General features: G+C 70.0%; 50 protein-coding genes, 1 tRNA gene and 2 pseudogenes (1 of these 53 only partly in view). 26 read left to right on the forward strand and 27 right to left on the reverse strand.

Features of this window, described 5'->3' with window-relative positions; all coding sequences use genetic code 11:
* The 3 genes from C503_RS0100535 to C503_RS45550 all read left to right on the forward strand — a co-directional run.
* Positions 1-3,003, forward strand: the 3' portion of a protein-coding gene (locus C503_RS0100535; protein WP_018680236.1) for a non-ribosomal peptide synthetase. The gene continues 1,527 nt to the left of window position 1, outside the view; only the last 3,003 of its 4,530 coding nucleotides appear in the window; its start codon lies beyond the left edge, outside the window; the stop codon is at positions 3,001-3,003.
* A 107-nt stretch (positions 3,004-3,110) separates the two neighbouring features.
* Positions 3,111-3,863, forward strand: a complete 753-nt coding sequence (locus C503_RS42860; RefSeq protein WP_026315854.1) for a hypothetical protein — start codon at positions 3,111-3,113, stop codon at positions 3,861-3,863.
* Positions 3,860-3,982, forward strand: coding sequence for a helix-turn-helix domain-containing protein (locus tag C503_RS45550; RefSeq protein ID WP_245572375.1), 123 nt, complete (start codon positions 3,860-3,862; stop codon positions 3,980-3,982). Before C503_RS42860 ends, C503_RS45550 begins: the two co-directional genes overlap by 4 nt.
* Positions 3,983-4,040: 58 nt before the next feature.
* On the opposite strand, the gene C503_RS37175 is transcribed toward C503_RS45550, so the two are convergent.
* The 8 genes from C503_RS37175 to C503_RS0100580 are packed head-to-tail and all read right to left on the reverse strand — an operon-like array spanning position 4,041 to position 17,592.
* Positions 4,041-8,927 (reverse strand): non-ribosomal peptide synthetase, encoded by a 4,887-nt coding sequence (locus tag C503_RS37175; protein ID WP_020608201.1) that lies wholly within the window; start codon positions 8,925-8,927, stop codon positions 4,041-4,043.
* Positions 8,917-9,129: an MbtH family protein gene (locus C503_RS0100550; RefSeq protein WP_020608202.1), complete on the reverse strand. Its 213-nt coding sequence runs from the start codon at positions 9,127-9,129 to the stop codon at positions 8,917-8,919. Before C503_RS0100550 ends, C503_RS37175 begins: the two co-directional genes overlap by 11 nt.
* Positions 9,126-10,361, reverse strand: coding sequence for an aminotransferase class V-fold PLP-dependent enzyme (locus C503_RS0100555; protein WP_018680240.1), 1,236 nt, complete (start codon positions 10,359-10,361; stop codon positions 9,126-9,128). Before C503_RS0100555 ends, C503_RS0100550 begins: the two co-directional genes overlap by 4 nt.
* On the reverse strand, positions 10,358-11,641 hold the full coding sequence (locus tag C503_RS0100560) for a phenylacetate--CoA ligase family protein (protein WP_018680241.1): 1,284 nt from the start codon (positions 11,639-11,641) through the stop codon (positions 10,358-10,360). The genes C503_RS0100555 and C503_RS0100560 overlap by 4 nt, the downstream gene beginning before the upstream one ends.
* Positions 11,638-12,639 (reverse strand): TauD/TfdA family dioxygenase, encoded by a 1,002-nt coding sequence (locus C503_RS0100565; RefSeq protein WP_018680242.1) that lies wholly within the window; start codon positions 12,637-12,639, stop codon positions 11,638-11,640. The genes C503_RS0100560 and C503_RS0100565 overlap by 4 nt, the downstream gene beginning before the upstream one ends.
* Positions 12,639-15,728: a non-ribosomal peptide synthetase gene (locus C503_RS0100570; protein ID WP_156892877.1), complete on the reverse strand. Its 3,090-nt coding sequence runs from the start codon at positions 15,726-15,728 to the stop codon at positions 12,639-12,641. Before C503_RS0100570 ends, C503_RS0100565 begins: the two co-directional genes overlap by 1 nt.
* Positions 15,725-16,294 carry a DUF6817 domain-containing protein gene (locus C503_RS0100575; protein ID WP_018680244.1) on the reverse strand — a complete coding sequence of 190 codons (570 nt, stop codon included), beginning with the start codon at positions 16,292-16,294 and terminating at the stop codon, positions 15,725-15,727. The genes C503_RS0100570 and C503_RS0100575 overlap by 4 nt, the downstream gene beginning before the upstream one ends.
* On the reverse strand, positions 16,294-17,592 hold the full coding sequence (locus C503_RS0100580) for an MFS transporter (protein ID WP_018680245.1): 1,299 nt from the start codon (positions 17,590-17,592) through the stop codon (positions 16,294-16,296). Before C503_RS0100580 ends, C503_RS0100575 begins: the two co-directional genes overlap by 1 nt.
* Before the next feature lie 263 nt (positions 17,593-17,855).
* On the opposite strand from C503_RS0100580, the gene C503_RS0100585 reads away from it, so the two are divergent.
* The 10 genes from C503_RS0100585 to C503_RS0100630 all read left to right on the forward strand — a co-directional run bounded on the left by C503_RS0100585 (position 17,856) and on the right by C503_RS0100630 (position 27,959).
* Complete coding sequence (locus C503_RS0100585) at positions 17,856-18,668, forward strand: phytanoyl-CoA dioxygenase family protein (RefSeq protein WP_018680246.1); 813 nt, start codon at positions 17,856-17,858, stop codon at positions 18,666-18,668.
* A 361-nt stretch (positions 18,669-19,029) separates the two neighbouring features.
* Positions 19,030-19,761, forward strand: coding sequence for an AfsR/SARP family transcriptional regulator (locus tag C503_RS37180; protein ID WP_169514473.1), 732 nt, complete (start codon positions 19,030-19,032; stop codon positions 19,759-19,761).
* 19 nt (positions 19,762-19,780) lie between these two features.
* Positions 19,781-21,001, forward strand: a complete 1,221-nt coding sequence (locus tag C503_RS0100595; protein WP_018680248.1) for an MFS transporter — start codon at positions 19,781-19,783, stop codon at positions 20,999-21,001.
* Between the two features lie 85 nt (positions 21,002-21,086).
* Complete coding sequence (locus tag C503_RS0100600; protein ID WP_018680249.1) at positions 21,087-22,298, forward strand: MFS transporter; 1,212 nt, start codon at positions 21,087-21,089, stop codon at positions 22,296-22,298.
* Positions 22,299-22,416: 118 nt separating this feature from the next.
* Complete coding sequence (locus C503_RS45555; RefSeq protein ID WP_018680250.1) at positions 22,417-22,554, forward strand: hypothetical protein; 138 nt, start codon at positions 22,417-22,419, stop codon at positions 22,552-22,554.
* A 92-nt stretch (positions 22,555-22,646) separates the two neighbouring features.
* Entirely contained in the window at positions 22,647-23,828 is a 1,182-nt protein-coding gene (locus C503_RS0100610; protein ID WP_018680251.1) for a CgnE/CgnB domain-containing protein, read from the forward strand.
* Positions 23,829-23,838: 10 nt separating this feature from the next.
* Entirely contained in the window at positions 23,839-25,134 is a 1,296-nt protein-coding gene (locus C503_RS0100615) for a YcaO-like family protein (RefSeq protein WP_018680252.1), read from the forward strand.
* Positions 25,113-25,730: a TOMM precursor leader peptide-binding protein gene (locus C503_RS37185; protein WP_018680253.1), complete on the forward strand. Its 618-nt coding sequence runs from the start codon at positions 25,113-25,115 to the stop codon at positions 25,728-25,730. The genes C503_RS0100615 and C503_RS37185 overlap by 22 nt, the downstream gene beginning before the upstream one ends.
* Positions 25,727-27,328 (forward strand): nitroreductase family protein, encoded by a 1,602-nt coding sequence (locus tag C503_RS0100625; protein WP_018680254.1) that lies wholly within the window; start codon positions 25,727-25,729, stop codon positions 27,326-27,328. Before C503_RS37185 ends, C503_RS0100625 begins: the two co-directional genes overlap by 4 nt.
* A gap of 97 nt (positions 27,329-27,425) precedes the next feature.
* Positions 27,426-27,959, forward strand: coding sequence for a nitroreductase family protein (locus tag C503_RS0100630; RefSeq protein ID WP_169514474.1), 534 nt, complete (start codon positions 27,426-27,428; stop codon positions 27,957-27,959).
* A 1-nt stretch (position 27,960) separates the two neighbouring features.
* Here the strand turns inward: C503_RS0100630 and C503_RS37190 are convergent, their stop codons facing one another.
* The 3 genes from C503_RS37190 to C503_RS0100645 form a co-directional block, all read right to left on the reverse strand.
* Positions 27,961-28,263, reverse strand: coding sequence for a winged helix-turn-helix transcriptional regulator (locus C503_RS37190; protein ID WP_018680256.1), 303 nt, complete (start codon positions 28,261-28,263; stop codon positions 27,961-27,963).
* A gap of 340 nt (positions 28,264-28,603) precedes the next feature.
* Positions 28,604-29,917 (reverse strand): pentapeptide repeat-containing protein, encoded by a 1,314-nt coding sequence (locus C503_RS37195; RefSeq protein WP_156892879.1) that lies wholly within the window; start codon positions 29,915-29,917, stop codon positions 28,604-28,606.
* A gap of 370 nt (positions 29,918-30,287) precedes the next feature.
* Positions 30,288-32,510: a choice-of-anchor P family protein gene (locus tag C503_RS0100645; RefSeq protein ID WP_156892880.1), complete on the reverse strand. Its 2,223-nt coding sequence runs from the start codon at positions 32,508-32,510 to the stop codon at positions 30,288-30,290.
* 213 nt (positions 32,511-32,723) lie between these two features.
* Between C503_RS0100645 and C503_RS46615 the strand changes: the two genes are divergently transcribed.
* A complete protein-coding gene (locus tag C503_RS46615) occupies positions 32,724-33,305 on the forward strand; it encodes a hypothetical protein (RefSeq protein WP_169514467.1) in 582 nt (193 codons plus the stop codon).
* On the opposite strand, the pseudogene C503_RS44195 reads toward C503_RS46615, so the two are convergent.
* Positions 33,304-33,471 (reverse strand): annotated as a pseudogene (locus C503_RS44195) (VOC family protein); the annotation flags it as partial. The gene C503_RS46615 and the pseudogene C503_RS44195 sit on opposite strands and share 2 nt — an antisense overlap.
* 201 nt (positions 33,472-33,672) lie before the next feature.
* Between C503_RS44195 and C503_RS0100655 the strand changes: the two are divergent.
* The 4 genes from C503_RS0100655 (at position 33,673) to C503_RS0100670 (ending at position 37,115) form a co-directional block, all read left to right on the forward strand.
* The gene (locus C503_RS0100655; protein WP_018680259.1) at positions 33,673-34,068 is read left to right on the forward strand and encodes a hypothetical protein; all 396 of its coding nucleotides are present in this window, start codon (positions 33,673-33,675) and stop codon (positions 34,066-34,068) included.
* A gap of 46 nt (positions 34,069-34,114) precedes the next feature.
* Positions 34,115-35,134, forward strand: coding sequence for a hypothetical protein (locus C503_RS0100660; protein ID WP_018680260.1), 1,020 nt, complete (start codon positions 34,115-34,117; stop codon positions 35,132-35,134).
* A 37-nt stretch (positions 35,135-35,171) separates the two neighbouring features.
* Complete coding sequence (locus C503_RS0100665) at positions 35,172-35,705, forward strand: DUF3558 family protein (RefSeq protein ID WP_169514475.1); 534 nt, start codon at positions 35,172-35,174, stop codon at positions 35,703-35,705.
* Positions 35,706-36,242: 537 nt separating this feature from the next.
* Complete coding sequence (locus C503_RS0100670) at positions 36,243-37,115, forward strand: alpha/beta fold hydrolase (protein ID WP_018680262.1); 873 nt, start codon at positions 36,243-36,245, stop codon at positions 37,113-37,115.
* 274 nt (positions 37,116-37,389) lie between these two features.
* On the opposite strand, the gene C503_RS0100680 is transcribed toward C503_RS0100670, so the two are convergent.
* The 5 genes from C503_RS0100680 to C503_RS0100700 are packed head-to-tail and all read right to left on the reverse strand — an operon-like array spanning position 37,390 to position 42,457.
* The gene (locus C503_RS0100680; RefSeq protein ID WP_018680264.1) at positions 37,390-38,868 is read right to left on the reverse strand and encodes an acyl-CoA synthetase; all 1,479 of its coding nucleotides are present in this window, start codon (positions 38,866-38,868) and stop codon (positions 37,390-37,392) included.
* The gene (locus tag C503_RS0100685; protein WP_018680265.1) at positions 38,865-40,163 is read right to left on the reverse strand and encodes an MFS transporter; all 1,299 of its coding nucleotides are present in this window, start codon (positions 40,161-40,163) and stop codon (positions 38,865-38,867) included. The genes C503_RS0100680 and C503_RS0100685 overlap by 4 nt, the downstream gene beginning before the upstream one ends.
* Before the next feature lie 44 nt (positions 40,164-40,207).
* Positions 40,208-40,666, reverse strand: coding sequence for a MaoC family dehydratase (locus C503_RS0100690; protein ID WP_018680266.1), 459 nt, complete (start codon positions 40,664-40,666; stop codon positions 40,208-40,210).
* Positions 40,663-41,547, reverse strand: a complete 885-nt coding sequence (locus tag C503_RS0100695) for a 4-hydroxyphenyl-beta-ketoacyl-CoA hydrolase (protein ID WP_018680267.1) — start codon at positions 41,545-41,547, stop codon at positions 40,663-40,665. Before C503_RS0100695 ends, C503_RS0100690 begins: the two co-directional genes overlap by 4 nt.
* Position 41,548: 1 nt before the next feature.
* Complete coding sequence (locus C503_RS0100700) at positions 41,549-42,457, reverse strand: SDR family NAD(P)-dependent oxidoreductase (protein ID WP_018680268.1); 909 nt, start codon at positions 42,455-42,457, stop codon at positions 41,549-41,551.
* A gap of 101 nt (positions 42,458-42,558) precedes the next feature.
* On the opposite strand from C503_RS0100700, the gene C503_RS0100705 reads away from it, so the two are divergent.
* A complete protein-coding gene (locus tag C503_RS0100705) occupies positions 42,559-43,374 on the forward strand; it encodes a PaaX family transcriptional regulator (RefSeq protein WP_018680269.1) in 816 nt (271 codons plus the stop codon).
* 3 nt (positions 43,375-43,377) lie between these two features.
* On the opposite strand, the gene C503_RS0100710 is transcribed toward C503_RS0100705, so the two are convergent.
* Positions 43,378-44,712 (reverse strand): alpha/beta fold hydrolase, encoded by a 1,335-nt coding sequence (locus tag C503_RS0100710; RefSeq protein ID WP_018680270.1) that lies wholly within the window; start codon positions 44,710-44,712, stop codon positions 43,378-43,380.
* 531 nt (positions 44,713-45,243) lie between these two features.
* Here C503_RS0100710 and C503_RS37200 point away from each other — a divergent pair.
* Complete coding sequence (locus C503_RS37200) at positions 45,244-46,569, forward strand: cytochrome P450 (protein WP_018680271.1); 1,326 nt, start codon at positions 45,244-45,246, stop codon at positions 46,567-46,569.
* 30 nt (positions 46,570-46,599) lie between these two features.
* Here C503_RS37200 and C503_RS47560 read toward each other — a convergent pair whose 3' ends face one another.
* Both C503_RS47560 and C503_RS48800 read right to left on the reverse strand, forming a co-directional pair.
* Positions 46,600-46,779, reverse strand: coding sequence for a hypothetical protein (locus C503_RS47560; RefSeq protein ID WP_018680272.1), 180 nt, complete (start codon positions 46,777-46,779; stop codon positions 46,600-46,602).
* A gap of 25 nt (positions 46,780-46,804) precedes the next feature.
* A pseudogene (locus tag C503_RS48800) lies at positions 46,805-47,098 on the reverse strand (TetR/AcrR family transcriptional regulator C-terminal domain-containing protein); the annotation flags it as partial.
* Here C503_RS48800 and C503_RS42870 point away from each other — a divergent pair.
* Entirely contained in the window at positions 47,059-47,316 is a 258-nt protein-coding gene (locus C503_RS42870) for a hypothetical protein (RefSeq protein WP_018680273.1), read from the forward strand. The pseudogene C503_RS48800 and the gene C503_RS42870 sit on opposite strands and share 40 nt — an antisense overlap.
* 171 nt (positions 47,317-47,487) lie before the next feature.
* On the opposite strand, the gene C503_RS0100730 is transcribed toward C503_RS42870, so the two are convergent.
* On the reverse strand, positions 47,488-48,066 hold the full coding sequence (locus tag C503_RS0100730) for an ArsR/SmtB family transcription factor (RefSeq protein ID WP_026315858.1): 579 nt from the start codon (positions 48,064-48,066) through the stop codon (positions 47,488-47,490).
* 180 nt (positions 48,067-48,246) lie between these two features.
* Between C503_RS0100730 and C503_RS0100735 the strand changes: the two genes are divergently transcribed.
* A complete protein-coding gene (locus C503_RS0100735; protein ID WP_026315859.1) occupies positions 48,247-49,518 on the forward strand; it encodes an MFS transporter in 1,272 nt (423 codons plus the stop codon).
* A gap of 65 nt (positions 49,519-49,583) precedes the next feature.
* Here C503_RS0100735 and C503_RS0100740 read toward each other — a convergent pair whose 3' ends face one another.
* The 3 genes from C503_RS0100740 to C503_RS0100755 all read right to left on the reverse strand — a co-directional run bounded on the left by C503_RS0100740 (position 49,584) and on the right by C503_RS0100755 (position 50,421).
* Positions 49,584-49,937, reverse strand: a complete 354-nt coding sequence (locus tag C503_RS0100740) for a hypothetical protein (RefSeq protein WP_018680276.1) — start codon at positions 49,935-49,937, stop codon at positions 49,584-49,586.
* Positions 49,934-50,173: a hypothetical protein gene (locus C503_RS0100745; RefSeq protein ID WP_018680277.1), complete on the reverse strand. Its 240-nt coding sequence runs from the start codon at positions 50,171-50,173 to the stop codon at positions 49,934-49,936. Before C503_RS0100745 ends, C503_RS0100740 begins: the two co-directional genes overlap by 4 nt.
* 164 nt (positions 50,174-50,337) lie before the next feature.
* Positions 50,338-50,421, reverse strand: a tRNA-Leu gene (locus tag C503_RS0100755).
* A gap of 101 nt (positions 50,422-50,522) precedes the next feature.
* On the opposite strand from C503_RS0100755, the gene C503_RS0100760 reads away from it, so the two are divergent.
* Entirely contained in the window at positions 50,523-51,869 is a 1,347-nt protein-coding gene (locus C503_RS0100760; RefSeq protein ID WP_245572376.1) for a M20/M25/M40 family metallo-hydrolase, read from the forward strand.
* A gap of 157 nt (positions 51,870-52,026) precedes the next feature.
* Complete coding sequence (locus C503_RS0100765; RefSeq protein ID WP_018680280.1) at positions 52,027-54,153, forward strand: TerD family protein; 2,127 nt, start codon at positions 52,027-52,029, stop codon at positions 54,151-54,153.
* A gap of 194 nt (positions 54,154-54,347) precedes the next feature.
* On the opposite strand, the gene C503_RS45560 is transcribed toward C503_RS0100765, so the two are convergent.
* Both C503_RS45560 and C503_RS0100775 read right to left on the reverse strand, forming a co-directional pair.
* Positions 54,348-54,572: a hypothetical protein gene (locus tag C503_RS45560; RefSeq protein WP_156892882.1), complete on the reverse strand. Its 225-nt coding sequence runs from the start codon at positions 54,570-54,572 to the stop codon at positions 54,348-54,350.
* Positions 54,573-54,624: 52 nt separating this feature from the next.
* Entirely contained in the window at positions 54,625-55,062 is a 438-nt protein-coding gene (locus C503_RS0100775; RefSeq protein WP_018680282.1) for a hypothetical protein, read from the reverse strand.
* Positions 55,063-55,806: 744 nt separating this feature from the next.
* On the opposite strand from C503_RS0100775, the gene C503_RS0100780 reads away from it, so the two are divergent.
* Together C503_RS0100780 and C503_RS37210 are read left to right on the forward strand one after the other, a co-directional pair.
* Positions 55,807-56,607 (forward strand): hypothetical protein, encoded by an 801-nt coding sequence (locus tag C503_RS0100780; protein WP_018680283.1) that lies wholly within the window; start codon positions 55,807-55,809, stop codon positions 56,605-56,607.
* Positions 56,607-57,032, forward strand: coding sequence for a hypothetical protein (locus tag C503_RS37210; protein WP_018680284.1), 426 nt, complete (start codon positions 56,607-56,609; stop codon positions 57,030-57,032). The genes C503_RS0100780 and C503_RS37210 overlap by 1 nt, the downstream gene beginning before the upstream one ends.
* A gap of 64 nt (positions 57,033-57,096) precedes the next feature.
* Here the strand turns inward: C503_RS37210 and C503_RS37215 are convergent, their stop codons facing one another.
* Entirely contained in the window at positions 57,097-57,480 is a 384-nt protein-coding gene (locus C503_RS37215) for a peptidase inhibitor family I36 protein (RefSeq protein ID WP_169514476.1), read from the reverse strand.
* Between the last annotated feature and the right edge of the window lie 191 nt (positions 57,481-57,671).

A 57,671-nucleotide genomic window follows, 5' to 3' on the forward strand; every position in this document is an offset into this window, starting at 1 on the left:
GAGTCGGTCGTCGCGGTCGCGTTGCCCCGGTCGGCCGAGCACATCGCCGTGTTGGTCGCCGTCCTCAAGGCAGGTGGCGCGTACCTGCCCGTCGACCACCGCTATCCGCCGGACCGGGTCGCGTTCATGCTCCGCGACACCCGTCCCGCCGTCCTGGTCACGAAGTCCACGACGGACGCCGCCACGCAGGCCGCACGCGACACCGGAACCCCGGTGATGTCACCCGACCAGAAGCCCACGGGACGTGCGGTCGAGCGCCGCGAACCGCTGCCCGACCACCCCGTCTACGTCATCTACACCTCCGGTTCCACCGGTGTCCCCAAGGGCGTCTGCGTCCCGCACAAGGCCGTCGTCCGGCTGATCCACGAGTCCGGTTTCGTGGCGATCCGCCCGGACGACGTCGTCGCCCAGCTCTGCTCGGTGTCGTTCGACGTGGCGACGTTCGAGATCTGGGGAGCCCTGCTCACCGGCGCGACCCTGGCGGTGCCCCCGGCCGGGCCGCTGTCGAGCGCGGAGCTGCGCCACTTCCTCACCACCCGCGAGGTCACCGTGCTGTGGTTGACCGCCGAGCTGTTCCACCAGGCCGTCGACACCGACGTGCACGCCTTCGCGGGACTGCGCTTCCTGCTCGCGGGCGGCGACGTCATCGGCGCCGCGCACTGCCAGGCCGTGCTCGCCGCGCTCCCGTCGATCACCCTGATCGACGGCTACGGCCCCACCGAGAACACGACCTTCACCACGACCCACCGCGTGACCCCGGCCGACCGCACCGGTGTCCCGATCGGTCGGCCGATCGGCAACACCACCGTCTACGTCCTCGACGAGTTCCTCGACCCCGTCCCACCCGGCGTCACCGGCGAGCTGTACACGGCCGGTACCGGTGTGGCGCGCGGCTACCGGAACCGGCCGGGCCTCACCGCCGAGCGGTTCGTCGCCTGCCCGTTCGGCGACGGCGAACGCATGTACCGCACCGGCGACCTGGCCCGCTGGACCGGCGACGGCGTGCTGGAGTTCGGCGGCCGGGTCGACGACCAGGTGAAGGTTCGCGGGTTCCGGATCGAACCCGGCGAGGTCGAGGCCGTCGTCGCCGACACCCCCGGCGTGGCGCGGGCCGTGGTCGTCGTGCGCGAGGACGTCCCCGGCGACCGCCGCCTGGTCGCCTACGTCGTCCCGGACGGCCCCCAGCACGGCCTACCCGCCGCCGTCCGGGCGACCGCCGCCGCGCGGCTGCCCGACCACATGGTCCCGTCGGCGGTCGTGGTGATCGACACCGTCCCGGTGACCGCCAACGGCAAACTGGACCGGCGCGCCCTGCCCGCCCCAGAACACCGGGTGACCGGCTCGCACCGGCTCGACGAGCGCGAACGCGTCCTGTCCGGACTGTTCGCCCAGACCCTGGGCCTGCCCAGGGTCGGCCCGCACGACAGCTTCTTCGCCCTCGGCGGCCACTCCCTGCTGGCCATCAAACTGATCAACGCCGTCCGGTCGGCCTTCTCGGTGGACGTCCCGCTCAAGGCCCTGTTCCAGACGCCGACCGTCAGCTCGCTACTCGCGGCGATCAGCGCCGACGGGCACGCGCGCCCGCCCCTGGTGCACGAGGAGCGGCAGGGGCTCGTGGAGGTCTCGCTCGCGCAACAACGGCTGTGGTTCCTGAGCCTGCTGGAGGACTCCAGCGGCACCTACAACGTCCCGTTCGCCCTGCGACTACGCGGCGAACTGGACCAGACCGCGCTGTCCGCAGCCCTGGTGGACACGGTGATCCGACAGGCGAGCCTGCGGACCCTCCTCGTCGACGAGGGCGGTGTTCCGTGGCAGCGGGTCCTGGAGCCGGACGAGGTCTACGTGCCCGTCAAGGTCGTCGAACTGGCGGAGGCCGACCTCGCGGCGGCCATGGCGTCCGTGACCACCAGCGGGTTCGACCTGGCCACCGAGCTGCCCCTGCGCGCCTGGCTCTACCGGCTGGGCGAACGCGAACACGTCCTCCTGCTCGTGATGCACCACATCGCGATGGACGGCCGGTCCATGGATCCACTGTTCCGTGACCTGTCCACCGCCTACCGGGCCAGGAGCGAGAACCGTGCGCCGGATTGGGCGCCGCTGCCCGCCCACTACACCGACTACGCGGTGTGGCAGCGCCGGTTGCTGGGGTCGGAGTCGGATCCGGACAGTCTGCAGAACAGGCAGCTCCGCTACTGGAAGCGTGCACTCGCCGGGATGCCCGACCAGCTCGCCCTGCCCTACGACCGCCCGCGCCCGCCGGTCAGCTCGCACCACGGCGGCGTCGTGCCGGTGACTCTCGACGCCGACCTGCACCGGGCGTTGACCGACCTCGGCGGCCGGAGCGGGACCAGCCTGTTCATGGTGTTCCAGGCCGCGCTGGCGACCCTGTTGGCCCGGTACGGGGCGGGACATGACATTCCCATCGCCTCGCCTGCCGCCGGACGGGCCGACGAGGCGTTGGACGATCTTGTCGGGTTCTTCGTCAACACCCTGGTGCTCCGGGTGGACACCTCGGGCGACCCGACGTTCGAGGAGCTGTTGCGGCGGATCCGGGAGGTGGACCTGGACGCGTTCAGCCACCAGGACGTGCCGTTCGACCGGGTCGTGGAGGAGCTGCGGCCGCAGCGGTCGTTGTCCCGGCAGGCGCTGTTCCAGATCATGTTCATGCTGGAGGAGGCAGGGGATTACCTGGATCTGCCTGGGATCACGGCGACCGAGCAGGTGGTCGAGTTCCCGGTCGTGCGCTTCGACATGTGGCTCGGCCTGACCGAGTCGAAGACGGCTGCGGGGGAGTGTCTGGGTGTTGTCGGGGAGTTGCGTTACAGCACGGAACTGTTCGACCACGGCACGATCGAGACCATGGTGACCCGGTTCGCCTCGTTGTTGCGCCGCGCCGCGACCGCTCCCTTGTCCCGACTGTCCGCGCTGACTCCATCACCGACTCCGGCAATGGCCCGCCGCAGGCCGGTGACGCTTCCGGCCGTCGGCGGCCGCCTCGATTGACGGTGAATACGCCGCTTACGGAGCCGGTGCGTGGTGTCGTTCCGCCGTTGGATCGCACGGCGGAGTCCGTCTACGCCTGGGCCCTGGCTCGTGGTCGGGTGCCTGCCGTGGCCTGCCCGGATCTGGTCGCCGACCTCGGGCTCACCCCTGCGGAGGTCGACCGGGGCATCACCGCGCTGTGCCTCCTGCGGCTGCTGACCCCGGATGCCTCGGGCGGCCTTGTTCCGACCAGCCCGGACGTCGCCGCCGCCGAACTGGTCGGGCCGATGCGGTTGGAGGTGGTGGAGCTGGAGCGGCGGGCGTCGACTTTGCAGGCGCAGCTGTCCTCGCTGGGGCCGCTGTACTCGCGCAGTCGGCATCGGGAGGATGTGGAACGGGTAGAGGGAGAGGACCGGGTCCGGGCGCTGATCGCCGATGAGGCTCGGCGGTGTGTGGTCGAGATCCGCACCAGTCATCCTGGTCGGACGGCCGCCTGTTGGCTGCCCACGGACCTGGATTGCCGTGTCCGGTCACTGTATCAGCATCCGGTTCGTGTTGATATCCGTTCCCGGGCGGTCCTTGAGGCATTTGTGGATGCCGGCCGTGAGATTCGTACCTGTGCACAGCTTTCCGGTCGGGTGGCGGTGTTCGACCAGGCGACTGCGGTGGTGGCGGGTGGTTCTGGTACTGCGGTGTTGCTGCGTGATCCCTCTACAGTGGACTACATCGGTCGGGGCCTGGAACAGCGGTGGGCCACTGCGGTGCCGTACGAGGCTGGGGGAACCGCGCCTCGCTATGGCGCGGCCGGTGAGGACTTCAAGCGGGCCATCCTTCGTTTTTGGCCACCGGGGCCAAGGACGAGCAGATCGCGCGACGGTTGAGTGTCTCGGTTCGCACCTGTCGCAGGCATATCGCGGAGATCATGTCCGAGCTGTCGGTCACCAGCCGGTTCCAGGCGGGCGTCCGAGCCGCCGAACTCGGTCTTCTCGACACCCCCTGACTCGGGCCTGGTCCCCGGGACGGCGGTCTCGCCGTCCCGGGGACCAGGCCGGGGACTCCTATCGCGATCGTCGCAAGGAGACCGTCGGTCTGGCCGCAGGTGCCGTCGACAGCCGACGGGCCAGGTCGGCCATGACCGGTGTCTCGAACACCATCCGGATCGTCAGATGCACCCCCAACACCGACCGAACCTGATTCACCAGCTTGGCCGCCGTCATCGAACTACCACCCAGATCGAAGAAATGATCCTCCCTCCCCACAGCCTTCAACCCCAACACCTGCTCGACGACCCCACAGGTCCGACGCTCCCACTCCGTACGCGGCGGCGCACCCCCGGTCGCCGACATCACCGGAGCAGGCAATGCCCGATGATCCAGCTTCCCGTTCCCCGTGAGCGGCAATGATTCCAACGGCACGAACGACGACGGGACCATGTACTCCGGCAACACAGAAGCGGCAAACTGGCGCAGGTCCGACGGATCGACAATCCGGTAGGACACCGGCACCACATAGGCCACCAACTGCTTGTCCCCGCCCGCCCCCCGAGCCACCACAGCAGCCTGGGCGACGTCCGGATGCCCGCTGAGCACCTGCACAACCTCCCCTGGCTCGATCCGCACCCCCCGAACCTTCACCTGATCATCCGCCCGCCCCAGGAAATCCAATGACCCATCCGACCGCCACCGAGCCAGATCCCCGGACCGATACATCCGCGCCCCAGGCGCCCCGAACGGAGACGCGACGAACCGTTCAGCGGTCAACCCAGGCCGGTTCGGATACCCACGCCCCACACAGTCGCCCGCCAGGTAGAGCTCACCCACCACGCCGATCGGCACCGGATTCAGCCCGCCATCCAACACATACGTCCGGCTGTTGAAGATCGGCTCCCCGATCGGCGCAGTAGCCGCCCACAGCGACTGGTCCGCAGGCATCGTGTACCCGGTGACGACATGTGTCTCCGAAGGCCCGTAATGGTTGTGCAGCCGAACCCATGGCCGCCGCCGATGAAACGCCCGCACGGTCTCCGACAGCCGCAACGCCTCACCGGCCTGGAGCACGTGCCGCAGCGACGTGAACTCCAGGTCCTGCCTGTCCGCCGCCTCGTACACCGCGCCTACCACCAGGTCGGGCGCGAAGAACTCGGTCGCCCCCTCCCGGTCCAGCCAGCCCGCCAACTCGGCCGGGTCGAGCCGGGTTTCATCGGGTGGGATCAGCAGGGTCTTGCCGTTGAGCAGCACCGACAGGAACTCGTGGATGGACGCGTCGAACGTGATGGAGCTGAACTGGGCCACCCGCGCACCCGGTTCCACCGGGATGACGTGCCGGTTCCAGGCGAGCAGGTTGTTGAGGACGTGGTACTGGACCGCCACCCCCTTGGGCCGACCGGTCGACCCGGAGGTGTAGATCACGAACGCGGGAGACTGCGGGTCGCAGTCGACCGCGAGGTTCGCCGGGGACTGCCGCGCCAATGCGCGAGCGGTCGATGGCGAGTCGAGCAGCAGGACCGGTCCGACCGCGCCGGAGGCGCCGGTGGTGACCATGAGAGCGGGGGAGCAGTCCGCCACGAGGTAGCTGATCCGGTCGGCCGGGAACATCGGGTCGACGGGCACGTAGACCGCGCCGACCTTGAGGATCGCCAGGAACGTGACCAGCAGGTCGGCCGACCGGGGCAGCACCACGCATACCCGGTCCTCGGGCCCGATCCCACGTTCCAGCAGCAGCCCCGCCAGCCGGTTGGCCCGAGCGTTGAACTCCGCGTAGGACAACGTGACAGCGGGATCAATGACGGCGACAGCGTCCGGTGTGCGGGCGACCTGCTGTTCCACCTGCGTCCGCAACGATCCGGGAGGCAGCGGGACGGCTGTGTCGTTCCAGCCGGTCAGCACCTGGCGTCGTTCGTCGGCGTCCAGGAGGTCGATCGAGGTCAGCGCCCGTCCAGGGGCGGTGACCACGGCCGTCAGCAACCGGAGGAAGCGGGCGTGCAGCCGTTCCGCCGTGTCCCGGTCGAACAGGTCGGTGGCGTATTCGACGAACCCGGTCATGCCCGCCCGGCCCGGCCGCGCCGAGATGCTGAACAGCAGGTCGAACTTGGCCGTCCCGGTGCCCAGGTCCACCGACTCCGACGCCAGGCCGGGCAGCGCGAGCGCGGTGTTGCCGGTGTCCTCGAACATCAGCATGGTCTGGAACAGTGGGTGCCGGGCCTGCGTGCGCGCCGGGTTGAGCGCCTCCACGACCTGGTCGAACGGCACGTCCTGGTGGTCGAACGCGGCCAGTGCCGCTGTCCGCGCCCGTCCCAGTACGTCCCGGAACCCGATCCCGCCGGACAGGTCGGTGCGCAGGACCACCGTGTTGACGAAGAACCCGACCACGTCGTCGAGCAGCTCGTCCGGCCTGCCCGCCACGGTCGCCCCCAACGGGATGTCCGTGCCCGCGCCCATCCGGTGCAGCAGTGTGGACAGTGCCGCGTGCACGACCATGAACAGCGTGCAGCCCTCCGCACGGGCCAGATCCGCCAGCCGGTCATGCAGGTCGGCGTCGATCGACAGCGGGATGCGGCCCCCGTGGTGGCTCGCGATCGCGGGCCGTGGCCGGTCGTAGGGGAGGGGCAACTCCTCCGGCAGGTCCCGCAGCGCCTCCCGCCAGTAGTCCAGGCCCGCCGATCCCACCTCGCGCTGCCACAAAGCGAAATCGGCGTACTGGACCGGCAGCGGACGCCACGAGGGTGCAGCGCCTGCCGACCTGGCCGTGTAGGCGTGCTCCAAGTCCCGCGCGAGCGGCCCGTCGGACCAGCCGTCCGAGGCGATGTGATGCAACACCAGCAGCAACACCGCACCACCATCTACTTCGAACAGAACAGCGCGCACCGGGATGTCTCGGCCGAGATCGAACGGCGCTGTCGCCGCCTCCCGCACCCGGTCGTCAAGATCCTCCGGGCCGGCGCAGACGACCGCGAGCCTAGGCCGTGCGTCCGTCAAGACCAGCTGATACGGCTCCCCGTCGACTTCCGGATACACCGTCCGCAGCACCTCGTGCCGCGCCACCACGTCCCCGAGCGCCGCCTCCAACGCGGCCGGATCGACCCCGTCCACCAGCCGGTGCAACGACGGCAGGTGGTACTGCGCCGACGGCCCCTCCAGACTGTCGATGAACCACAACCGCCGCTGCGCGAACGACAACGGCACCAGTTCCGGGAGTTCGCGCGGCGCCAATGCCTGTCGGGGCGGCGCGGCACGGTCGAGCAACGTGCCGAGACCGGCGGCCGTGGGCGCGTCGAACAACGCCCGCATCGGCAACTCCGCGCCGAGCACCGTTCGCACCCGACCGGCCAGCCGCGACGCGGACAGCGAATGTCCGCCCAGGGCGAAGAAGTCGTCGTCGACCCCGACCTCGGGCAGCCCGAGCACCTCGGCCATCAGTCCACAGAGGACTTCCTCGCGGTGTGTCCGCGGCGTCCGGCCCGGCACGAGGGTCGGCGTGGACTCGGGCAGGGCCTTGCGGTCGACCTTCCCGTTCGGCGTGAGCGGCAGCGCGTCCAGCCGCACGACCAGCGCGGGCACCATGTACTCGGGCAGGCGATCCGCCACGAACCCGCGCACGTCCCCGAGGCCCGGACCGGTCGAGGTGACATAGGCGATCAGCCGCTGGTCACCCGCCGCGTCCGGGCGCGCGACCACCACGACCTGGTCCACCTCGGGATGCTCGCCCAGCACGGCCTCGACCTCGCCGGGCTCGATCCGGTGACCCCGCACCTTCACCTGGTTGTCCGCGCGGTCGACGAACACCAGCGAGCCGCCGACCGACCACCGCACCCGGTCGCCCGTGCGGTACATGCGTGAGCCCGGCGGCCCGAACGGGTCCGCGACGAACCGCTGCGCGGTCATCCCGGGCTGCCCGTGGTAACCCAGCGCGACTCCGGCGCCTGCCAGGTACAGCTCGGCCGTGACCTCGCGCCCCACCAGCCGCAATGCGCCATCGAGGACATAGGCATGGGTGTTCGCGATCGGCAGGCCGATGGGCGGCGCGTCCTCGCCCGGCTCGACGGTCGCGACCGTGGACCAGATCGTGGTCTCCGTCGGCCCGTACAGGTTGGTCGTCTGACCCAGGGAGCAGAGCGTGATGGCCAGCCGCGCCGGGAGGGCCTCGCCGCCGACCAGCACCCGCAGCCCGGGAGTCGGCTCCAGTTCGGGCGCCAGCACCCGCCACAGCGACGGCGTGGCCTGCATGATCGTGGTCCCCGACCGGCGCACCAGCCCGGCCAGCCCGACCGGGTCCACCACCGCGCCCCGGTCGGCCAGCACGACTCGGGCCCCGCTGATCAGCGGTAGGTACAGCTCCAGCGCGGCGATGTCGAACGCGACCGTGGTCACCGCGAGCCACCGGTCGTCCGCCCCGAGCGGGAACCGGCCGCGCATGTCGAGCAGGAAGTTGGCCAGGTTCGCGTGCGTGACCACGACCCCCTTGGGCCGCCCGGTCGACCCGGACGTGTAGATCACGTAGGCAGCCGCGCCCGGCTCGCTCAGCTCGATGTCGGGCGTCGGGCCAGACGAGCCGTCGAGTTCCGTGTCGAGTATCAGCCGATCGGGTCCGTCGGGCAGGTCCACGACATCGGCGGTGGTCACCACCAGCACCGGCGCGGCGTCGTCGATCACCCCGGCGATCCGCTCGGCCGGGTAGGCCGGGTCCACCGGCACGTAGGCCGCCCCGCACCGCAGCACCGCGAGCAGGCATACCGGCAGGTCCACCGTGCGTGGCAGCACCAGCGCCACCCGCGTACCCGGCCGCACGCCGCGCCCGAGCAGCAGGCGCGCCAGCCGGTTCGCGCGCATGTCCAGGTCCCGGTAGGTCAGCTCCACGTCCCCGGCTACCACCGCGACCAGGTCCGGGGTCGCGGCGGCCTGCGCGCGGAACAGTTCGGGCAGCGTCGCCCCTCCCGCGCTATCCGCCATGGCCGGCCTCGCGCAGGCTTCGCGGCCGCAGGTCGGTCCAGTTCGCCTCCACGTGCGCGACGGCGGCTTCGCGGTCGCCCGGACCGAACACCACGGCCCACCCGGCGGGCACGGCGGCGAACGCGGGCCACAGCGAGTGCTGCGCCTCGGCGTTGACCAGGACCAGGAACTCGCCGTCCCGGTCGTCGAACGGGTTGCTCATCGGCGCGCCCCCGACACCAGGGTGGCCGGGCCGAGCAGGGCCAGCAGCTCGTCGAGCGCGGCGTAGAAGCCGTCGATCTCGGCGACCTCGTTGTACAGGTAGGCCGACACGCGCAGGGTCTCCCCGCCCGCCAGCCAGGTGACCAGCGGCTGCGCGCACATGTGGCCGCTGCGCACCATGTACCCGTAGGAGTCGCTCAGCAGCCGGGCGACCTCGCCGGTGGGCACGGCCTCGCCCAGGCTCAGCGTGGCCAGCGCGATCCGGTCGGTGGTCTCCGGCGGCCCGATCAGCTTGATCCCGGGCCGCGCCAGCGCGCCGGACACCAGGGCCGCGCACAGTTCCCGCTCGTGCGCGGCGCGGTCCGCCTGGTCCAGTGCCTCCAGATAGTCGATGGCGGCGGCGCAGCCGATGATCGAGGCGATGGCCGGGGTGCCAGACTCGAACCGGTACGGGATGCGCCGGTCCACGCTCCGCTCGACGTCGACCCAGTCGACCATGCCGCCGCCCACCACCATCGGCCGCAGCGCGTCGAGCCGGGCGGCGCGGCCGTAGAGGCAGCCGACGCCGGTGGGGCCCAGCATCTTGTGCATGGAGAATGCCACGAAGTCGGCGTCCAGCTCGCGCACGTTGATTCGCTCGTGCGGCAGGAACTGTGCGGAGTCCAGCACGATGATCGCGTCGCAGGCCGCGCGCACCTCGGCGATCAGCTCTGCCACCGGGTGTACGACTCCGGTGACGTTCGAGCAGTGCGTGAGTGCCACGACTCGCGGGTTGCCGCGCAGCAGCGTGCGGAAGTGGTCGCGATCGAGCCGCCCGTGCCGGTCCACTCTGGTCGGTTCCAGGCGTCCGGCCCGGCGCCACGGCAGCAGCTGCGAGTGGTGCGCGTCGAAGCAGCCCACGATCGACGCGTCCGGCTCCAGGTCGAGACCGGACGCCACCAGGTTCAGCGCCTCGCTGGTGTTGCGCAGCAGCACCACCTCATTCGCCGCCGCCCCGATGTGGTCGGCGATCCGCACCCGCGACGCCTCGTACGCGTCGGACGCCTCTTCCGACAGTCGGTGCTTGCCGCGGTGGATGTTGGACCCGTTGCACTCGTAGTACTCGGTGACCGCCCGGATGACCGAGTCAGGTTTCAGGCTCGTCGCCGCACTGTCCAGGTAGGACATGGGCTGTCCGTCGATCTGCCGCCGCAGCGCCGGGAAGTCGTCCCGGCGGTTCACGCGCGTGCTCATCGTGCCACCTCCGCGGAGATCTGCGAGACGCAGGACTGGAACTTCCCGCTGCGCTCGCAGGCGATGTAGTCCACTGCCTCGCACCGAAGCGGGTTCGGCGCGAGGACTTCGGTCAACCGGTCTTCGAGGTCGCGGATCTCGGCCGCTGCCGGTTCGTCGGCGAGGTAGCGGAAGGTGCACGCACCCGTCGCGTCCTGCGCCAGCTTGTAGAGGTCCAGCCAGGGCGCGTCGCCGACCAGGGCCGCGACCGCGCCGGGGGTGACGATCCGGCCGTCGGCCAGGCGGATCATGTGCGTGGCGCGACCCTCGATCCGCACCACCGGCAGGTCGCTGCCGCAGCCGCAGGGTTCGCCGACCGGGGTGAAGTAGTCCCCGGTCGCGTACCGGATGCGGGGCACCAGGCCGTCGTCGAGGGTCGTGACGTACAGCTCGCCCATCCGTCCCTCGGGCACGTGCTCGCCGTCGTCGACGAACTCCACGTAAAAGTCCCGGTCGTTGATGTGCCGGTTCCCGTGGTGGCACTCGAACCCGAGATAGCCGAGCTCCGACATGCCGATCATGTCGCCGATCGGCACGTTCGGGCCCAGCGTCGCGTCGAGCTGCCGCCGCGCCACCCCGGTCATCAGCGTGTACCCGCAGACGACGTGCAGCTTGCGCTTCGAGGTGATCTCGCGGCCCAGCCGCCTGCCCCACCGGGTCAGGAACGCCAGGTGGGTCGGGTCGACCACGAGCAGGTCGGGCTCGTACGCCTCGATCTCGTCGAACGCCTTGACCACCTGCCACTCCGGCGTGGCCAGCAGGTCGTGCGCGACGGTCAGCACGAGGGTGCCGTCGGGCAGTGTCCGGTCGTCCATCGACGAGAACCCGGTCGCGCACTCCACGTCCGAGCAGTTCGGCGGCGCGAACCGGCAGATCCTGGGCCGGTTCCCCGGTCGCCACAGCTCGTCGAACCCGGGGTGTACCGCCAACGCGGTCGCCTGCCGCCTGGTCAGGTCGTAGGCCAGGATTGCGCTGTTGAGCCGGTCGCCGGAGGTCCCCGAACTCTGGAAGCGCATCACGTGCGGCGAGTTGAGGGTGTAGCCGCGCGCCAGCACCCCCGCCGGGAAGTTGCGCCGGTAGTGCGACTTGGACGTCGGCGGGATCCGCAGGAAGTCCTCGGCGGAGCGGATGTCCTCCGGCCGCAGGGCGTTGGCCTCCATGTGCTCGCGGAAGAACACCGTGCGGTCGAAGGCGTAGGCGATCTCCTCGCGCACCGCCTCGAAGTCGATCGCGGTGCTCATGCCATCGCCACCAGCACCGAACGGGACCCGGAGTACGGGCGGCGACCGTGCGCGAACTGCTCGTTGTCCACCACGACGATGTCGCCCGCCCCCCACGGGCGGGCGATCTCCTCGGCCGCGTAGGCGGCCCGCACCTCGGCGAGGTGGCCGGGGTCGAGCGGCGAGCCGTCGCCGTACATGGCGTTACGCGGCAGGTCGTCCTCGGCGAAGCTCTCCCGCAACTCCCGCTCCACCGCGGGCGGCAGCGAGCTGACGTGGAACAGGTGCGCCTGGTTGAACCACACCCGGCGGCCGGTCACCCGTGACTCGACGGCGGCCTGCACCACCTGCCGGGTGCGCAGCCGGTCCCCGCCCAGCCACTGGGCGTCGATGCCGTGCTCGGCGCAGTAGGCGTCGACCACGTTCCGATCGTCCGTCTGGAACGCCTCCTGCCAGGACAGGTCGATCCCGTGGCCGAAGTTGCGCACATACATCACGCCGTCGCGCTCGAACCGCTCCCGCACCTGCGGAGACAACCGGTCGTACACGCGCGCGCTGTCGGCCAGCGGCGTCTCACCGCCGTCGGCGGCGGGCACCAGGCAGGTCAGGAACAGCGTCGCGGGCCAGGACGCGGTGTACGACATCTCGTTGTGCAGCGGGATGGTCTGGTCCGGCGGGTACTCGGTGGAGGTGAACACGTTGCCGTCGACCCGCTGCCGGGGCGTCGACCGGTTGTCGTAGTCGCGCAGGCTGCCGGTCAGGCCGGTGGCGAACTCGGCCAGCCCCGCGGCGTCGAGCGGGGTGAAGCCGCGCAGCAGCACCACGCCGTGCTCGTCGCGCAGCCGGGCCAGGGTGTCGCCGGAACTCGCCAACCACTCGCGCGGGTCGAGCCGGGCCACGGTCGGCGTGCACAGCACCGCACGCGAACCGGCGAGCAGCTCACCGGTGCGGACCAGGTCCGCGCCGCCGACCGGGATGGACTTGCGGGCGCCACGGAACGGGCTCATCGTCCCGGCCATCACGCCTCACCCGCCTGCGCGGCCAGCCGCTCGTCGAGGTACTCGGCCAGTTCGGACACCACCGGCCGCTCGAACAGCGTGCGCAGCTTGATCGGTACTCGGAACTCCGCGCGCAGTCGGGAGATCAGCTGGGTCGCCAGCAGCGAGTGGCCGCCGATCTCGAAGAAGTCATCGTCCACCCCCGCCCGGTCGAGCAGCAGCAGCCGCGCCATCACGTCGGCCACCCGCTTCTCGGTCGGCGTCCGCGGCTCGACGTAGGTGGTGGCCGCGCCGTCGCCGTAGGACCCCGGCTCGGGCAGCAGCGCCGAGTCGATCTTGCCGGTGCTGGTCAGCGGGAACGCGCCCAGCGCGACGAAGTGCGCGGGCACCATGAACTCGGGCAGCCGCTCGGCGGTGAACTCGCGCAGCCAGTCGGCCTGCCCTCGGTCGCCGCCCGCGTCGATCACGTACGCCACCAGGTGGGTCGCGGAGCTCTCGCCCGCCACCAGGACCAGGCTGCCGGTGACCCGGGGGTGTTGGCGCAGCACGGCCTCGATCTCGCCCAGCTCCACCCGGAAGCCGCGCAGCTTGATCTGCCGGTCGACCCGGCCCATGAAGTCGACCCCGCGGCCGGGCAGCTGCCGCGCCCGGTCCCCGCTGCGGTACATGCGCCCGCCGGGGTCGAACGGGTCGTCGACGAACCGTTCCTGCTGCTCCGGCGTGCCCGCGAGGTAGCCGCGCGAGACCGACCGGCCGCCGATCCACAGCTCGCCGGGGACGCCGACCGGGACCGGCCTGCGCTCGGGGTCGAGCACGTAGGCGCGGGCGTGCCGCATCGGGGTGCCCAGCGGAACGGTCGAGGCGAGCGCGGCCAGGTCGTTGGACGTCACTTGTCCACAGAGGACGCCGACGGTGGTCTCGGTGGGGCCGTAGTGGTTGTAGAGGGCGCAGTCACCGAGGTACTCGCGGAACAGGTTGTACGAACCCCAGCCGAACGGCTCGCCGCCGACCACCAGTGCCTGGCGGGGCATCACCGCGGCGGGGTCGTCGGCCACGGCGAACACCGCGTCCAGGTGTGCGGGGGTGATCTTGAGCAGGTCGTAGCTCGTGCCCGCCAGCAACTCGGCCAGCGCCTGGGCGTCCACACTGACCTCCGGCGGGACGACCAGCAGCTCGCCGCCGCTCATCAGCGGCGGGAACAGGGCGGTGTTGCCCAGGTCGGTGCCCAGCGTGCCGAGGGCGACCGAGTCGATGGCGCCGGTGAGGCCGAGTCGGTCGAGCACGCCGTCCAGGTAGGCGGCGAGCTGACCGTGGCCGACCAGGACGCCCTTCGGCGTGCCGGTGGAACCCGAGGTGAACAGCACGTAGGCGGGGCTGTCGTCGGTGGTCTCGACATCCGGGGCGGTGTCGTCGGCGGTGAACGTGCCATCGAGCAGGAAGGTGTCGCAGCCTGCGGGCAGTTCCGCGGCCGTGTCGGCGGTCGCTACGGCGTGGGTCAGGTCCGCGCCCGCCGCGATGGTGGCCCGGCGCCGGACAGGCAGGTTCGGGTCGAGCGGGACGTAGCCCGCGCCCGCCTTGGCGATCGCCAACAGCGCGACGACGGTGGTGTCCGAGCGCTCCAGGCTCAGCCCGACCAGGTCTCCCGGGCGGACGCCGCGGGCGATGAGTTCGTTGGCGGCGCGGTTGGCGGTCCGATCCAGCTCGCGGTAGGTCAGGGTTCGGGTGCCGAACCGGAGCGCGGTCGCGTCGGGCGTGCGTCGGGCGGTGGCCTCGACCAGCCGGTGCCAGTGCGCGGGACGCTCGGCCGGGGGCTGCGCGGTGTTGGTGGCCGCGATGAGTACGCGGGCGGCGTCATCGTCGAGCATGGCCGGGCTGGACAGCGGGGTTGTGGGGTTGCTCGCCAGTGCCGCGAGGGTGGCGGTCAGACAGGTCTGCAGGGCCTCGGCGCCGCCGTCGGCCATGGCGCCGGTCCTGGCGCGCAACGTCAGCCGGATGCGGCCGTCCACGCCCTGCGCCCAGAGCGTGACCTTGCGGTCGTCGTCGGCGGGGGCGATCCAGAGGTCGGCGTAGGTGGAGCCTGTGGTGGTGAGCCCGGTGACGTCGCTGAAACCGAAGCCCGGCAGGGCGCCCGCGTGCTGCCGGGCGGGGTCGACAGCGGACTCGTCCCCGTGCTCGAACGCCTCGATCTGCACGCCGACGTCCTGCAACAGCGCGGTCAACGCCATGTCCGCGGCCAGGGTGGTGAACACCGGGACCGGGCATTCGAAACGACCGACCGACGTGGCCGTCTCGGCGAACGGGCGGCGGGGGAGCACCGTGCTGACGGCCATCCGCTCCGGCCGTCCGCTCGCGTGCCACAGCGCCGCGACCCACGCGGTCAACAACACACCACGCAGCCCACCATCCACTTCGGAGGCAAGAGTGCGCAGCCGTCGTGCCACCGACTTGGGGACCATCCATTCCAGATCGGTCCAACCCGGCCGGGTCGCGCGCTGCTCCAGTGGCAGGTGCACGGGCGGCAGGTCCGCCAGTCGTGCTTCGAGGTCGGCCCAGGCCGGCCCGTCGCCCGGCATGCCCTCCTCGTACTGCCACTGGGCGTAGTCGGCGTACTGTACGACGTCCTCGCGGTGCCACACAGCGCCGTCGAGTCGAGCCGCGTACGCCTGGCGCAGGTCGTGGAAGAACACCGCCACGGAGGTCGTGTCCACACTCAACCGTGGCGCCGACAGGACCAACGACTGCCGGTCGTCGTTGTGCGTGAACAGGATCAGATGCGGCGCGTGCGCGTCCGCCTGCCGCTGCTCGGCGAGCAACGCCGACAGTGTCGCCTCGTCACCCCGGCACTCCGACACCCGCATCCGCGGCCCGTCCTCGACCACCATCAGCACCGAGCTGTTGTCGCCCAGTACCCGCCGATAGTCGGTGCGCAGGCTCTCGTGCACCACCGCCACGTCGTCCGCCGCGCGGGCCAGCACCTGTACATCCACAGTGGACGACAGGTGGGCGACGGCGACCACCCGGTCCGCCCGCGCCAGCACGTGCTCCTGCTGCTTGGACAGCCGGTAGCCGTCCCACGTCCGGCTCACCACGTCCGATCCCTGCGCGCTCACCGCTGCCCCCCGGTGTACTTGTGCCATGTGTCCAGTGCCTGCGGTCCCAGGTACTCGGCCGCCATCCGCCAGAACCCCGCGTACTCGGCGGGGAGATCCACCAGGGCGTGCCCGACCTGTTCCGGCGCGTGCGCCAGGACGTCGCCCAGCTTCATCTGCAACAGGTCGAGGTACTCCGCGCGGTCCATCGGGATCGCCGCGCCGGTCCGCCGGTCGGTCATCTGCGGCGTCCCGTCGGGCCGTATCACCCGGCGGAAGCTGCGGCCGAGCGAGGCGTAGCTCATCACGGAGAAAGTGAAGATCACCTGCTCCACCTCGGGTCCGACGACCGTGCGCACCTCCGCCCGTCGCGCGTCCGGGATGGCGTCCACGTCGTCGTTGTGCAGGCCCTCGGTGCCGTACACGCCGTGGAAGAGCCCGGCGAGGCAGATGTGTTCCTTCGCCCGCATGTCCTGCAGGATCGTGCAGGCCCGGACCATGTGGTCCACCAGCGTCACGTCCTGGTGCGCGACCTTGTGCATGCCCAGCCGCACCAGATCGCCTCGGTAGTCTTCTGGGTCGAGCATCACCGCTCCTCGGTTGGCCGTCCCCCGGGGTCGGAGTGGACGTCGGAGATGTGCCGGATCCGCCGGAACGGCGAGACCAGCGTCATGAGCGTCGGGGCCAGGTAGCCGACGCCGATCGCGACGAGCGTGGCGCGGGTGCCGATCGCCGCGCCCAGGAAGCCGCCAGCCAGCGCTCCGATCGGCAGCGTGCCCCAGACCAGGAACCGGATGGCCGCGGTCGTTCGGCCCATCAGGTGCGCCGGGGTGATCACCTGCCGGACGCTGACGACGTTGACGGTGAACAGCGGCTGGCTGGCGTTGATCAGCAGGTACCCGGCGCCCGCGACCACCACGGCGCCCGGCGACGAGCCGTCTGCCAGCGCCAGCAGCAGACCGCCCGCGCTGGTCACGCACATCGACAGCACGATCGCCGGGCCGATGCCCAGCCACGCGTTGAGCGTGCCCATCACGAGCACGCCCAGCACGGCGCCGACGCTGCCCACGAACACGACCACCGCGACGGTCGCCGGGCTCAGGTGCAGCTGCCGCGCCAGGTGCACGAGGAACACCGCCAGCATCGCCTGGAACAACAGGTTCCAGGTCGCGCCGATGAGCGCGTTCCAGCGCAGGAAGCTGCTCCGCCGGATGAAACCCAGGCCCGAGCGCAGGTCCACCCGGATCGAAGTCCGCTCCACCCGCGGCGGCGCCACATCGGCGGCCCGGATGGAATGTAGGAACAGCGCGGAACAGACGAACGACACCGCGTCCAACACGATGGTGACCGGCGCCGACACCACTTTCAGCAGCACGGCGGCCACCCCGGGACCGGACATCTCGCCCACCGTCCGGCTGGTCTCCAGCCAGCGGTTGGCGGTCAGCAGGTCGTCGGAGACCACCACCGTGGTCAGCACGCTCTGGTAGGCGATGTCGAAGAACACCGTGCACGAGCCCACCACGAACGCGACCACGAACAGCCACCACAGCCCGAGCACGTCCAGCGACGCGGCGACCGGGATGACGCCCAGCACCGCGGCGCGGACCCAGTCGGTGATCAGCAGGACCCGCCGTGCCGGCCACCGGTCCACCAGCACACCGGCGACCAGCCCGAACAGCAGGAACGGCGCGCGCTCCAACGCGGACAGCACGCCGACCTGCGCGACATCGGCCTGCAGCACGGAAATCGCGATCAGCGGAAACGCGATCAGGCTCACCTGCGAACCGAGGACCGAGATGGATTGCGCGGCCCACAGCCTGCGGAAATCCGGGCGTTCGACCGCGAATACCCACCACTTCCGCCGCGCCGACACCAATTCGTCCATTGAGGCCTCTTCCCGTCGAATGGCAGGCCCCGGTACCCCGCCGACGTGCTCGTGGCGAACGTAGCCGACCCTGGTTGTGTTGCGGTTATGTGCAGGAACGATGTTCCCGACCGAGCCGGGCGGTCGTTGTTGCGGTGCAGCATCCTGTCGGCCGGGCCGAGGTTGCGAATAAGCCGACTTCCGGCAAATGTACGAACGCGGCCGCTACTCACGATTCCGCCGATTCCCTGGCCGCGATTCCGATTCCGACGCCGGGAGGCGCTGTGTCCGATCCGATCCGCCCGCAGACCATCGACGTGACCCGGTACGAGCGCGCTGGCTTCTTTCGCGCCCCGGACCTCCTCGACCCCGAGACCCTCGCCCTGCTCACCGCCCGGGTCGAGGCGTTGGGCGCGCGGCCCGGCCCGGAGGTGGTGCACGAGAAGGGGACCAGCGCGGTGCGCGGTATCCACGGCTGCCACCTCTACGACGACGTCTGTCGCAGGCTGGTCCGGCTGCCCGCGCTGCTGGGCCTGGCCGAGCGGCTGGTCGGCGAGCCGGTCTACGTCTACCAGTTCAAGGTCAACATGAAGCAGCCCGGCGCGGGCGCGGCCTGGCCGTGGCACCAGGACTTCGCCTTCTGGCACCGGGAGGACGGCATGCCCGCCGACCGCGCGGTCAACATCGCCGTGCTGCTCGACCCGGTGCACGCGGACAACGGCCCGCTGCGCGTCATCCCCGGCACGCACCGGCTCGGCCTGATCGACCCGGCGCCCGCGGCGGCCGTCGCCGACGGGGAGCACGACTGGCGCAGGCACGTCTCCGCCGACCTCGCGCACACCGTGCCCGACGGCGTCGCCGAGTCGCTGGCGCGCTCGCACGGCACCGAGCTGGTGATCGGGCCCGCCGGCACGGTCTACGCCTTCCACCCGTCGGTCGTGCACTCCTCGTCGGACAACCGCTCCGCCGACCGTCGGGCGATGCTGCTGGTCACCTACAACGCGGTGGCCAACGCGCCGCGTGCGTTGTCCCGACCGGAGTTCCTGGTCAGCCGGGACACCGCGGCGCTCACCCCGCTCGCCGCGAACACGCTCTGACACTCGGATCCGACCTTTTATCGGCCGCGTCCCGGTCCGCGGCGGACCCTGTCTTAATCGACCGGTAACTCCGATTCAATACCGACTCCCGTCCTGGTACGAAAAGCCGAACCGGCGCGGCGCCGACCGGCAGGCCCACCGGCAGGTTTACCCGGCGGCTCGACGGAAATCGCAGGTGGACGCGGTTTCGTCGATAGCCCGATGGTGTGACCCGATCGGTTGGATATTTGCGGACAGAGTCCTGGTCCGAGTAGGTTCGATGTCGTTCGCGTCGACACTCGGGGGTTCTCTGATGCGGGAAAACTGCACTATTTCGGTACGTACCCTGGGGGTATTCGGAGTCGTTCTCAATGGTTCCCCGGTGCAGCGGTGGCGGGCCGGAAAAGCGCGACAGCTTTTGCAGTTCCTGCTGCTGCACCGGGACCAGACCATCTCCGGTCGACTGATCCACGACGCGCTGTGGCCGGATGCCCCGTGGGTGTCCGGTTCCAGCTCGCTCAAGGTCGCGGTGCACGCCCTGCGCAAGACCCTGGACCAGACCGCGCTGTCCGCGGGCTTCGGCAGACTCGGCTCCTCGCTGCGGGTGTCCACCTGCGACTCCGGGTACCGGCTGGAGACCCGTGACGTCTGGGTCGACTACCACGAGTTCGAGTCGTTGATCGACCGCGCGCACCGGGCCCAGCGGCGCGACGACCCGGACCTCGCCGACGAGCTCTACGGCCGGGCCACCGCCCTCTACGAGGGCGAGTTCCTCCCCGGCCTGCCCGACGACTGGGCCGCCACGCACCGCGAGTGGCTGCGCAGCCGCCAGCTGTTCGCGCTCGGCTTCCTGGCGCAGCGGCGGCTGGGGGAGGGGGACCACCTCGCGGTCATCGATGTGTGCAAACGCATGCTCGCCATAGATTCCCTGCACGAGCCCTCATACCGGATGCTGATCCGCGTGCACGCGAGACTAGGACAGCTGGCCCAGGCCAGGCGGTGGTACCGGCTGTGCGCCCAGCGGCTCCACGACGAGCTGCAGGTGCGCCCGGACGACGACACCCGCCGCGTCTACGAACAGGCCCTGCGCGGCACGCTCTGTGACTCCCGCTGACCTGCCCGGAAGAGGCCCCGTGACCGCGTCGTCGATCGACCCCGCGGTCCAGCGCCGCACCCTCGTCGTCCTGGTGGTCGCGCAGGTATTCAGCGGCGCCGGGATCGCCGCGGGCATCACGGTGGGCGCGCTGCTCGCCCAGGACATGCTGGGCTCCACGGACCTGGCGGGACTGCCGAGTGCGCTGTTCACCGCCGGATCCGCGCTCACCGCCATCACCGTCGGCCGCCTCTCGCACGCCCGCGGCCGCCGCCCCGGCCTGGCCGCGGGCTACCTCGCGGGCGCCCTGGGCAGCGTCGGCGTCCTCCTCGCCGCCGCGCTGAACAGCCCGCCCCTGCTGTTCGCCGCCCTCTTCGTCTACGGTGCGGGCACCGCGACCAACCTCCAGGCCCGCTACGCGGGCGCCGACCTCGCCGACCCCGCCCACCGCGCCCGCGCGGTCTCGACGGTCCTGGTCGCCACCACCCTGGGCGGCGTGATCGGCCCCAACCTCGCCACCCCCATGGGCGACGTGGCCGAGGCCCTCGGCATCCCCCGCCTGGCAGGCCTGTTCCTGCTGTCCGGCACCGCGTACCTGTCGGCCGCGGTGATCCTGGCCGTCTGGCTGCGCCCCGACCCCCTCCTGCTGTCCCGCACCCTGCCCCCCGAGCCCCGGACCGCCCCCGCCGACGGCTCGACTCGCCGCAGTCAGGGCTGGGTCCCCGGCGCGTTGATCATGCTCCTGGTCCAGCCGGTGATGGTCGCCATCATGACCATGACCCCGGTGCACATGCACGACCACGGCCACGGCACCTCGGCGGCGGGCCTGGTCATCGCGATCCACATCGGCGCCATGTACCTGCCCTCCCTGCTGACCGGCCGCCTTGTCGACCGCCACGGCACCACCCCCGCCGCCCTGGCCGCGGGCGCCGCCCTGGTCGCCGCGGGTGTCCTGGCCGCCATCGCCCCGGCCGACTCCGTTCCTCTCCTGGCCATCGCGCTCGCCCTGCTCGGCCTTGGCTGGAACCTCGGCGTGGTCGCGGGCAGCACCATGATCACCAACGCCCTGCCCGCGGGCTCCCGCGCCAAGACCCAGGGCGCCGTGGACGTCTCGATCGCTCTCGCGGGCTCCACCGGCGGCATCACCTCGGGTCTCCTGGTGGACGCCGCGGGCTACTCCTTCCTCGCCCTCACCGGCGCCGCCCTGGCCCTGCTCATCCCCGTGGCCGTCGCCACCACCAGATCCCGCCCGGTCGGATGACCGGCGAGCTGATCGTGCACGGACCCAGACGCCGGCATGGGGCGCAGCACTGGCCAGACTCGGTTGGATCCCGGAACCTCTGACCATGCCCACCCCGGAACGCCTTACCCGGTACCGGTCGGTGTTCGCGGTCGGCGTGTTCCGCGTGCTGTTCGCGACCCACGCCCTCTTCGTCACCGGCGAGACGATCCGAATGCTGGCCCTCTCAGTCGCCGTCTACGCCGACACCGGTTCCACCCTCGCCTCATCACTCGCCTACATGGCAGGCATGCTCGGCTACGCGGCAGGCGCGTTCCTCTTCCTGTCCGCAGGCGACAAAATCCCCCCAAGACACGCCCTCACCACAATGCACCTCATCCGGTTCACCGTGACAGCGACCATCGCGACCGGCGTACCGTCTCCCGCCGTCGCCATCGCACTGACAGTCATCCCCGGCTTCTTCGGCCCGGTCTCCATCGCGGCCAGCGGCCGACTCCTGACCGAGGTGCTCGACGGCGACGCCTACGTGCTCGGCCGGTCGGTCTTCTCCATGACCTCCACCGGCGTACAGATCGTCGCCCAGGCCGCCACCGGCCTCCTGCTGACCGCCTGCACACCCGGCGAACTGCTGGCCGCGGCCGCCGCCACCTGCATGATCGCCGCCCTGGTGGCCTGGTCCGGCCTGCGCGGAACACCCGCCGGGCAGGGAACGGCGGAAACAAGTCCACGAGCGACCTGGCGGGCCACCCGGCGCCTGCTCGCCGCCCCCCGCGTCCGCGGTCTGCTCCTGGCCCAGTGGCTACCGCTTTCCCTTGCCGTGGGCGCGGAAGGCGTCGTCGTCCCCTACGCGTCGACAGCGGCCCCGGCTGCCCCGGGCGCGTTCGCCGGAACACTGCTCGGCTTGTTCGCCGCGGGGGCGATGCTCGGCGATCTCGTCATCGGCCGGTTCGTACCACCAGGCCGCCGCGCGCGATGGACGCGTCCGCTCGCCCTCCTCCCCGGACTCGCCTTGGCACCGTTCATCGTCCAACCCGGACCGGTCCTGGCCTGCGCGCTCGGCATGGTGGCCTTCTTCGGCCTGGCATACCAACTCGGGCTGCAACGCCCGTTCATCGATGCCACCCCCGCCGACGCCCGCGGCCACGCCCTCGGCCTCGCGACCACCGGCCTGATGTGCGGCCAGGCCCTGGCCACCGTGGGCGCGGGCGCGCTCGGCGAGATCATCGCCCCGCCCGGCGTGATCGCGGTCTGCGGGCTGGCATCGGCGGCGGCCGCCCTTGCACTCTCGCCCCACCTTCGGCCGGGGCCGACCCGGTGACGACAACCCTGTCACCACGGTACCTCCCTGTCACCCGGTCGCATGGATGAGCCTGGAGGAACCCGAAAGCCCCGCCATATGGTCGAGGAGTCCGACACCGGCACCCGAAGGAGAAACCATGAACCGCGATGTGGAGCTGGAGAGCGTGCTCGCCGAGATGAGCGTCGAGAACCTCGTTCCGTTCGCCGATGTCTCCGAGGACATCGTCACCGAGGGTTTCTCGGCCGCGCCGTGGACGATCAACTGCAGCGCCTGAGTTCCCGCGACGGCACCGGCGCTGTCGTCCGCGACAGCCCGGTGCACTGTCCGAAGTCGACACTGCCCGGCCGAAGTCGGTAAGGAGCGATCATGACGGCGGAGAAGAGCGGGCAAGCGGTGCGGACGCCCGATGCAGCGGTCTGGCGTGGGGTCTCGCACTTCCTGGACGCCTACGTCAAGGTCGGCGACGGTGACCACGTGGTCCTCGTCTACACCCTCGACGGGCGGGAGGCGGCGGCCTGGCTGGCCACCGAGCTGAGCCTGCGCGGGCACCGGGCGGTCACGGTCGGCATGAACCCGGTCCGCGACGACGGCCTGGAGGCACGGCTGCGCGCGGTGCTCCCGGACCCGGCGCGGGTGGGCCCGGCGTCGCGGCTCGTCCTGCTCACCGTGGAACGGGAGTCCATGTCCCACGGGATCAAGCTCCGCCGCGTCCTCGCCCCCTACCCGGAACGGGACTGCGCGGTGTTCCGGCTGATCAACGCCGCGGTGGAGTTCTTCGTCGACGCGGTCAGCCTCACCCCCGAACAGCTCTCCGGCGTGAACGGCGCGCTGCTGAACCGGATGATGCCCGCGAGCAGGCTGCACATCGGCACGACCGCCGGGACCGACCTCGACGTCGAGATCGACTCCGAGCGCTACCGCTGGCTCAGCAACCGCGGCGTGTGGCGGGAAGGCAGCTTCGTCATCCTGCCGCCCGGCGAGGTGAGCACCTACCCGGCGAACATCAACGGGATCCTGGTCGCGGACGGCGCGTTCAACGTGACCGCCTACACGACCACCGACGCCCGGCTCGGCGCGCACCCCGTCGTGATCGAGATCGAGGAGGGCCGCGTGGTCGACTACCGCTGCGACTCCCCGGCGCTCATGACCCTGCTCGGGCGGTGCCTGGAACGCGAGAACGGCGACCGCGTCGGCGAGCTCGGGTTCGGCACGAACTTCGGCATCGACGGGTTCATCCCGATGAACTCGCACATCAACGAGCGGCACCCGGGCGTGCACCTCGGTCTCGGCCAGCACGGCCAGAAGTTCGACGCCGTGCCGTACATGTGCGACATCCACCTCGATCTCATCACCGCGGACACGACGGTCGTCGTCGAGGACGGCGCGACGATCCGCAGCCGGGACCTCGCCGACCTGCCGGGCGAGGACCACCCCAAACCGCTGCACGGCGAGGTCGACGACGAGGACATCGACGGCGACTGCTGCGGGGTCATCGCCACCGAGGTGGCACGGGCACGGGCCGAGTACCTGAGCCTGGACCGCGGCTAGCCCCGGGCCGTTGACCACCGGGAGCGCGGGCGGCACCGGGTCGGTGGCGCCCGCCATCGGCGCGCTGGTGTCGCCCTTCGGTGTCGTCTCCGGCGGCAGACGCATGCGCCCGCCGCGCGGGCTCGGCCGGATGTATGCCCACTCCGCGCTGCTGGGCAGCGGCTGTCCCGGGATGTCCCGGGATGCGCTGACCGGCACCGGGATCAGGCTGGACGATCTCGACGCTGCCCGGCTGATCGGCGTCGCCGAGGCCGCGGAACGGTACGCCGCGGCCGACCTCCCCGGCACCCTGGTCGCCTCGATCCGGGAACGCCCCGAACCGGCCATCGACCCGGCCCGGATCCCGGCCTGTTCCGCAACCGAACTCGCCGATCCACGTTGCCCGGTCGTCCCACTCGATCCCGACCTGCCGATCCGCTGGGTGCGTGGTCTCGACCTGGCGACCGGCGTGCCGATCTGGGTGCCTGCGGTCATGGCCAGCTATCGGCTGCGTGACCCGTGGCCCGGCGAGCGGTTCTGGCACCGGCTGTCGACCGGGTACGCGGTGCATACCGATCCCGTGGAGGCCGTCGTCCGCGGCATCTGCGAGGTCGTCGAACGGGACGCGGCGGCCGTGCTCTGGCTGCGACGCCTCCGCTTGCCCCGGCTCGCCCGATCGACCGCCGAACGCTCGGAGACGGCCGCGTACCTGCTCGACTGGAACGACCGCCACTTCGTCGACACCCACCTGTTCGACGCGACCGGCGACCTGGGGGTGCCGACCGTGTACTGCCTGCGGATCGCCGAACACAACCGGCGTGCGCGTCAGCTGGTCGGCGCGGCGAGCGCCCGGGATCTCCCGGAGGCGGCCGGGAAGGCCCTGGCGGAGATGGCTTTCGGTGCCCAGGTCTGCTACTTCCCGGACGCGGTCAGGGAGCCCGCCGACTTCCGCGCGGTCTACGACGGCATTCGCTACATGGCCGCACCGGAGCGAGCCGAGGCGTTCGACTTCCTGGTGCGTGGCCCGGACTCCGGGACATCGCCCGGCGACGCCCGGCTGCCCGCCGACCCCCGGGAGGCGCTCGTCCGGCTCCGGAACACCATGCAGGCCAAGGACATCCAGGTCATCGTCGTGGACCGGACCACCCGGGAGCTGGCCACCGTCGGTCTGACGGCCGTGTGCGTGATCATCCCGGACCTGCAACCCCTCACCATCTCGCCGTTCGCCCGGTACCGGGCGCACCCCCGCCTCTACGTCGCTCTGGCCTCGGACCGGCGGTTGCCCAGGGAGGAGGAACTCAACCCGTGGCCGCAACCGTTCGGCTGACGCGGCACGCGGGCTGCGTGGGTGTGGGGGCGTTCGGCCACCACGTCGTGGACCTGCTGACCGCGCCCGGCCACCGCGCCACCCGACACCACGAAGACCTCGACCAGGTCTTCGCCGCCGACGTCGACCTCGTGACGCTGGTCCTGGACCGGCCCACGCCGTCGCTGTCCGCGCGGGCGGACGAGTTGGCGTTCCGGCACGGGGTCGCGTGGCTCCCGGTCGTGGTGGAACACCCGGTGGTCCGGGTCGGCCCGCTGGTCCGCCCACCGCACGGACCGTGCGCCGACTGCTTCCGGCGGCGGCAGGCCCAACACGACACCCGGGGCCGGGAGTCCGCCGCCCTCGCCGCCGCCTACCGACGCGATCCCGGCCTCGGGCCCACCGGCCACCTCCCGCACCACGTCCGGCTCGTGGCCGCCGTCGCGCGGCACGCGATGGCGACCGGCCTGCCCGACGGGGAGTTACTCAGCGTGTGGCTACTCGACCACGAGATCACCACCGCCCGGGTGCTCCCGTGCCACGACTGCCCACGGTGCGGCGCACCCGGGCCGACCCGGTCGATCACGGCGTTCGCCCGGCTCCTGGACCTGCCATGAGCGGCCTGCCCCGCCTCGCCCGCGGCCTGGTCGTCATCCCGACCGAGCACGGCCTGATCGTGGACGGCACACCACAGCGGTCGCTGCTGCCCGGCGGGATCGTCTCCGAGGTGATCGAGAGCCTGCTCCCACTCCTCGACGGCACCCGCGACACCACCTCGCTCTGCGCGGCCGCCGACCTGCGGCCGTCCCAGCTCGACCGGATCCTCACCCTGCTCGACGACCACGGCGTGATCGAACACGTGCCCCCGGACGCACCGCCACCGCGCTGGATGGCCGAACACGCGGCGACCTACTTCTCCCGCAACCGCGCTGCGACCGGGGGCCACCGCTGCGTGGAGGAACTCGCGGAGGTGCTCGGCCGCGCGCACGTCCTGCTGGTCGCCCCGCCCTGTCTCGCCGAGCCGATCACGGCGGACCTGCTGGCCACGGGGGTGGGCTCGGTGGTGGTCCGGTCCTCACCGGTCTCGGTCACCGATCGACTCACGCCCGCCGACGTTGCCGCCGTCCACGACGGGACGGGTTTCGACGCGTTCGTCTCCCGGACCGATCCCGGTACCCGGGTGCTGCGGTTCGCGCTGACCGGCGGCCGCGCCGAACTCGGGCCGGTGTTCACCGACGAGTACACGACCTGCGTCAGGTGCTTCCGGCAGGGATATTCGGCGCTTCCCCCGAACACGGACGATCCCGGTCCGGCGGGGGAGATCCTCGCGGCGATGGTGGTGAAAGAGGTTCTCGCCCTGCTGGCCTGGGCGTTCCCGCCGCAGGATGGTCGACGACTCACCCTGTTCTCCCAGCCTGGCCTGCCACCCGAACGCTATGACGTCGCCCCGGAACCCGGATGCCCGAGGTGTCTTTCCGCAGGCACGCCTGCGGAGATCTACGAGTGGCAGATGGAGCGAGCACCCGTGGGTCAGACCTGGCCGGGAACGCCGTCCGCGCTCGAACACCGACAGTTGGCCGCGCTCCAGCTCCGCCGAGAGGTCCTCCCGTTCGGCCCACGACTGCGATTGGCCGGAATGGACGGTGCGCCGGAGCCGCGCGCTCGTCTCGACGCAGGCGAGTGGACTGCTGACGATGAGCCGGTGCCGCTGGACGCTCTGGTGGTCGCCGCAATCCTCGCTCGTGTCGCCGGACTGCGGCAGGAACCCGTTGATCGCTGGGCTCCCAGTGCGGGCAATCTCGCGTCAGTCGAACTGTTCGTGCTGACGGACCCGGGTTTCTTCACCTTGCCCGGCACCGTATTCAAGTACGACGACCTCCAGCACGAACTCGTCACTGTCCACGCAGGTACTACGCCACTGGCGGAACACTTGCGCTCCACTGATCTTGATCCGGCGGTGGCGCTCGTCTTCGTGGGAAACATCGGCCGACTCCGCGTGAAGTACGGAGACTTCGCATACCGCCTCACGCACTTGGACGCCGGATGTGCCACCACACAACTGGCCGCGGTGTGCGCCGGGTATGGCGTGGAGGTGGCATTCGCCTCCCGGTGGAGCAGCGAACTCGGTGTCGCGATCGAACTCGACGTGAACGACGAGATCGTCACGACGGTGGCCGGGATTGGAGGGCGCCATGCCGTTGGTACCCGCTTCTGAACCGGCCCGCCGGGTCGCGCTGTTCTTCACCGAACGCGAGCCACCCGCCCCAGCACCGCAAACAGTCCTCGCTTGCCGTGCCGTACCAGGCCATTCCTTGGGCCTCGCGGAAGTCCTGCGTGCCCGGCGGTCGGTGCGGACGTTCGCACCGACCGAACTGTCCGAGGACGACGTGCACTTCGTGCTCGACGCCGCCTACGCGGCCGACCGGCGGATGTGGCCCGCCACGGCCCACGGCGACCCCGGCCTCACCCTCGTACTCGCCGCTTTTGCGGTCGCGGGCAGACCAACCGGTCTCTACCTCGCCGAAGCCAGCCGAGGTTCGCTGGTCTCCGTACCGTGCCCACCTCGTGTACCGACCGAGTTGCGGGCCTGCGCGGACGCCCCGGCCCTGATCCTGGTGTGCGGCGACGTCGACCGGGCTTCGACGGTCGCCGAAAGCGGCTACGGCGCCCTCCTGGTCCGGGCGGGCGCGCTCGGACACGCGGCCTGGCTGGGCGCGCTTGCCCGTGGCCTGGCAGGTTTCCCCGACGGCGCGTCCCGCCCGGCGATCACATCCGCGCTACGCGCCGTCCGCCCCGGCCTACGCCACCTGTTCACCGTCGCGATCGGCCACCCGGTGACCCCTTAGGTCATGCCGGACCGCGCCGCGGTGCCGGTTCCGGGAGGTCCGCCAGCCAGCACACGATCTCCGCGCCCCAGCCGGTCAGCGAGTAGGAGACGCGGATCGGCGCCGAGCTGGTGTGCACGTAGCGCCGGATGAGCCCCTTGGCGACCAGGCGGCGCAGCACGCGATCCAGTTGCTGGTTGTCGACCCCGACCGTCCTGGCGAGTTCATTGTGCGTTTTCGCACCGGACGAAAGCGCGCCAAGCACCGAGATCGACCATTTACGGGACATCACCCCGAGAACATCGAACGTCAGCTGCGACTCCACACGCCCGGCCCCCGTTCGCGTTTCGCACGGCGCAATTCGAAGACGGACCGAACCCCGGCGCACCGACGGACCGACGACGCCCGGGACCCCGGAGCGGCACCATTCGGCCAGTCCCTCCCACATCGTCAGCCGGCTAAAGTCTGCCAGACCCCCTGCGGAGACACCGCCACCGATCGGGTGATCCTGCCCGCGAACACAATTCGCATGCCTGGTCTAGGGCCATGCCGCTCCCGGCAACCCGCCGGAATTACGGCGGAAATGGACAGTGCCACAGGAGATTCGCTTGCGTGCTGTTCTGAAGTGGCAGGTAGCGGTACCCATGGTCGCAGAGGTAGGCAGGTCAGGGAGCGGATGTGTCGGGATGGTCGGTGAAGCGGGTCAATTCCGGTGGGATGCCCCGTTCGAAAGTCGTGCTATGGAAGTCGACGTGCGGCGTGAGGTCGGTCTGCGAGACAGCGGACGAGTCCGTGCGCTGGGCAGGCAACGGGCAGAACTCCGCGCCCTGGAAGTCCGCGTTGGTGGTGAAGGTCGCGGCACCGAAGTTGGTGGCTCCGCTGAAGACGGTGGTGCGGAAGTCGGCATAGCCGGTGAACGTCGCGGCACCGAAGTTCGCGCCGTCGTGGAAGACGGTGTCCTCGAAGTCCGCGCCGTCGGTGAACGTGGCCGAGCCGAAGTTGGCGGCCCGGACAAACCGGGCCGACTCGAAATCGGCGCCGTCGGCGAACGTGCTCCACTCGAAGTCCGCGGCCGCGAAGGCCGCCGCCTCGAAGTTGACGTATTCGGTGAACGTGGTCCACTCGAAGTCCACGTCGCCTGCGAAGGTCGTCGCGCCGAAGTTGGCGCCGCCGGTGAACGTGGTCCCGCCGAAGTCGGCGTCACCGGTGAAGGTGGCCGAGGCGAAGTCCGCGTAGCCGGTGAAGGTGACCGAGCGGAGGACCACCGTCCGTGCAGTGCAGTGGCGCAGGCTGAAGCCGACCAGGGTCGCCGCGGTCAGGTCCAGGTCGATGTCGCGCCAGAACGTCGGCAGCGGGGCGTCCGGCCGGTCGCCGGGGGACAGGTGCGCGGTGAGCAGGCGCTGCGCGGTCAGGCGGACCTCGCGCTCCTGCAGCCGCTCGTGGTGGGTCGAGAGGAACGCCCGCTCGACGTCCTCCACCGGCAGCTCGTCACCCGCGTCGTCGGCCAGCTCGCACGGCATCCGCAGGCACGCGCACAACACGTTGACGATCGTCTGCCGCTGCCCGGGATTGTCCTGTGCCAGCCGCTCCAGCGCGTACAGGCCGCCGAGCCGGACCGGCGCGTGCGGCGAGCCGAGCAGCTCCACGGCCTTGGTGTAGAGGTCGGTGATCCGCCGCGCGGCCGCGTCGTCCCGGGTGTCGGCGGCGACCCGCTGCTGCAGCGCGAACGCGAGCGCGGCATCGGCCTGGTCCCGGTCCTTCTGCCGCAGCGCGATCTCGGTGCTCCGCTGCTTCCGCGCCGCGAGCAGCAGCGCCGCCGCTCCACCGGTACCCACCACGATCGACCCGGCCGTGCGGATCGCGTCGAGCTTGAGCCGGTTCGCCTCGGTGTCGCGGTCGGGATGGCCCATCAGCAGCCATGCGGTCACCGCGCCGCCCACCGCCACGATCACCACCGCCCAGGCGATGATCACTTTCACGGAGAGCACGGTGTAGTCCACGGGCCCGGAGCCACCACGCCCGGCCGGTCTCCGGCGGCGCGCCAAGTCGGTTTTCACCACCCCAGCCTCGCGCCCATCCGCCGCTGTGAGCGCCAACCATCCGCCGATCGGGTGGCGACGCCGACGAAACGCGCGGGTCGGCTGGTGGGGTGGTGGTCGCTCGACATCCGGCGTCCCCTTTCGCGGTGGACCTTTCACCTGCGGAACCGGTCCGGGGATCAGCGTGTCGAGCCGCGTCCTGCTCGGCCTGACTGGGTGGCCTCGCCCACGCGAACGGCCCTGTCCGGGTAAGCGGACAGGGCCGGTGTTCACGAGTCGGGCTGCTCCTCCGGTCGGAAGAGCAGTGGTGCTATGAGCAGTTGTGCGCGGCACTGACCGCCGAACCGACGGTGATGTCGGCCGTGTTTCCGAGCAGACCGGGCACGATGATGTGCACGGCGTTCTCGGTCAGCCCGAACTCGGCGTCCGCGACCGGCGACTGCTCGTTGACCACGATCCGCCCGCCGCCGGGCAACGGGATGGTGCTGTTCGGCGCGGTCGGCACGGCCACCTGGTCGCCGCCGATGGACAGCGTCATGGTCGCCGAACCGGTGGCCCCGGCGCAGGTGCTGGTCGAGGTCGCGGTCAACCCGTTGATGTCGATCACCGGCAGGCCCGGCAGTCCGATCCGGACATCGTCCACGTGCACCGTGGAGGACATCGTGCCCGGGTTCAGCGTGGTGGCGACCTGCGGGCACAGCGCGTGCGCGCTGATCACCACGGCATCGATCGACGCCGTGCACGGCGTGCTGGTCCGCGACGCGGTCGCGGTGCGGATCCGCCCCGTGTCCGGTGTCGGGCCGAGCTTCAGCGGCGCCAGCGGGATGTTCACCGTGGCGGTGAGCCCGGTGGCCTGCCCGGTGTAGTACTGCAACCGGCCCTGCGCCGAATCATTCGACGGCAGGTAGAACGCGTCGCCCGCGAACGTCGCCCCGACCGGCACCGTCGCGGTGTCGTTCAGCGGCTGGTTCGCCGACGGGATGTCGCACTGGGCGGCACCGGCGGTGTCCGTGGTCGCGTCACAGGCCTGCTGGGTCGCCCCGTCGCCGAGCGTCAGGTGCACCGTGGCGCCCGCGATGGGAGCGGTGGTGCGCCCGTTCTCGGCGAGCACGGCCGAGAGCCTGGCGGGCTCGCCGTTGGCGATGTGCTTCGTGCCGGTGTAGGCGAGCTTCGTCGGCTCCTTGGTGATCGTGAACGGTGCGGTGGTCGAACTGGGGAAGTAGTCCGGCGTGCCCGCGTAGTCGACCCGCACGACTGCCGCGCCGGGCGTGTCGGTGATGGTGACCGGGCAGGACGCGTCCCCGGCCGAGTTCACCCCGGCGACGCAGCTGCTCCGACCGAGCGTGAAGGTGACCAGGCCCGCGCCGACGGGCTTGCCCTCGCTGGTCACCCGGGCCGACAGGTTGACGGAGTCGTGATAGGACGCCGTGCTCGGACCGGTGTAGCCGACACTGGTCGCCTTCCGCACCGGTTCCGTCGGCGGCTCCTGCGGTCCCGGCTTGAGCAGGCCGTAGAACGGGTAGAACGCCTCTTCCAGCTGGGCCAGGTTGCCGGTCTTCGTGTTCGCGTCCAGGATCGCCTGCTTGCAGTTGGCGTCCAGGCGCGTGTCGCAGTTCCAGTAGAAGCCCTGTGCGTACGGAACGGTCAGTTTGTACTGTCCACTTTCCAGATCGCGGCAGTCCTTCGCGCTGCGGTGCCAGTGGAACTGGACGTTGTGCTCGTGGATGCCGTAGTTCGCGTACATGACCTGTCCCTTGGGGACGATCGCGTGGAACGGCGCGGTCACGCTGTAGGTCATGTCGTCGGTCACGCCCTCGGTGATCGTCCCCGACGCGGCCACCTTGAACTGCCCCACGGCGAAGTCGGCCCCGACCGTGGCGCTCGTCGTGGCCTGGACGTGCGTGCCCAGGCCCCTGGTCACCGACCAGTCCCACGGCCCGGCGATGCCTTCCGTGCTCTGCTGCGTGTCCTCGATCTGCGTCCAGGTGTCGTCCAGGACCTGGTCGACCTTCATCGCCAGCGGGTCGGGATCGCAGACACCGTCGGTCAGGTGCGTGTCCCAGAGCTGCGAGTCCAGACCGAGCGGCCCGTAGGCGTGCACCGAGTGCGCGTCCACGGCGGTCACGGCCAACAGCGTCTTCCGGTTGCCGACCAGATGGTCGCCACCGCCGCCCCACTCCTGGTACGGACTGCCGTTGCAGATCAGGGTGTAGACGTCACCCGCCTCGTTGCTGTCCAGGCACCGTCCGGTCTGGACATTCACCAGCGTGTGGCCGACCGCCTGCCAGTGCTGGTAGTAGTCCTGGTAGCCACACGGGTTGAGGTAGACGTTTCCGTTGTAGTCACTGTCGAGACAGTTGTGGTACTCACGATCGACAATGGTCGCGACGACCGCGTCCCCGAGCGCGTTGTTGGTGAAGCCCGCCGCAGCGGCAGGCTGAACAATGGTCAAACACGCCGCGACCGTCAACAGCGCGGCGACGATCGCCATGCCTCTGGCGCGGCGTTTCCCCCGATACGAACCCACTACCATTCCCCCAAAGGATGGTTGTTCAGCAGGCGCACGGCAACCGGCAATGCACGACAACAGATAGAGAGTGATCGCCCCCGTACGCCCCCTGTCCGGATTGGACTCCGGAACCACAAGGCAACGCTCGACATATACTGCGGGTCAACCTGAAGTCGACTCAATCACTCGAATGGAGTAATTCGACTAAGCTGCCCGAAACAACACACTGGAGGGCCGATGAGCGACGCCGCCCGACCCTGTCGGCGGATCGTGTGGACCACGGTCGTGGCCGTCGTCATCCTCGCCATCGCCGTCGCCCTGAGCTACCGTCCATGGCTCAGCCCATGGTGGCCTACCAGGCACGAAGCAGCCGACCTGCCCACTTCGTGCCCCACGCTTCCGGCCTTGCCGACACCCGGCTTGCCGACCCGACTCACGGCGTCGGATGGCACCGAAGGCGCCAATTGCGCCTGGGGCACAACCGACGGATTGCCCCTACTCGACGCGCAGTATTCCCTCTGTCGACGAGTGGGAAATCACAGCGCCACCGAACGGGCAAAACACGAAACCGCATCACGTGTCACCCGTCCCGCCGCCCCGAACACGTCCCTGACCCTCGGCGCCGACACCCCGGTGCGCGACCTCGGCGACGAGGCCAGGATCAGCGCCCACGGCAGCCTGGTCATCCTTGTCGCCCGAAAATCCAATGTGGTGCTCACCGTGCATTACTATTCACCGGCCCAGGCAACCGACGACCAAGCCCGAACAATAGCGATAAACACCGCCAGAGCACTCCTCGATATCGTTCATATCGACTGACCGGCGACATTCGCGGCTGTTGGCCACCGGCGACGAGCGCGTCGTGAACGTCCTGGACGTCCGTCGCGTGCAGCCGGATCGCGGCACCGACGCCGGGCTGGGCGGCGGAATCGAGATCGGTGCCGGGAACGACGTCGCGCAGGGCGAACGCGATCGGCTTCGTCTCGATCCACTCCCTACGCGATGACAACGCCGGCGCATAGCCGATCGAGTCAGGATTGTCCCCGGAGCGGCCCAAGCGTCCTCGCGGTGCCTGAATGGCGCACGCGGGTAACCCGTATGGCGGATCTTGGCGTGGATCCGCAGTGCGCCGGTGCAATGGTTGCCATCCTGTGCCCCGCGATGGACGGAGTCGGATCGGGGACGCATGAATCCGCCTGGCACTAAGCCCGAGGACTACTACCAACTCAACCCGGAGGCGATGCGGGAAGGTATTCGGTTGTATCTCACCCCGGTGATCGACCAGCTGGGCGGCATCGCCGCCCAGGTCAAGTCGGCGCACGGTGATATCGCCGCAGCACATATCGGTAGCGCGCCCGGGTGGTCCGGCGGCCCCGGACACGGAGACCTGAAGGCGGCGAGCAGCTCCTTCTTCAACGAAGCCGAGTACCAGCTCCGACAACTGAGCGCCGACCAGGACGAACTGGCGGCCTCACTTGCTGAGTACCGCGCGGCATTGGAAGCCCACATCGACTGGGCAGTGCGCACAGACGAGGCCAACGCGGAACAATTCCGCCGCATCGACCGCGAACGGGGACGTTGACACCATGGTTCTCCCTCCCGGACGCGGCCCACAGCCGGAGTCCTGCGTGGACAGCCGCACCGATCCGGAACTGTCGACCGCCGTGGCCGAGCTGAGTTCGTGGCTGAACTACCTGCTCGACCCGACCACGAACGACGGCCCAAGGATCTACCGCTCCACCCAGACCATGCGCGAAGCCCCCAACCCGGCGACCATCGAGGACGAACGTGCCCACCGCGATCCGTACCTGGACCAGAACCGCGAGTTCGAGACGGTGTCGGCCATCGAGGACTATCGAGACCGCCCCGCCGACCTGTTCCTGTCGGCCGAGGCAGTCACCGGCATCGACGACGCCACCCTCGACGCGACCTACGCCAAACTCGCCAAGGGCTGCTTCACCTACGCCTCCAGTAGGCCACCGAGCGTCGAGGTGCCGTACGAAAGGGTGACCTATCCGGAGATGAACTCGGCGCGGAACGACTGGTCCGAGATGCGCAAGCAGTGGAACGACCCACGGGATCCATTCGCGGCCTACGCGTTCGAGAACGACTTCATCAGGTACCAGATCTACACCGAGAACTGCTGTTTCGTGGTCGCCGAGTGCCTGGGCAAGTATCGAGCGATCTTCAGGAAAGCGGCCGAGGACATCACGGCACTGACCCGCGGCCTCACCGAAAGCTTCCTCAACCACCGCCCGGACGCATCGACCGGTGGCGGATTCGCCTTCAACTTCACCTCGATCCTGCTCATGGGGATCGGCTCGGTGGCGGCCACGGTGGTCACCCAGGGCATGTCGATGGTCGTGTTCGCCACGTTGGTCGCCGACGTGATCAAGCAGGCGTCCGTGGAAGGCAACCGGATACCGCTCAACCTCGACCACCACGTCCACCTTCGGGATGTGGTGCGGCAGTACTCCGACGCCGTGAAAAAGATCGAACAGGACGCCACCGACGCGGTGCGACAACTCATCGACGACATGCGGCACCGCCTACAAGAGCTCCGCGACGGCCGCGAATATCGACAGGTCGTCGGCACGACAGAGTTCACCAGAATCGTGCCACACTACCGAAACTACCTTAAGGTGTGATCCGATGCCCTCGCGGGGGACAGGTTTGCTCTGCGCGGTGTTGTTGCTGACCGCGTGCACTTCTCATACTCGGACACAGGTCACGCAAACGCCATCCCCGACGACGACCGCGACCACCGCACCGCCGTGGAGTACGTTCGTTGCTGACCCGTGTCTGGGTGTCACCGATCAGCAACGGGTGGAGTTGGAGAGTGAGGGGCTCCACCTCGACGACCGCGACCGCCATACGAGCGACCTTGGTAATCCTTGCACGCTGTCGGGCCTGAAAACCGTGCCGATGGTGCAGGTGTGGTTCTGGGGCGGCCGGGGGTTGGACGACCTCCGTGCCGAACACGAGAAAGGCCGGCTGTCACCTACCCGCTGGCAGCCCACCGAGATCGACGGCGCCGCAGCGATCGTCTACCAAGTAGAGAAGGGCCCAGGCTGGTGTGACACGGCTGTCGAGCTGGATGCCACCCACTACATCAACACCCGAATCCGCTACAACGACGGAAAGCCCACCCACGACACGTGCGATCAAGCCCAGAAACTTGCCGCGGCAGTACTGGCTACCGCCCGCGCAGACGGGTAGCCGGAACCATAGCGTTGCGGATGCAGCTTCCCCGCGAACCTTTGCCCCCGACAGGCACGTACGCAGCTCGCCCTGGTCTTCGCCACCGCCACCCACCGCCTGCGGCGCGTCCCCGACCTGGCCGGTAGATGATGGTTTGATCGACCCATGATCGAAGTCCGTCGACTGCGCCCCGACGACCGGCCCGCCTGGGAGACCCTGGCCCGCGCCTACAAAGACTTCTACAACACCACTCGCCAGTCGGTCTACACCCGGAGTCGTACCCCACGACCCTGGCGGCCGCACCGATCGCGCGTTGACCCGTGCGAGTGATCATCTTTCGGCCTACCCAGGGGACTCGGATGACTCGGGGTGGATCGGGTCGTGGCGAATGGGGGTATCCGGGACGCGACCCGGTGAATGATCTTGCCGGGGTTTCCGGTCCGGGATCAGTATCGCCAGTCGAGGCGATGCACCGGTCCGCCTCGGCCGAGGGGTTCATCCCGCCGCTTCCGCTTGTGGTGCGGCGTCTTCGCTCCGGAAGGGAGTGTCTCCACCATGCCTGAGGAGACTGGGGACTACGCGATCGCCAACGGTATCCGCCTCTGGTACCGCGACGAGGGCGACCCGGACGGCGAGCCGCTGGTGCTGATCATGGGGTTGAACTCGCAGCTGATCCTGTGGCCGGAGGAGTTCGTCACGGCCCTGGGGGAGCGGGGTTTCCGGGTCATCCGCTTCGACAACCGCGACTGCGGCCTGTCGGAGAAGATCGACATGCGCGCCCAGGAGGAGGCCACCCTGGCCAGGCCCGCCTACCTGCTGACCGACCTCGCCGCCGACACCGTCGGCCTGCTCGACCACCTGGAGGTCCAGTCCGCGCACGTCGTCGGCGCGTCGATGGGCGGCATGGTCGCCCAGCTCGTCGCCATCCACCACGCCGAGCGGGTCCGCACCCTGTGCTCGATCATGAGCACCACCGGCAACCGTCTGGTCGGCGGCCCGAGCGCGGAGGCCGCCCTGGCCCTGCTGGAGCCCACGCCCCCCGACCGCGACGACGCCATCGAGCACATCGCCAACATCTACCGGATCATCGGCTCGAAGACCCATGCCGAGACCGAGCGCGAACGCCGTCTCCAACTGGCGGCCGCCTCCTACGACCGCTCGTTCCACCCCGCGGGCGCCCGCCGCCAGTTCACCGCGATCTCCGTGGCCGCCAACCGCACCGCCGACCTGCGCGAGCTGTCCGTACCCACCCAGGTCATCCACGGCGCGGAGGACACCCTGATCAACGTCACCGGCGGCCGAGCCACCCACGACGCCATCCCGGACTCGACGTATCTCGAACTGCCCGACATGGGCCACGACCTGCCCGAACCCCTCTGGCCCCGGCTGATCCAGGCCATCGCGGACAACGCGACCACGAACCGCTGACGTCTCTATCCGCTCGACGGCCTCGCGCTACCGGCGACCCCAAGGGCATATCGAGGCGTGGTTCGAGGAGTTCGTGGTGCGGATGTGGTGGATTTCCGCCGACACCACCCCGGTAGTCGAGGTGGCGTGGAGTCGGGAGGAGCGACACCGCAGAGAACTGCTCGACTGGCTGCGCGGCAACGGGCTCGCCTGATCGACGGGACCGCGCCGCGGCGCCTGCTGTTGTGCGATGAAGTGCTACGCAAGTCAAGGCTCGATGCCGGATCCACCCCGGTCAAGGTATCGGCGAGTCCGTGCCCTCCTCGGCGCAATCCGCTCGCGTGCGGAGGGTGCCCTTGTGCACCTTCCCGGACGCCGTGCGAGGCAGTTCCCGCACGAAGGTGAAATAGGTAGGCACCTTGTAGCCGGCAAGCCGCTCACGCAGAAAAGCACGCAAGTCCGCGCGCGTCACCGTGCCGGTACGGGTGTGAACCACGAACGCGTGCCCGGTCTCGCCCCATCGAGTATCGGGAACCCCGATGACCGCCGCGTCGGCGACGTGCGGATGGGCGTGCAAGGCATTCTCGACCTCGGCCGGGTACACGTTCTCGCCGCCGGAGATGTACATGTCCGTGCGGCGCCCGATAATCCGGTAGTGCCCATGTGCGTCCACACAGGCCAGATCCCCCGTGCGGAACCAGCCGTCATCGGTGAAGGCGGCCGCGGTCGCCGTCGGGTCGCGCCAGTAGCCCGGGGTCACGTTGGGTCCGCTGACCTCGATCTCGCCGGAGTCCGAGAGCCGCACGTCGGTGAAGGCCACCGGCACCCCCGCCGAGCCGACGTGCGCCGCGCTCTGGCTCGCCTCCAGGAACGTCACGCCCGGCGCGGTCTCGGTCATGCCGTAGCCCTGGCAGAAGACGAGCCCGCGCTCCTGGTAGGCGCGGATCAGCGATTCCGGCACCGGCGCGCCGCCGCACATCAGCGAACGCAGTGAGGACAGATCGGCGGTGTCCCAGCGAGTGGTGGCGGCCAGCGCGGCGAACATCGTGGCGACGCCGAACATCCAGGTCACGCGGTGGTGTTCGATCAGGTCCAGGCAGGTCTCGGGGTCGAAGCCGGGGGTGATCAGCGCGGTGCCGCCCTTGAGCAGGGTCGGCAGCAGGGTCTGGCCGAGCGCGGCGATGTGGAACAGGGGGGCCGAGATCAGGGTGACCTCGTCCGCGGCCACGTCCACGCCCGCCAGCAGGTTGACCGTGTTCCAGATCAGGTTGGCGTGGCTGAGCATCGCGCCCTTGGGGCGTCCGGTGGTGCCGGAGGTGTAGATGACGAGCGCGATGTCGTCGGAGCGCACCAGCACGTCGACCGGCTCGCCTTCGCCCGCCAGCCAGGCCTCGTACTCCGGGCCCAGCGTGAGCGTCGTGCGTGAGCGGTCGGGCGGCGGGTGGCCGGGATCGTGGATCAGGACGGCCGGTTCCGCGTCGTCGAGCTGATAGGACAGTTCGGCCGCGGTCAGCCGACAGTTGAGCGGCACGAAGATCGCCCCGGCCAGGGCGGTTGCGAACAGGGCCTCCACGAACGCCGGGTGGTTGGGGCCGAGGTAGGCGACCCGGTCGCCGCGCTGTACACCCTCGGCGACCAGTCGGGCCGCCAGCCGGTCGACGCGCCGGGCCAGTTGGGCGTAGGTGGTCCGGTTGCCCGCGTGCAGCAGGGCGGTGCGGTCCGGGCTCATCATGGCTCGTCGGGCGGGCCACTCGCCGATCGCGTGCACGGTCACCTCCCGTCCGACTCGACCAGCTCCGGGGCGAGCATGCCGCGGCCGGTTTCCCGGATCGCGAGCACACATACCGCCGACAGAGCGCAGAACACGGCGATCGTCCACGATACCGGCAGCGTGTCCACCGAGCTGCGCTGCAACTCGGCGAAAATCAGCGGGGCGAACCCGGCGCCCAGCCCGGCCAGCTGGTAGCCGAGGGAGGCGCCGGTGTAGCGGGTCTCGGTGGCGAACAGCTCCGTGTACAGGGCGGCCATCGGACCGAACAGCATCGGGTGCAGCACGCCCTGGCCCACCGCCAACGCAAGCACCAGCGACGATTGTTCGCCGTAGCGGACCAGCGGGAACAACGCGAACCCGAACACCGCGATCAGCACCGCCCCGGTCAGCATCACCGGCCGCCTGCCGAACAGGTCGGACAGCGCCGCCCAGCCCAGCACGCCGACCACCGCGATCGCCGAGGAGATCGTCAACGCGTCCAGCACGTCCTGTCGCGTGTGCCCGACCTTCACCCCGTAGGACAACACGAACGTGGTCAGGGTCGCCTGGAAGACGAACGCGGCCAGCCCGATGCCGATCCCGAGCAGCAGAGCCTTGGGCCGCTCCCGCAGCACGGCCAGGACGGGCAGCCGTCGCCGTCGGCCCTGTTGGGTTGCCGCGACGAACGCCGGGGTCTCCTCGACCCGAGCGCGGACGAACAGGCCCACCGCCAGCAGGAGCGCGCTGAGCAGGAACGGGATCCGCCAGCCCCAGGCGAGGAAGTCGGCCTCGGAGGTGAGTTTCGCGGTGACCGACAGTGCCAGTGTGGACAGCAGGGTCCCGGCCGGGCCGCCCGCGTTGGTGAATCCCGCCCACAACCCGCGACGGGACTCCGCGTGTTCGACCGACAGCAGGACCGAGCCGCCCCACTCACCGCCCACCGACACGCCCTGCACGATCCTCAGCAGCACGAGCAGGATCGGCGCGGCGGTGCCGATCGTCGCGTAGTCGGGCAGCAGGCCGATCAGGATGCTGGCCCCGCCCATCAGGGACATGGTCAGCACCAGCATCCGCTTGCGACCGAGTCGGTCCCCGAAATGGCCGAACACCAGCCCGCCCAGCGGCCGGGCCAGGTACCCGGTGGCGAAGGTGCCGAAGCTGGCGACCGTGGCCAGTCCGGGGTCCAGGCCGGGGAAGAAGACCTTGCCGAACACCACCGCCGAGGCCGTGGCGTAGAGCAGGAAGTCGTAGTACTCGATGACGCTGCCCAGGAAGCTGGAGGCCACTGCGCGGCGTAACCGCGTGGGGGAGTCGGTCATGGCGGGCCCCTCGTCGTTGAGGTGGGGAGTTCGGGTTTCCGCTGTCAGGCGTAGTGCCGGTAGACGGCTCGGGCGACGCAGGCGGGCTTGGCCGCGCCCGCCAGTTCCACGGTGAGATCGCAGACGAGCTGTACGCCGTCGTCGGGCACCTCCACGGCCTCGGCGACGCGTCCGTGCAGGCGGATCTTCGCGCCCACCGGCACCGGGGCGGGGAAACGGACCTTGTCGAGTCCGTAGTTGACGCTCATCCGCACGCCCGCCACCCGCAGCAGGTCGCTGAACAGCGGGATGAGCAGCGACAGCGTCAGGTACCCGTGCGCGATGGTGCCGCCGAACGGCCCGTCCGCGGCCCGTTCGGGATCGGTGTGGATCCATTGGTGGTCGTCGGTGGCGTCGGCGAACCGGTCCACCCGGTCCTGGGTCACCTGGACCCACTCGCCCGCGCCGAGATCGGTTCCGGTGAGTTCGCGCAGGGCGGCGATGCCGGTGACGGTCGTGGTCATCGGGTGTCCTTTCCGAGGCCGAGCAACCGGGCCGCGTTGTTCTTGAGGATGCGGGGGCGCACATCCGGGTCGATGTCGAGGTTCGCGAAGTCCGCCAGCCACCGGTCGGGGGTGATCACCGGGTAGTCGGATCCGAACAGGACCTTGTCCTTGAGCAGGGTGTTGGCGTAGCGCACGAGCTGGGGCGGGAAGTACTTGGGGGACCAGCCGGACAGGTCGATGTAGACGTGCGGCTTGTGCGTGGCCACGGCCAGCGCCTCGTCCTGCCAGGGGAACGACGGGTGCGCCAGGATGATCGCCAGCTCGGGGAAGTCGACGGCGACGTCGTCGACCAGCATCGGGTTCGAGTGGCGCAGCCGGATCCCGCCGCCGCCCGGCACGCCCGCGCCGATACCGGTCTGTCCGGTGTGGAACAGGGCGGGCACGCCCAGCTCCTCGATCGCCTCGTACAGCGGGTAGGCCATGCGGTCGTTCGGGTCGAACCCCTGGAGGCTGGGGTGGAACTTGAAGCCGCGCACGCCGTGCCGGGTCACCAGTCGCCGGATCTCCCGCGCGCCCGCTCTCCCGCGCCAGGGGTCGACGCTGGCGAACGGGATGAGCACGTCCGCGTGCTCGGCGCAGTCCTCCGCGATCTCCTCGTTCGGGATCCTGGGGTGGCCGGTGGCGTGCTCGGCGTCCACTGTGAACACGACGGCCGCCATCCGGCGTTCCCGGTAGTAGGCGGCCATCTCCGCGATCGTGGGCTGCCGATGTTCGTGGCCCTTGAAGTACTTCGCCGAGGCGGCGAGCAGCTCCGGGTCGAGCGAGGCGTGGCCGTCCCGGGAGATCTCGGCGTGCGTGTGCACGTCGATGGCGGTCAGGTCGTCGAGGGCGATCGCCATGTCAGGGACCCTGCTTCGGTGCCGGGATGCCATAGGTCTCGGGCTCGGCGCCGATCCCGGCGGACCAGACACGCGCGATCGCGTCGGCGGTCCAGCCGCCGTCGGCGTAGGCGACGGCCTTCTCGGCCGGGTGCGACCACAGCGCGAGCTTGTCGCCGCCGATGCCGATCGCCTGGCCGGTGATGCTTTTCGCCGCGTCGGAGGCCAGATAGACCACCAACGGGGCGGCGTCCTCCGGGCTGCCGAGGCCCTCCTCCCGGCGCAGCCAGTCGGGTAGCGGTTCGCCGGTGCGCTCGGCTTCGTCGATGGCCTCGGCGAAGGCGGGGATGGTCCTGGTCATGTCGGTGACGGCGATCGGCACGACGGCGTTGACGGTGATCTTCGCGCGGGCCAGTTCGAGGGCCCAGGTGCGGGCCATGGCGGCGATCCCGGCCTTGGCGGCGGCGTAGTTCGTCTGCCCGAAGTTGCCGCGCTGGCCCGCGGGCGAGCCGACGAGGATGAGCCGACCGCCGTCGCCCTGCTCGCGCAGGCGGATCGCGGCGGCCCTGGCGCAGGCGAACGTCCCTCGCAAGTGGACTCTCAGGACGTCGTCGAAATCCTCGTCGGTCATCTTCCACAGCACCCGGTCGCGCAGGATGCCCGCGTTCGCGACCAGCACGTCGAGTCTGCCGAAGTTGTGCACGGCGGCGCCGACCAGCGCGCGCGCCACGTCGTCGGTGCCGACCGGGGCGACGACGGCGGCCGCGCGGCCGCCCGAGGTGATGATCGCCGTCCTGACCTCGTGCGCGGCATCGGAGTCGACGTCGTTGACCACGACCGCCGCGCCCGCCTCGGCCAGTGCCATGGCGTAGGCCCGGCCCAGGCCGCGGCCCGCGCCGGTGACGATCGCGACCTTGCCCGACAGATCCATCTCGCCGCCTTCCAGTGGGGTCCGGGGTCCGCCAAAAGTACGGCACTTTGGAAGCGGCCGTCAAGAATCTGCCCAACTTCACGCGGGTTACGCTGCCGGACATGACAGACGCGCTCGGCCCCCGGCCCCAGTCCCTGATGCTGAACTTCCTGGGCCTGCACGTACTGGGGCGCGACGTGGCCGTCTACTCCGGAAGCGTGATCGACGTGTTCGCCCGGATCGGCGTGTCCGAGGAGGCCGCCCGCTCCACCCTGACCAGGATGGCGGGCCGCGGCCTGCTGACCAGGCACCGCAGCGGCCGCAAGGTCTACTTCGGACTCACCGACCGCTCCGCCGAGGTGCTCGCGGACGGCAGGCGGCGGATCTGGGACACCGGCGCGGTCAACGACGACCCCGGTCGGGAGTGGACCCTGGTCGGCTTCTCGCTGCCGGACAACCGCCGCGGCGACCGCCACGACCTGCGCACCCAGCTCGGCTGGGCGGGGTTCGGCCTGCTGCAGAACGGCCTGTGGATCGCCGCCGGGGAGCGCGACGTCACGGCCATCGTCGACCGACTGGGGCTGGGCGACCACGTCACGGTCATGACCGCCCGCCCGTCGGGCCGGACCGAGGCCGCGGACCTGGTGCGCAAGGCGTTCGACACCGCGACGATCGCCGCCCGCTACTCCGCGTTCCTGGACACCTGGGACACCCCGGACCCGCGCCAGGAGGCCCCCGACGACCTGGCCAGGCAGCTGCTGCTGCACACCGACTGGCTGCAGGCCGTCCGCCAGGACCCGCACCTGCCCGCCCGCCTGCTGCCCGCCGACTGGCCTGCCATCCGGGCCCAGAACCTGTTCCGCCGCCTCGACACGGACTTCCGGGTCGAGGCGGCGGAACTGGCGGCCGGGATCCTGGACGAGATCCCGGACCGGTGAGGATCAGCCGGTGTACGCCCTGGTCAGCGGCGCGGGCCGGTACTGGACGTACGGCGAGAAGGTCCCCAGGCCACTGGCCTTCGCGGCCGTGTTGAGCGCGGCAGGCGAGGTATCACCCCAGGAACCGGTGTCCAGTCGGTGCTCCAGCGCCTGGAGCGCGGCCAGGTAACCGGCGGGCTGGAACGCGCAGTGGCCCGTGCCCTGCACATAGGCCTGACGCAACAGGTTCTGGTCACCCGCCCGGCGGACCCGCTCCGCGTACCAGTCCTCGTGCTGTACCGGGATGAGCTGGTCGGCGATCGTGTGGATGGTGAACTCCGGCACGGCGAGGTCGCCGGTGGCGGTGGAGGTCGTGGCCAGGGTGCGCACGGCCTGCGGATCGGCCCGGATATCGGCCTTGCGGGTCAGCCGCGTGAGATCCGCGCGCAGGTCCAGCCCGGCCTGCCGGTACAGCGTCGCCACCTGGTCGAACAGGGGACTCCTGGCCAGCACGGCCGCGTAGTCCACCCCGACGTTCGCCGAACTGTCGCCGCCCGCGGCGAGTTCGACCTGGTACCTGCCGGGCACGGTGAACGGCAGTACCAAGTGGACCAACTCGTCGGCCTGTTGCCGCTGTTGGGCCTGGTAGTCACGCGGGCCAGGCGGCGTGGAGCCGGTGAACCAGGTGGGCTCGTTGAACAACGCCGCCGCCAAGGCCGTCCTCGCCCGCCCCTGCGCGGTGTCCTGGGCCTGCTTGGTCGCTTGGGCGAGGGCGTTGGCGGCGGTGCCTGCCTGTTGCGCGTCGGCATACCGGACGAGCCGGATGTGTTGGTCCGGGGCGAGCAGCTCGCTGACCGCGTAGGCGCCGTCGAGCTGGTAGTCGTTGAGGCTCAACCCGCCCGCGACCAGGCCGCACGTGGTGAGCACGCCGTCCACACGCCCTCGTCCGCGCTGCGCTTCCAGCGCGCTGACCAGCCCACCCATCGACTGACCCCACGCGATGACCCGCTTGGGTGGCCCGGTGTGCTGGGCCAACGCCGCGAGCGCGCCGAACTGGTCGTCGACCGCCGACGCCGTCGCCCACAGCGACGGCCCGGAGTAGGACGAGCCGACGAGCGTGTACCCGCGGGCGAGCAGGACGTCGTGCGTGGCGGGATCGGGTGCGTCCATGGGCTGCAACGGCCCGAAACCGTGGCTGAAAAGGACAGTCGTGCCATTGGACGCCGCGGGGACGTCGGCGATCCAGGTGGCACCATCTGGCAACGTCCCGGTGTAGCGGGTGCTGTCCGCCGCCTGCGCGCTCGCTGGGACGGCGAGCGCGAGACACGTGGCGACGAGCAGGGTACGAAGTGTGCGCACGAAACCTCCAATACGGAGAACAGGGCATGGCCGATCACGGCCGGTGCGATGATGAGGAAAGGCGCCTGCGATCGAGGCAGCGCCTGCGGAGCGCGTCGATCGACACCTCCGACGCACAGGATCATCAGACCGGGCGACGACTGTCAACCCCTTGTGGCAGAACCGGTCTCCTTGGTACACAGGGAAGAGCCGCCTCGACGTCGCGGAGTTCGGCGCGTGCCGATCCGACTCCACATAGGAGGTTTTGCGCGGGGAAATCCTGCCGATCGAAAGAACCAGAACAGCGTCGGAATCAATTGTTCGAATGCGCCCGGAAGAGTCGGATTGCCTGCCCGCGAGACTCCGAGCTGCCGCAGGAGCGGACTGTCGTCATCCGGCCGATCGGTGGGGGAGCGGGTGGCCACGGTTGTCGGGTCGACGATGCGCCGACCGTGTCGAAGCAGGCTTCGTTCGGGTGAAACGGCGGGTATGGATCTTCCTTTGCCCGGCTCGGTGGGGCGACCGTGGAGGCCCGGTCGAGAGGAGAATGGCATGAGCCAGCGGGACGCGGTGCGCGCGCCGGGGGCCTGGCCGGTGCTGGGGCACGCACCGGCGTTGATGCGGCGGCCATTGGAGTTCCTCAGGTCCCTGCCCGCCAGAGGACCGCTGGTGCAGGTCCGCCTCGGCCCGCTGCCCGCCTACGTCGTGACCACCCCCGACCTGGCCAGACAGGTCCTGGTCACCGGCTCCCAGGACTTCGAACGGGGTCGCTTCTCCCGCAAGCTGACCAGGACACTCGGCTCCGGCCTGGCCACCTCCACCGGCCAGGACCACCGCACGCAACGCCGGATGCTGCAACCGGCGTTCGGCCGCACCGCGGTGGCCGCCTGCGCCGCACCGATGCGCGCGGCGGCAGAGGCGTTGATGGCGGACTGGACACCCGGCCGGGTCATCGACGTCAACCAGGCCATGGACGCCTACGCCGCGGACGTGGTGGCGCGCAGCCTGTTCGGCTCGGAGGTCGCCGCCCCCGCCGCCGCGGAGTTCCGTCAGTCGCTGCCCGGTCTGCTGCGCGACATGGTCAACCGCACGCTATTGCCGGAATGGTGGGCGGCCCTGCCGACCCCCGGCAACCGCCGTGCCACCCGCGCCCTCGCCCGTGTCGACGCCGCCGCGCATGCCGCGATCACCGGCTACCGCGCCGCCAACCGGGACGCGGGCGACCTGCTGTCGCTGCTCATCGCCGCCCGCGACGACGACGGCACCGCCCTCACCGACACCCAGATCCGCGACCAGATGATCACCTTCACGCTGGCCGGGGTCGAGACCACCAGCGCGGCCCTGGCCTGGTTCTTCCACGAGCTGGCCCACCACCCCGACATCGAACGCCGCGTCCTCGCCGAGATCGACACCGTTCTCGACGGCCGACCGCCGACCCCGGATGACCTGCCCGCCCTGACCGAGACGACCCACGCCCTGCTGGAGAGCACCCGCCTCTACGCCTCCTGGATCCAGATGCGCCGCGCCATCCGCCCGGTCGTGCTCGCCGACACCGCGCTCCCGGCGGGCACCGAGGTGATCTACAGCCCCTACCTGCTGCACCACGACCCGCGCTGGTTCCCGAACCCGGAAACCTTCGACCCGGACCGCTGGAACCCCGACCGCGCGGGCGCGATCCCCAACGGCGCGTACCTGGCGTTCAGCTCCGGCGTGCACAAGTGCATCGGCGAGAGCTTCGCCTTCCTGGAAACCACCACCCTGGCCGTCCTGGCCTGCCAACGCTGGCGCCTACGCCCGACCCCCGGCGCCCCGGTACGCCCGATCGCGACCGGCGTCGTCCACCCGAAGGGCCTCATGATGACCCTGACCCCGCGATAACCCGGTCGGCTCTCCCATGAGGGAGGGTGTTCACGGCGCGGGGTCGCGAGGGTCACTGCGGCGGGCGGCCTCGACGGCGCCGTCGACGACCACCGCCAGGCAGACGCGGAACAGATCGTCCACGGTGCGGCCGTCCCGGAAGTACTCGCCGATGGCGGCTGCCGTGTTCGGGTGGCGGTCGGCGAAGTCGGCCGGGTCGAAGTCGCGCAACGCCTCGCCGTCGGGCCGGGGCCTGTTCCTCCAGCACGTAGCCGACGGTGAACAGCCGCACGCTCGACACGATGATGCGGGCCGTCGCCCCCGGCACGCCGTCGGCCATGAGCACGGTGATCATCAGCTCGGAGATCGCGGCCATCCGCGTGGACAGCTGCGCGGCGGACAGGATCCGCGCGCTGTCCGGGTGGGCGAGCAGGGCCCGCCGGAGCCTGCCGACCATGTCGGTCAGCCGGGCCAGGGCGTGCCGGGTCCCGGTGGGCGAGGGGGCAGTCGATGAAGGCAGCGGTGGTGAACGAGCGGGGCGCGGTGCCACGTTACGAGGACTTCCCGGACCCGGTGCCGCGAGCGGGCGAGGTACTCGTCCGGGTACGGGCGGTCGCGGTCGAGAACGTCGACAAGGCGATCGTCAACGGCGAGCACTACGCCGCGGCCGGATACCTCACCGAGTTCCCCATGATCTCCGCGTTCGACGGCATCGGCGCACTCGCGGACGGCACACCGGTGGCCTTCGGCATCCTGCTCCGCGGCTGATCCCGGACACCGGCGAGCGTCCTGGTCGGACACGAGTGCGTGACCGCGAATGGTGGAACCGCATCCGAACCGAGCAAGGCGGCCAGCCGCGAGCGCCGGCTTGCGGAGCACTAGCCCGTCACGGGCTTGCGTGGCCGGTAGTTGAAGGCCGTGTAGCTGGGATTTCGCCGGTCAGTCGACAATTTTGTGCAGGACGACCAGGCCGCCATATGCCGGTTGATCGAGGCGTTGGTCGTCGGTGGTGAGGTATTCGTCGAGTATGGCGAAGATGCGACGATCCAGTTCGGCGGCCTGCTCGGGGGACAGGTGCAGGGCGAACCTGGCGAACGTGCGAACGGCGTCTGGTCCAGCCGCGCGCAGCTCTTCCTGGAAGGCGTCGATGGGGGCGAAAGCGGCCGCCATGTCCACGCCTTCCGAGTCCTTCAGCCACCACGATCTCGGCTTCGATCGGTAGGGCTTTTCCAACGCGCCGCTGTCTCCGTTGCGGGCCGGTGCCTGCTCCAGTAGACCGGCGTCGAGGAGTTGCCGCACGTGGTACAACACCGTGCCAGGGTCCCTGTCGAGCCGGTCGGCGAGCTGCTTGTTGGTCAGCTCCTGCGTCCAGCACAGCCGGAGGATGCGCAGGCGTACTGGATGGGCGAGGGCCTTCGCTTCCCGCATCGTGGTTTCTCGGTGGTCGCCCGGTCGCCCGGTGTCGGGAAGTCGTCGCTGTGCGCCGGAACTGTCAACAGGCGTAGCCGGCTCGTCCATGCGCGCAGCCTAGCCGCACTTTCCGGCGGCGACGTCGAGCAGTTCGCCATGGCCGAGGCGGGGTTCGATGACCGAGTCCACCGTCGGCGGTCGGGCTGCTCTGAGCCGCGTGCCTGGGCATCTGTCAGGCGAAACGGCTAGTGATGGACTTTTCTCCACCGATGTGTGATTCTCAATCGCATGGTGGATGACCCTGTGTCCTCGGCTACGCGGGCCGCCCGGTCGGTCGAGCAGCGGGGTCTCGGGGCGCTGTACTGGCGTTTCTGGGCCACGGCCGGGCTGTCGAACCTCGCGGACGGGGTGCTGAAGATCGCCCTGCCGCTGGTGGCGACGGGATTCACTCGCTCGCCGATCCTCGTGGGCGGTTTGGCGTTCGCATTCACGCTGCCGTGGTTGCTCTTCGCCCTGCCTGCGGGCGCGATTGTCGACCGATGTGACCGGCGCATTCTCATGCTGGTCGCGAACACTTTTCGCGTAGTGGTACTCGCCGTCGTGGTGACCGCACTGTTGTTCGGCTATGGTTCCGTTCTGGCGCTGTACTGCGCCGCCTTCTGTGTGGGCAGTGCGGAGACGATCTACGACAACGCGGCGCAGTCTGTTGTGCCTCAGCTGGTTTCACCTGCTCGGCTGGTGCGGGCCAACGGCAGGATGTTCGGAGCGCAGCTGGCGGCCAACGAGCTGCTCGGGCCACCGTTGGCCGGTGCGCTGATGGCCATCGGCGCGAGTGCAGCGCTGGGCATGCCTATTGTGTTATGGGTTGCGGCCGTGGGCCTGTTGCTCTTTGTCGGAGGCACATTCCGGACAGTCGGAGGTGCGCCACAGGGGACGACATTGCGAGCGGACATTGCCGACGGGTTCCGCTATTTTCTCGATAACCGGTTGTTGCGAACGTTCGCCGTGGTCGGCGGCATGTTCAATATTGCGAGCAGTGCGACACAGGCGATTTTGATACTGTACGCATTCGGTCGGCGGTCTGTTCTTGGGTTGGATGGGGCCGGATACGGTCTTCTGGTCGGAACCATTGCGCTCGGCAGCCTGTTCGGGTCGTTCCTGGCGGAATGGGCCTGCCGACTGTTCGGGCGCGCCAGGACACTTGCACTCTCGTTCTCTCTGGGCGTCGTTCTGATCGTCATGCCTGCGATCGTGGCAAACGTGTACGTGATCGGCGTCGCATTTTTTGCGGGTGGCATGGGGATTGTGATCGCCAACGTCCTCATATTGACGCTGCGCCAGCAGATCACCCCTCCGCATGTGCTGAGCAGGGTCAACAGCGGCACCATGGTCATCACCTGGGGCGCGAAGCCGCTGGGCACGGCGATCGGCTCTGTTCTCGCCGAACTCTTCGGGCTCCGCTCTGTGTTCGTAGTCATGGGAGTCGTGGCGTGCATCGCATTGATCGGCGTGACCAGGGTTACCGATCGCGCAATGGATGAAGCGGAACAAGCTGGGTAATTCCGTCTGACCGATGGGCGGCAGGCCAGTACGGTTCGCGCAATTCTCGACAGCCTGTGCGCGGGCTAGTTCGAGGCTGACGGCCAGCGGACGGTCATGACCACTGAGGTGTCGAGTGCTTCCCAGGTGTGGTCGATGCCCGGTCCCCACATCACGTAGTCACCGGGGTGGGTGAGGGTCCGCTCGCCTTCGGTCAGGCTGATCCGGAAGTGTCCCTCGACCAGAAGGACAAGGGTGGTTCGCCGGTCGTCGGCGGTCCATTCGGGACGTTTGTCACCGGCGGGATGGGTGGCCCACTTGACTTCGACGTCCCGCGATGAACGAACACCCTCGGCGGGGTCGATGAAGTGTCCGACCAGCCAGCCGCGGGTGTCTTTGGTGTCGTCGGTGGCGTTGCCGCTGGACCAGCCCTGCGTCACTCGCTGATCTCCCAGTCGATCGGTGGAATGCTCACCAGCTGTCCGTTGGTTTCGGCGGGGCGTCGCAGGCCTTGCAGCATCGCGAAGAGTGCTTCGTTGGACCACGCTACATCGCCGAGCAGCTCGGCCAGTATGTCGGGGTCTTGGGTGGAGGTCGTTTCCCAGCTCGCCTCGACCATCCCGCCGTAGTGCGGCCAGGACTCCTCCGGCCGGGCCGCGATCGCGGTCAATGCCATGATCGACTACCTCGACTACCTCGACACCTTGGGCCGAGAGATAGGCGACGCCACTTCGAGCAGCCTCAAGAGCCGTACACCGCTCTTGACCTGGAACTCCGCTACAATGCGGAAGACCGGATGATCAATGTGAACATCCGGTCCGCAGGTAGGGGTAGTGAACGTGTCCGAGGGGGGACTTGAACCCCCACGCCCGTTAAGGGCACTAGCACCTCAAGCTAGCGCGTCTGCCATTCCGCCACCCGGACTCGCGGGTGGTCCCGCGTGGTGTGGGCATACCTTATCCGATGCGTTCCCCCTGTCCCAAACCGGGGCTGTCCGGGTGCGGGCAGGGTGGTAGGAAGGCGGGGTGAGCGAGCAGCGGAGCGTACTTGCCGAGATCCAGGATACGAGTGTGGCCGAGGACGAGGCCGTCTCGTTGACCAGTGAGTTGATCCGGATCGACTCCACGAACACCGGGGATCCGGCGACCGTGGTGGGGGAGCGGGCGGCGGCGGAGTACGTGGCGGAGAAGTTGGCGGAGGTGGGGTACGAGACCACTTACGTCGAGTCGGGGGCCAAGGGGCGCGGGAACGTCGTGGCGCGGTTGGCGGGGGCTGATCCGAGCAGAGGGGCCCTGCTGGTGCACGGGCACCTCGATGTCGTCCCCGCGGATGCCTCGGAGTGGTCGGTGCATCCGTTCTCCGGGGCCGTGCAGGACGGCTACGTGTGGGGGCGTGGCGCGGTCGACATGAAGGACATGTTGGGGATGACGTTGGCCACCGCGCGGCGGTTCAAGCGGGATGGGGTGGTGCCGCCGCGGGACATCATCTTCGCGTTCGTGGCCGATGAGGAGGCCGGGGGCGAGTACGGGGCGCAGTGGCTGGTGGACAACCGGCCCGAGTTGTTCGAGGGGGCGACCGAGGCGATCAGCGAGGTCGGGGGGTTCTCGATCACCGTCAAGGACGGTGTACGGGCCTACCTGATCGAGACCGCCGAGAAGGGCATCGCCTGGATGCGGCTGCGGGTGCGCGGACGGGCCGGGCACGGGTCGATGGTGCACGAGGACAATGCCGTGACCCGGCTCACGCAGGCCGTCGCGCGGCTCGGGGCGCACCGGTTCCCGCTGGTCCTGACCGACTCGGTGCGCGAGTTCCTGGCCGCGGTCACCGAGCTGACCGGCATGGAGTTCGACCCCGAGGACCTCGACGGGTCCGTGGCCAAGCTGGGCGCGGTCGCCCGGATGGTGGGGGCCACGCTGCGCGACACCGCCAACCCGACGATGCTGACCGCCGGGTACAAGGCGAACGTGATCCCCTCCGTCGCCGAGGCCGTGGTCGACTGCCGGGTGCTGCCCGGCCGCCAGGAGGCGTTCGAGCGTGAGCTGGACGAACTGCTCGGACCCGACGTGGAACGCGAGTGGATCGCGAACCTGCCCGCCGTCGAGACCACCTTCGACGGGCACCTGGTCGACATGATGACCGCCGCGGTGACCGCCGAGGACCCCGGCGCCGCCACCCTGCCCTACATGCTCTCCGGCGGCACCGACGCCAAGTCCTTCCACACCCTGGGCATCCGTTGCTTCGGGTTCGCGCCGCTGCGGCTGCCCGCCGACCTGGACTTCAGCGCCCTGTTCCACGGCGTGGACGAGCGCGTGCCGGTGGACGCGCTGCGGTTCGGCACCCGGGTGCTCGACCGGTTCCTGCGCAGCAGCTGACCGACCGCGAGACGGAGCCGCCCGGCCGGACGTCGGGCGGCTTCTTCCCGTTCATTTCTCGACGAGCGGACAAATGGGTGCTCGACAGAGAGCGGCGACGCGTCCGGAACGCGGCCATGCTGGTGCGGAAGCCATCCACCGGAACCGAAGGACGCACATGCTCGACCAGACGATCATCCGCCGGACGCTGCGGGTGCCGCGCGCGACCGGACCCGCCGGGGACGGTTCCCCGGTGGCGCGGCAGCTGGACGCGGTGCTGCTGGGGGTCGGGTTCACCGCGTCCGGCGACCTGCTGCGCCACCTCACCGGCCTGGCGCCCGGCCCGGCCATGGACGTGGCCGTCCGGGTCGTCGGCGCGGTCCGCGAGCTGGTGGGCGACCATGTCGAGCACAACGCGTACTTCCGGTACTTCCCGCGCGGGGTGCCGAACACGGTCGAGTTCTGGATGGAGTGCCTGCGCGACGCCCTGCTCACCGACTCGCCGGACGGGCCGCCGGAGTCCCTGGTCGACCTGCCCAGGTACGGCCGCTGCCAGCACACCTTTGCCGACCTGCTGGCCGCGCACGACGAGCTGGTGCCCTCGGCCAAGGACCGGGTGACGGTCGTGCACCTGGGCGGCACGCTGGAGGAGGAGACCCGTGCGCTCTACTTGGCGCTGGCCGGGTCGGTGGCGCCGTTGGGGGAGGCCGACCGGGAGCTGCTCGCGGAACTGACCGTGAACTGCGGTGATGTGGTTCCGCCTGAGATCCCCGTACGGGAGAACCGGGCGGTGGTGAACGCCGTTCGGCTGGCTGCCGGACTTCCCCTGGTGCTGGTGGACACGGTCGTGGACGTGCTGCGGGTGGCCTGCCAGGCGAGCGGCGGGGACGTCACGCTCGCCGAGACGACGCGATTCCGGAGTTTCACCCGGCGCGAACGGCGGGCGTTGATGGCAGCGCTCGACCGGGTCGTAGGCGGGAACGGGGGCAAGCTCGGAGACGTCGCCCGATACTCCGGGCCGTTCAAGCGGCTCGGTGAGCGCATTCACCCACACGAACACCAGCGATACCCGCACGCTCAGGAGGTCTTCACGGTTGCTCGCGGTGAGCGCACGGTCCGGTCGCTGGCCGCCCGTGCCGAGCTGGCCTTCGTCGCCGGGGACGTCCGGGCGGCCGCCGAGATCCTGATCGCCGCGCCGGGCATGCTGGCACGCTCGCTCGACCGGCTCCTGCGCACGGCGGACACGCCCGCGGACCTGGACGCCGTGTTGACGGCGTTGACGCGGGTGATCACGTCGATATCCGGGCGGGTGCTGTGCTCGCTCCGCGAACACCTCGCCAACCGGGGAATCCCGGACGCGGAGCGGGTGTTCACCAACCAGGCCGGACGCGGCTGGGCCGCGCCGGACACCCGGCCGCCGCTCCCGATCGAGGTCATCGGACGGGTGAACGCGCTCATCGACGGCGAGGTGGCCGCCCGACTGCCGGAGTATGGGCACCTAGTGGTCGACCCGGCCGTGCTGGACGTCGCGCTCCCGTTGTCGGGCAAGGCGTCGGCGGACGGTTTCGCGGTGCTGCCGCGCGGCTCCCGCTCCGTTGTGGACGGTGAGCTGTTGCGGTTCTTCACCTACTGGCGGCAGACCCGGCACAGCACCGACTTCGACCTGTCCGCGGTCATGCTGGACGCCGATTTCACCTACATCGGCCACGTGTCCTGGACGAACATCCGAGACGGCGGCGCGGTGTACTCCGGGGACATCATCGAGGCACCGAACGGCGCGACCGAGTTCATCCAGATCCCGCTGGACTCGGTGACGGCCGCGTATGTCGTGCCGCAGGTGAACGTCTACGACGGCGAAGGCTTCGCGGAGGTGGCGGAGTCGCTGTTCGGTTGGATGACCCGCGATCGCGAGCAGGAGGGTGCGCCGTTCGAGGCCCGCACCGTGCGCACCCGCTCCGAACTGCGCGGTTCCGGCCGCGTCGCGCTCCCGGTCGTCTTCGGCCGCGCCCCGGACGGCACGTGGACCGCGACGTGGACACACCTCTACCTGTCCGGTTCTCCGAAGTTCAACCGAGTCGAGGCGAATCAGCTGAGCACCGGATTGCTCGTCCGCGCGCTCGTGTCCCGCGAGTATCTGACCGTGCGCTACCTCGTGGAACTCTGCCGCGGGAAGGTGACGGAGTGGTCGCCCGGGATGTGGTTCGACGGTCCGGTGACCTACGTGGGTCTGCACGAGCCGGACGGGCTGCCCGCGGGCTCGACGGTGATCACGCTCGACGGGCTGAACCGGTTGATCCCGTCCTGAACGCGTAGGTAGAGTGGCGGTCGCGAGGCTATGCGGGAGCTTCCTTCTCAACTTGTCGATTAGCGCCCGCGCTCTCCTCGCGCCGACTTGCTCCGAGTCGCCGGAAGACAGCACTCGGCGGTGGGAAACGGGTGGCCCCGACTGTCCGAGGTCGGGACCACCCGCGTCTGTGTTCGGCAGCGAACCCGCCGAGATCAGTGTTCCGGGCAGCCGAACACCGCGTCCCGGCCGCCGCCGCGGGCGTTGATGACCTGGCTGTGGAGGCGACTGTTGGAGTTGTTGCGCCACAGGATCACGGTCATCACGCCGTCGCTGACCTGCTGCACATTGGTGAATGAGGTCACCGATGCTTGTGCCGCGGGTGCACCGGCGGTGAAAAGCGTGCAGAAGGCTATTGCCGAGATGAGTATTTTGCGCACGGGGGAACGATCTTTCACCGCGAGTGGGAGTCGGATTTCTCTGGGCAGGCGATCACTCGTGTTCGGTTCGGCCGAGCAGGGCCTGCCGGTCGGTGACGGCCGCCGTGCTGTCGGCCGGGGCGAGGCAGGCCAGGCAGGTGCACAGGGTCGGACCCCCGTTCTGGTCGGCGCACACGTCGACCGCGCCGGAGCCGAGGTCGCCGGTGTTACCGGAGGTCGCGCCGACATTGAGCGTCCGGTACTGGCAGGTGCCGCCGCCGGGACAGCCGGGGCCCTTCAGGTAGACGGTGCCGCTGAGCGCGCCCACGACCTGCCCGTGGTAGATGTAGGTGGAGTTGTTCCGCCAGAGATAGACCTTCCGACCCGGGTGCGTCGGGTCGGAGGCCTGCCGGACGATCGTGTAGGTGTCGGTCACGGCCGCCTGGGCGACGGGCGCGCCGGTGACCAGCAGGGCGGACAGGGCCAGGAATGAGAACAGGATTCTCCGCACGGAAACACCCTTTCGCGGTAGGCAGGGGTTACCCCGAACCGCATCCCCCAGTTGGATGCCGTCCCCCGGCGATTATTGAGTTTTCATTTCCCGAGGACAAATCTCAAGACGAGAGTGACGCTGATCACATCATTGCCATTTGGCCATTCAGCGAATCCGGTGATGCCCGGAAAATTGTCGATCGGTTTTGACGGCAGCGTGTTTCGCTCGAACGGCGGTGTCCGTCGACGAACGGGCCGTGCTAGTCGGATTCGGAATGTTCCGCGCGGTCGCCGCCTGCCTCGGGTTGCGGGATCCGCCCAGGTCGGCGGCCGAACCACGATAGGGTCGGGTTCGCACAGGTGGCCGGGGGAGGGGAACACGATGTCGGACGGGGATTCGGCGCCCGGGGGCGGCTCGGCCGAGTCCGATGGCGACTCGGGTTTCGGCATGGCGCCGCCACCGGGTCGGTTCGGCCCACCCGGGTACGGGCCGCCGGGTCCTCGGTTCGATCCCGCGACGCGGCGGTATGTGGGCGGGGCGTATCCGCCGGGGCCGGTCGGGGGCAGGCACGGGCCACCGCGGTCGGGTGGATATCCGCCGAACGGGCCCATGAGACAACCGCCGCCCATGCCGCCTGGTGGGCATCCCCCGCAGGGATATGTCCAACCGCTGCACGCCCCGAGGCCGGGCGGACCGGTCCCGGGTGGGGTGCCGCCGTGGTCGTCCGATCCGGACGTCACGACGAGACTGACTCCAGGGTCCATGGAGCCGGACTCGGACCTGGGCACCCAGGTGCTCGGACCACCCCGGTCCGCCCCGGTCGAACCGCCCGCCGCGCCGGTGGAACAGCCGCAGCCCGTACGCGAAGGGCCCTCCAAGGCGTTCGTCGACGAGTTGATGGCGCGGCCCGAGCAGCCCACGGCGAAGCTGACGGCCGAGCAGCGGGTGCTGCACGATCGCGTGGTGGCCATCGCCCGGTCCAGGACCGCGATCGAACGCAGGCAGCCCGGGTTCGACAGGGCGCGCAGCAAGGATCCCGGCTACCGCGAGCAGTACATCCTCGCCCTGGACAAGCACTGGCAGGCGAACCAGAACGCGCTCGACGCCATCGCCCGCGAGGTGGCCGCGCGCGCCGGGGGCACGCCCGGGTGGCGGACCAGGCGCAAGAACATGGTGCGGGCTATGGCGAAGGTCGACGACGTCTACGGCGGTGACGCGAGCAGGTTGACCGATCTCGCCGCCGCGAAGGTCCAGTTCACCGTGGCCGCGGACATGTATCGCGGACTGGCCGCGTTGCTGGAGGTGTCGGCAGGCCGCGCGCGGGTCGTCGAGTTCGCCGATCGGTTCGTCCGGCCGCAAAGGGGCGGATACCGGGATCTGCGGGTCCTGTTGGAACTGACCCGATCGGACGGTACCAAGCACATCGCCGAGTTCGGCCTGCACCTGGCGGCCATGGACCGCGCCGCCGAGGAACTGGCCGAGCTGCGCCGGGCGGCCACCGCGAGGGAACCCGTCGAGGAAGAACGCGGCGCGGTCCGCAACGCGCTGGACCCGGAGGCGTGATGGGCGAGCAGGCGGTCCCCGCGTACTGGAAGCTCGGGGGCACGACCTTCGTGCTCGAAGCCGACCGCGCGGGCAACTGGGCCGGGCACTGGCTGAACTGGCGCACCGGCCGGTTCGACCGCCGTGACGACCGCATCACCGACGTCCTGCTGGCCACCGCGGAACCCGACATCGCCGCCCTCGATGCGGACGAGTTCGTCTGGGAGACCGAGTCCGTCCGCTCCGAGCTCCGCGGCGACGGCGAGGTGTTCGCCCTCTACGACACCATCGACGCCATGCTCGACCAGGCCGGACCTGCGGGCCTCGGTCCGATGGAGACACTCCTGATTCAAGGGCTGCGCGCCAGGACTTTCGAACTCTGGCAGATCGACGCCCGCCGCGCTCCAGGCGAACCGTCCAGGATCCGCGTCACCGGATTCCGCTGAACGTCGTTCCGGACCGGCGTGCGGTCCCGGAAGGAGCGTTCCCGGGACCGCACGCCGTGGTCGATCAGTAGTGGCAGTTGAACGGGCCCTGGACCACCGAGCTGGCCCGGTTGTCGACAGACGGGTCCAGGTTGCCCTTCGCACCGAAGAAGACGCTGGTCAGGTGCGGCTCCAGCCCGTTGTACCCGTCGCACAGGCTGAAGGCGTTGTCCACGGTCCGGTTCCAGAAGGACGTGGCCGCGTTGTCGATCCCCTGCCCAGCGAGGTTCGGTGAACCCACGTGGAAGTAGGCGATCGTGCCCTGGCCGTTGGCGCCGGAGAACAGGCAGAAATAGGTGTTCGGGCACCGGTCCCAGCCGGTGGCCGCGTCGGCCGGGGTCATTGACAGGCCGATGGCGGCGATCGCGGTACCCGCCGCGGTCAGGGCTCGCATGACATTCTTGCGCACGGTGAACTCCTTGCTGAAGCAGCGGGCACGCGGCCATGGCGGCATCCGCCTGTGCGGATGTCGCCATCGTGTGCCGTGAACCTGCCCGCGGGCGCCCCCAGTGGCCACCCGTTTCACTGTCTACTTGCTCCGATCGCCCGGCACAACCGCGCGGCGGGAATATGACCCGAGTGGACCTCTCAAACAGGAAT

The sequence above is a fragment of the Actinokineospora enzanensis DSM 44649 genome (genome assembly GCF_000374445.1).
Taxonomy (GTDB): Bacteria; Actinomycetota; Actinomycetes; order Mycobacteriales; family Pseudonocardiaceae; genus Actinokineospora; species Actinokineospora enzanensis.

Coding starts and splice junctions, on each gene's coding strand:
- C503_RS37175 (WP_020608201.1), bottom strand. CDS start 8,927: ATGGCGGATAGCGCGGGAGGGGCGACGCTGCCCGAACTGTTCCGCGCG.
- C503_RS0100550 (WP_020608202.1), bottom strand. CDS start 9,129: ATGAGCAACCCGTTCGACGACCGGGACGGCGAGTTCCTGGTCCTGGTC.
- C503_RS0100555 (WP_018680240.1), bottom strand. CDS start 10,361: ATGAGCACGCGCGTGAACCGCCGGGACGACTTCCCGGCGCTGCGGCGG.
- C503_RS0100560 (WP_018680241.1), bottom strand. CDS start 11,641: ATGAGCACCGCGATCGACTTCGAGGCGGTGCGCGAGGAGATCGCCTAC.
- C503_RS0100565 (WP_018680242.1), bottom strand. CDS start 12,639: ATGGCCGGGACGATGAGCCCGTTCCGTGGCGCCCGCAAGTCCATCCCG.
- C503_RS0100575 (WP_018680244.1), bottom strand. CDS start 16,294: ATGCTCGACCCAGAAGACTACCGAGGCGATCTGGTGCGGCTGGGCATG.
- C503_RS0100580 (WP_018680245.1), bottom strand. CDS start 17,592: ATGGACGAATTGGTGTCGGCGCGGCGGAAGTGGTGGGTATTCGCGGTC.
- C503_RS0100600 (WP_018680249.1), top strand. CDS start 21,087: ATGCCCACCCCGGAACGCCTTACCCGGTACCGGTCGGTGTTCGCGGTC.
- C503_RS45555 (WP_018680250.1), top strand. CDS start 22,417: ATGAACCGCGATGTGGAGCTGGAGAGCGTGCTCGCCGAGATGAGCGTC.
- C503_RS0100610 (WP_018680251.1), top strand. CDS start 22,647: ATGACGGCGGAGAAGAGCGGGCAAGCGGTGCGGACGCCCGATGCAGCG.
- C503_RS0100625 (WP_018680254.1), top strand. CDS start 25,727: ATGAGCGGCCTGCCCCGCCTCGCCCGCGGCCTGGTCGTCATCCCGACC.
- C503_RS0100645 (WP_156892880.1), bottom strand. CDS start 32,510: ATGGTAGTGGGTTCGTATCGGGGGAAACGCCGCGCCAGAGGCATGGCG.
- C503_RS46615 (WP_169514467.1), top strand. CDS start 32,724: ATGAGCGACGCCGCCCGACCCTGTCGGCGGATCGTGTGGACCACGGTC.
- C503_RS0100655 (WP_018680259.1), top strand. CDS start 33,673: ATGAATCCGCCTGGCACTAAGCCCGAGGACTACTACCAACTCAACCCG.
- C503_RS0100670 (WP_018680262.1), top strand. CDS start 36,243: ATGCCTGAGGAGACTGGGGACTACGCGATCGCCAACGGTATCCGCCTC.
- C503_RS0100685 (WP_018680265.1), bottom strand. CDS start 40,163: ATGACCGACTCCCCCACGCGGTTACGCCGCGCAGTGGCCTCCAGCTTC.
- C503_RS0100690 (WP_018680266.1), bottom strand. CDS start 40,666: ATGACCACGACCGTCACCGGCATCGCCGCCCTGCGCGAACTCACCGGA.
- C503_RS0100695 (WP_018680267.1), bottom strand. CDS start 41,547: ATGGCGATCGCCCTCGACGACCTGACCGCCATCGACGTGCACACGCAC.
- C503_RS0100700 (WP_018680268.1), bottom strand. CDS start 42,457: ATGGATCTGTCGGGCAAGGTCGCGATCGTCACCGGCGCGGGCCGCGGC.
- C503_RS0100705 (WP_018680269.1), top strand. CDS start 42,559: ATGACAGACGCGCTCGGCCCCCGGCCCCAGTCCCTGATGCTGAACTTC.
- C503_RS37200 (WP_018680271.1), top strand. CDS start 45,244: ATGAGCCAGCGGGACGCGGTGCGCGCGCCGGGGGCCTGGCCGGTGCTG.
- C503_RS42870 (WP_018680273.1), top strand. CDS start 47,059: ATGAAGGCAGCGGTGGTGAACGAGCGGGGCGCGGTGCCACGTTACGAG.
- C503_RS0100730 (WP_026315858.1), bottom strand. CDS start 48,066: ATGGACGAGCCGGCTACGCCTGTTGACAGTTCCGGCGCACAGCGACGA.
- C503_RS0100735 (WP_026315859.1), top strand. CDS start 48,247: ATGGTGGATGACCCTGTGTCCTCGGCTACGCGGGCCGCCCGGTCGGTC.
- C503_RS0100745 (WP_018680277.1), bottom strand. CDS start 50,173: ATGGCATTGACCGCGATCGCGGCCCGGCCGGAGGAGTCCTGGCCGCAC.
- C503_RS0100765 (WP_018680280.1), top strand. CDS start 52,027: ATGCTCGACCAGACGATCATCCGCCGGACGCTGCGGGTGCCGCGCGCG.
- C503_RS0100780 (WP_018680283.1), top strand. CDS start 55,807: ATGGAGCCGGACTCGGACCTGGGCACCCAGGTGCTCGGACCACCCCGG.
- C503_RS37210 (WP_018680284.1), top strand. CDS start 56,607: ATGGGCGAGCAGGCGGTCCCCGCGTACTGGAAGCTCGGGGGCACGACC.